Source organism: Rhizobium sp. IBUN, from assembly GCF_000510625.1.
Classification (GTDB): domain Bacteria; phylum Pseudomonadota; class Alphaproteobacteria; order Rhizobiales; family Rhizobiaceae; genus Rhizobium; species Rhizobium altiplani.
The window spans coordinates 1-55,252 of the sequence record NZ_AZNV01000016.1 but is presented as its reverse complement, the minus strand read 5'-3'; the positions used below and the strand labels follow the sequence as shown (position 1 = coordinate 55,252).

The window sequence follows — 55,252 nt, the reverse complement described above, 5'->3', positions numbered from 1 at the left end:
TGACCCGCTGCGGCGCCATCGTCGAGCGTGTGAGCGAATAACGAAAGCGCGCTTCTCAGCCCTTCGATATGGTTGCGCATTGTCGTGTCGCGCCTTATGTCCGTTGTCTGACGCATCGCCATTCCGGCGATGCATTGGCGATGGGGTATTGCCTGAATGACCGACCTGAAGCTGGTAGCGCTCGATAGCGAAGATCTTGCCGTCGTCTCCGCGCATTTGCAGGATAGCGTCTTCAAGGTCGCCGATCTGGCCTGGTCGCCGCGCGAAGGTCAGTTCTCGGTCGCCGTCAACCGCTTCGTGTGGGAAGAAGCCGGCAAGAAGCGCAGGGGGTTCGAACGCCGCCGCGCAGCTGTCGTCTTCAAGCGTGTACTTGCGGTTCGCTCCACCGGCATCGATCGCGAGAACCGCGACGCGGTGCTGTCGCTGCTTGCTATCCGCTTCGAGCAGAAGGGCGAGGGGCCGGAGGGAACGGTCGAGCTGGCGCTGTCAGGCACGGCAAGTGTTGCGCTCGATGTCGAATGCATCGAGGTTCAGCTTGCGGATATCGGCGGAGCGTGGGAAACCGCATCCAAGCCGCGCCATCCCGGCGCCTGAGAACTGGTTGTTCTGTTATCAAAGAGGAATATCGCATTGGCAATCTGGCTGGATCAGGCATCGGAAGGCTTCGAGCAACGGTTTGCCGCCTTCCTGACGACCAAACGCGAAGTCTCCGAGGATGTGAATACGGCAGTCCGCGCCATCATCGATGACGTCAGGGCACGCGGCGACGTGGCGCTTGCCGAATACTCGAAGAAATTCGACGGGATCGATTTTGCCGTAACGCCGATGCGCGTGACGGAAGCCGAGATCGACGCAGCGGTCGAAGCGGTGCCGGCCGAGGTGCTTGGCGCGCTGAAGGTCGCGGCCGTGCGGATCGAATCGCATCATCGCCGCCAGTTGCCGAAGGACGATATCTATGAGGACGACATGGGCGTCGGTCTCGGGTCTCGCTGGACGGCGATCGAGGCGGTCGGCCTTTATGTGCCGGGCGGTACTGCGAGCTATCCGAGCTCGGTGCTGATGAACGCGGTACCGGCCAAGGTTGCCGGCGTCGACCGCATCGTCATTGTCGTTCCGGCAACCGGTGGCGTGGTCAATCGGGCCGTGCTCGCCGCCGCCAAACTCGCGGGCGTCACCGAAATCTATCGGCTCGGCGGTGCGCAGGCCGTTGCAGCCCTTGCCTACGGCACCGAAACGATCGCGCCGGTCGCCAAGATCACCGGCCCGGGCAATGCCTATGTGGCTGCCGCCAAGCGCCAGGTCTTCGGCACCGTCGGCATCGACATGATCGCCGGTCCCTCGGAAGTGCTTGTCATCGCCGACAAGGATAACAATCCGGACTGGGTGGCGGCCGATCTTCTGGCGCAGGCCGAGCACGATGCGAGCGCGCAGGCGATCCTCGCGACTGACGATGCGGAGTTCGCCCGGTCCGTGGAAGCAGCCGTCGAGCGGCAGTTGAAACTGCTCAATCGGGCCGAAACCGCTGCCGCAAGCTGGCGCGACTTTGGAGCGATCATTCTCGTGAAGTCGCTCAAGGACGCCATTCCGCTGGCAAACCGGATTGCGCCCGAACACCTGGAGCTTGCCGTTGCCGATCCGGACGCGCTGCTGCCCCGCATCCGCAATGCCGGCGCGATCTTCATCGGCGCCCATACGCCTGAAGTGATCGGTGACTATGTCGGCGGCTCGAACCACGTTCTGCCGACGGCCCGCTCGGCCCGGTTCTCCTCCGGTCTCTCGGTGCTCGATTTCGTCAAGCGCACCTCGATCCTGCGCCTCGGTCCCGAGCAGCTTCGCACGCTCGGTCCCGCCGCCATAGCGCTGGCCGTTTCCGAAGGACTGGACGCACACGCACGGTCGGTCGCGATCCGCCTGAACCTGGAAGGGTGACAGATGGCAGCGGGCGACTTTCGGCTTTGCGACGTCGTCCTTGACGACAGCATCGGCAGAGCGACGCCCGACGTCGAGCACGAGCGCGCGGTCGCCATCTTCGATCTTGTCGAGGAAAACAGCTTTACGCCCGTGGGTCATTCCGGTGGGCCGTACCGGCTGAATATCTCGCTGGTCGACTCCAAGCTGGTTTTCGCGATCACGACGGAGGACGGAGGCGCCGTCGCCACCCACATCCTGTCCTTGACCCCGTTTCGTCGCATCGTGAAGGATTATTTCCTGATCTGTGAAAGCTACTACGAGGCGATCCGCTCAGCCTCGCCGAGCCGCATCGAGGCGATCGACATGGGACGGCGCGGCATTCACAATGAGGGCTCGCAGACGCTGAGGGACCGCCTGAACGGCAAGATCGAGATCGATTTCGATACCGCACGCCGGCTGTTCACGCTGGTTTGCGTGCTTTACTGGCGCGGTTGACGTCGATGGAAGCGCAGGTCGACGCAGGCGAAGGAAAAAGGCCGGGAGCCATCCTGTTCATGTGCGGCATGAACTGCATTCGCTCCCCGATGGCCGAGGTGATCGCCCGCAGCATGCTGCCTGCGAACGTCTATATCAGGTCCGCGGGCGTCCGTTCGGGGGAGCGGGACCCCTTCGTCGATGTTGCGCTTGAGGAGATCGGCCTTTCGCTTGGCCGGCATCATCCGCATACGCTGGAAGAACTGGAAGATGATTACTTCGACCTGATCATCTCGCTCTCGCCGCAGGCGCACCATGCAGCGCTCGAACTGACCCGGTCGAAAGCCATCGAAGTCGTCTATTGGCCAACCATCGATCCGACAGTTGTTCAGGGCACGCGAGAGCAGATTCTGGACAGCTACCGGCAAGTCCGCGATCATCTGACCGAACTGATCGAGAGCCGGCTGGTTAGAAGAAACACCATCGCCGCGCATTCGGCGTGAAACAAATGACGGAAACGCGATCAATTAGGTTCACAAACCCTCGTTGATTGTGTAGTTTCCGCCCAAAATTTTGGGGCGGCTGCCGCCGTCATCTCAACCCACAGGAAGAAAACCACTATATGCCTAAAGAAGAAGTCCTCGAATTTCCGGGTATTGTGACCGAGCTTCTGCCGAACGCAACGTTCCGCGTAAAGCTCGAAAACGAACACGAGATCATCGCTCACACTGCTGGCCGCATGCGCAAGAACCGCATCCGCGTTCTGGCCGGCGACAAGGTTCTCGTTGAAATGACGCCCTACGACCTGACCAAGGGCCGCATCACCTACCGCTTCAAGTAGGCCTGCATATAAGGCTTGAAAGGCCGCTTTCTCCGTCTTCCGGTGGTCGAGGTTCCATGGCGCTGAAATACAAGCTCATTCTGGCTTCCGGCTCGCCCCGCCGCGTTGATCTGCTCAATCAGGCAGGGATCGAGCCTTCGCGTCTCATGCCGATGGATATCGACGAGACGCCGAAGAAGTCTGAGCACCCGCGCTCGCTCGCCCGGCGCCTGTCGACGGAAAAGGCCGAGGCAGCACTTGCCGCCATCAAGGGCGACATGACGTGGAAGGGCAGTTACATCCTGTCCGCCGATACCGTCGTAGCTGTCGGACGCCGTATTCTTGGCAAGGCCGAGTTCGCGGATGAGGCGTCAGCCTCGTTGTATCTCTTGTCCGGGCGCAGCCACTGGGTCTATACCGGCGTCTGCCTGGTGACGCCCGACCGCAAGATCCGCCAGAAGATTGTCGAGACGAAGGTTCGCTTCAAGCGTCTTTCCGGTTTCGAGATCGAGAACTACCTTGCGTCAGGGCAGTGGCGCGGCAAGGCCGGGGCCTACGGTATCCAGGGCCTGGCCGGAACATTTGTGCAGAAGATGGTTGGCTCCTACACCAACGTCGTCGGCCTGCCGCTTTATGAAACCATCCTTTTGCTGACCGGCGAAGGCTTTGACGTGCATAGCCGGTGGCCCGAGGGCTGATCCTCGAAGGAACCGCTGATGTCTGACGAAAGCAAGGCCGCCAAGGTCGAACCGCTGCGCAAGACGCGGCCCTGCCCGGAATGCGGCAAGCCGTCCAACCGCGAACACTACCCGTTTTGCTCGAACCGCTGCCGCGAGCTCGATCTTTCGCGCTGGCTCTCCGGCTCATACGCCATCCCCGTTGCCGACGACGAAGCGAAGGCGGATTACGAGGACGAGCAATAGGCCGGTTTTTCCACGGGCGAAGCCATTAAATTCGTTGATGAATTTGGAAAATTCCAAGGCTTCTCAAAAAACTGTCATTTGGCGCTTGCCATGTCCGGACAAGATGCTATAACCCCGCTCGCTTCCGGGGCGAACCAAGGCCCCTCGGTTCTTTCCCAGGAAAGAATGTCTGCGAAGCGGGTTAGCCCAGATAGCTCAGTTGGTAGAGCAGCGGATTGAAAATCCGCGTGTCGCTGGTTCGATTCCGGCTCTGGGCACCATTTCACCACCCATTTAGTCGTGTTTATCTAGCCAAGTTTCCAGAAGCCTGGCTTGGCTGGATGCCACTATCTCTTAATGACCGCTTTCGGCCCCAAGCGGACTATCCGTTCAATTTGCATTGCTGGCAGGTTTGCGCGATTCCGGGAGCCGCTCCACCGACAACGCACCCCCTGGTCAATCCCAACCGCTTGAGGCTGCATCGTGTAGTTGCAACACGGACGGAGGTAAATTAGTATCCTCTGACATTGAGGCGAGGGGTGAAGCCGGCCATTCGCTGGTGCCAGGTTATCTCAGGGCGATTTCGGTTGGGGGACCGAGCCATGGGGATGGAATTCGACGTTGCTAGCATAGAACGCGCGTTCGTCGAGGCGGCACTCGATCCAACGAAATGGAACGAGGCGATGAACGCCGTCACGATCGCCACTGGATGCACCGGTGCGGTTCTTTTTGATACCGGCAATCATCTGCCAGGACTGCCACACAGCGAAAGCATGGTTCGGTCGCTCGAGGCCTATGTCGAGGGTGGCTGGATTGATCGCGACGTCCGCTACGGGGTGCTTTCGACGCTGGTGCAGAGGGGTGTTGCGACGGATTTCGACATATTCACCCCCGATAGCATCTCGAGGCATCCCTACTACCAGGAATTCCTCGCACCGAACGGGCTGCAATGGTTCGCTGGGGTCAAGGTCGCGTCGAGCGACAGCCTCTGGTGTCTGGCCCTGCAACGCTCCCCAAGTCTCGGTCCGTTTACTCCGGCACAGCTGCACTCCCTGGTGAGCCTCTCAGGGCGTCTCGGCACGGCCTGCGCCATAACAAGGACGCTCGGCCTCGGGCGCATCGATGCTGCACTCGAGGCCTTCGACATGAGCATGACGGCGGCGATCATCTTTGATGGATGCGGCAATGTTCTAAGGTTGAATGCGGCAGCCGAGCGCATTGTCAACGAGCCTGCCAGGGATGAAACCTGTCCTACAATCACCGTGCGGGCAAAGCGCTTATACTCATACGACACCTCGGCTTCGAGGTTGTTCGAGATGGCCCTCGCACAGGTGATACTCCGAAAGGACACGACGTTCGCCGATCCGATCCGGTTGCCGCGACAGGATCGCGTTCCGATCCTCGCCTATGTGACTTCCCTAGCTTCGATCGCATTCAACCCGCTGGCTCCCGGGCAGGCCGTCGCAATCCTGATCGATCCGGATGAGCGGCGCTCGCCCACGCAAGCGTGCCTTCAGAAATGCTTCTCATTGACCCCAAGCGAATCCAAGCTGGCGCAGAAGCTGGCGATGGGACTTTCCCTCGACGACGTTTCCAGGGAATGTTGCATCTCCCACGAGACGGCCAGAAACCATCTCAAGGCCATCTTCGGCAAGACGAACACGCATAGGCAGTCGGAACTTGTCGCCGTCCTTTCGCAGTTCGGCCAGACGCGACCCGCGAATTGACGCGCGCTAGATTTTTGCGTGGCCGGAAACCCAATATTCTTTCCTCAAGGTCTCCGAAAATATCGAAAGAGCTACGTCAAAACCTTTAGCACGGGCGGCAAATCCGACGCGAAAGTGGTCCGGGCATCTAAAGCAGTCGCCTGGCACGACCAGGACGCCGGCATCGGCGAGCGCCATGCAGATCGGGCGGGCGTTTCTGCCGTCCATAACCCAGGGGAACGCGATTGTCCCGGCTTGAGGCTTAACCCACGACAGGATGCCTGGCTGGCTCTCCATGAAGCTCGCAAGCTTCGTAAAATTTGCGGACGCCACTGAGCGCAACCGCGCAAGAATAGCGTTGCGATTGGCAAGGGCGTGGGTTCCGATCCTCTCCAGGAGCGGCGCGCTGCCCATCGTGAAGTAGCTTCGTGCTTCGACGATGCGCTTCCGTCTCCGCCCATCGGGGTCGACAATCCATCCCAAACGCAGTCCAGGAAGGCTAAATGTCTTCGACATGTCACCGATGACAATCACATTTTCGATGCCTGTTGCCGACCGTTCGGCCGTCCCGAAATAGACAGGGTGATAGGCCTCATCCACAACCAGCGGAATCCCGCGGTCCCGGAGGCCGGCTGCGAGTTCGGAAATCTTGCCGCGTGACAGGATCGTTCCCGCCAGATTGTGTGGCGTATTGACCAACGTCAAAACGGTCTTGTGGTCCGAAGCCGCAAGGATTTGATCGGCGTCCTGCCGATAGCCGTTGTCCCGCGACAACTCGTATCGACGGGTTTGCAAACCCCATGCCTGCGCCATAACTTCGAAGGGAGTAAATGCGGGGTTCGGAATAAGGACATTGTGATCCGGCTGGGCCGATATACAAAGCAGGATCGCGATTGCCTCCGATGCACCGGACGTCACAACGACCCATTCCGGATCGACGTCGTAAAGCGCAGCGATCACCCCTCGGAGATCAGGGTCGCCGTCGGGAGGCGCGTCGCCCAGAACGACTTCCGAGACATTCACCGCCTCGTTTCCCAAAGCTAGCAGTTCCCTCAATGTCCAGGTCGGTCCCGCGCTCGAAGCCAGGTCGTAGAGTATAGGGGATCGCGAGGATCCGTATTTCGCCAACCATTGATCAAGCAGGTACGGTGCAAGCTGCATTTGCGACACGTCCTTCTGGTTCGAAATGACCCATCGTTGATAGGTTGAACCGTCATGGCATGAATGCCGGAAGTTGGGTGACGCCAAGCAGTATGCATCCGCGACTTCCGGGAATTTCCTGATTTTCCATATCAGTTGGGAAGGGTCTGCCCATGGCGGCATGCGTCAGGAATGATGGTCGTTGTTCTGTCAGTCGTTGCGATGGCGACCCACTTCCTCCCACCGACAGACGACAAAACGCCTCACCATTCGTCCACCGGCTGCGGCAGACCCCGTCCCCCCTCTAACGGACCGGATTTTAGTGTTGAGACAATACAACCGCATGACCCGTTTGGGTCATGCGGTTAAGGAAAATCGCGGTGTGGATGCGGTACCTCCGGCTGCCACGAAGATCATTGGCTTCTCCACAGCCGTGACGCACCAGTCGTAAGGCCACCCGCAGGGAAACCTCTTTGGCACAGCGTGCAGCTAGGCTGGCCCACGAAGGCGAACGCAGGACGCTTGAGCGCCTCGTTCGCCCTCAATTGGCCCAGCCCCGGTCAGTAACCGCACGACAACGCGTTTGTCGGTCTGAAGCCATGTGCACAGGCGGGATTCACGGAATACCGCGGTTGATACTGAAAATCTCCGCGATTTGAACTTTGCGGAGTTGTTGTGCAGGCCGAAGCAAACGCGGCGAACCCTATCAGTATAAGCATCCGAAGTCTGCGCATCGGTTTCTCCCTGCAGCGGTTGAACTCGTGTAGAGAAACAATCTACCACCCCATCTGGCGCATGCGAACGAACACTTGACGGCGAAATTGTCTTTGTGTGGTGCCGGTGGAGCGGTACCTTGCACGGCGTGAATACGCCCCTTGACGCTGTCGCAAAATGAGAACAAAATAGGAACATTCCTATGGAGGTTCTCATGACCCATACTGAACAGGTTATCGCGAATGCCCTTGCTGCCGTCGCCGCAAGCCGGGCGGAGCGGGAGCGCGATGCCGAGCGCCGCAAACGCGTTTTCGGCCAGATCGATATCGGCCGCCCTCTGCCAGTAATCAAAGGCCAGCAACTCAGCCTTGACCTTCACTGATGACGACGTGATTGAGACGATCGCCACCGTGCTGAAGGACGTCCGCGAAATTCGACGACAGGGGTGCCTCCCGTGACTGCGGCCCAATCGGCGCCGTCGCCCATATTGACGGGACTCGTGATCTGCCTGCCCTCTGTGTAGAGTGTGTCGCGGCCAGGACCCATGTCGATATTGCCGTTGACTGCTCCTGGATCGCTGAAACCGAGATTGACATCTCACTCGTCGCCCAGGCCCGTCGTCGCTGACCCGGCCTGATAGAGAACGCTCACCGCCGATGGCTTGCTGGCCGCCAACTGAGGCAGGTCATCAGCCTCCGCCTTTACCGTCGCCCGGCTCACGTGCTGAGGCGTGGTGGTAGGCACGGCCCAAAGTAGATCCTTTCTCAGTCAGCCGATGCTGCTGTGAAAACCGCCAACTGGGCGTCGAAGGCACGCTTGAAGGCCGGCCGAGCTTTGCCGCGGGCGACATAGGCGGAAAGGATCGGGTATGCGTCCAGCATGCCCAATCCTTCCAATCTGCGCAGTACCGTCACCATGAGGATGTCGGCGGCACTGAAGTTCCCGTCGAGCCAGTCGGCATCGCCAAGCCGATCGGAAAGTTCGCTCAGTCGCTTGCGAATGCGTTTGTCAATCATGGGCAGGCGTTGCTCGTACCAGGGCTGGTCGCCCTCCAGGAATCTGGCAACTTCTCTATCGACGATCGGCGGCTCTATCGTGTTCAGCGCGGCAAACATCCATTCGATCGCGCGTGCCCGACCATTTGTATCGTCAGGCAGGAGGCCCGCATGGCGCTCCGCGATATGCAGCACGATCGCCCCCGATTCGAACAAGGCGAGATCGCCCTCCTCATAGGTCGGAATCTGCCCGAAAGGTTGGACCGCGAGATGCGCGGGTTCCTTCATCGCTTTGAACGAAAGAAGACGAACGTCGTAAGGCTGGTTCACTTCTTCGAGCGCCCAGCGAACGCGCATGTCGCGCGCCAAACCCCTGCCACGATCGGGCGACCGTTCAAAGGCGGTAATGGTGATGGCCATTGTTGTTCTCCATAGCGTGTCTGTCTTGAAGACGACCGGCTAAACGAGATTCCGACACCCAATGTTCAAGATAGTCCTCGCGGTTGGTTCAAATAGGGGAAGGATTCTTGCTGGCGCGAGGGGGCAGCTTTCGACTTATGCTAGCCGTTTCTTCCGCACAGGCCGCAAACGCCCACATCGCGAAGGGCGCCTTGCCTGCTTCGACTAAGCCATCCTTCGCAGCACATCGAGCAGCGTCTGGGCGTCATCATTGGCGCCGATCCGCCGGAGGCCGTCGTCCGCAAGCGTAGCGATCGCCTCGAGCGCTTCGTGCTCGCTCCAGCCCGCATCGACCGATGCCGCGACGAGATCGCGGAAGGCGAACTGCAGCGCGTCCTGGCAGCGGATGTCCCGGTCGGGGTCATCAGTGGCGACGAAGGGTTTGTAAATGTCTCTCATCTCGCTCTCCACGAATGTGCCGACGAGGCAGAATAGTCGAAATGGGTTTAAGGAAATGCTTAAGATTTTGCCAATCTACAGGGGTGAAATGCCGATGCGATGGGCGGGGAGTGTTGCGGCGCGTAGCGGTCGCCCGCAACGGTAACAAAATGGTCCTCAGAAGGTTAAATCTCGGACGGCCGCCGTTCTCAATTCTATTGCGGAATGATAATACTGTCAGCGCAAACGGAGGGGGATACTCTATGCCACGCATATCGCAGCTATACTTCAGGACGGCAGTCATATTTCTGATTATCGGCATCCTCATGGGGTTGAACATGGCGATCTCGCAGGATCACAGCGTGATCGGCGCCCATGCGCACTGTAATCTCTTGGGTTGGGTGACGATGGCGATCTTTGGCGGCTACCACGCCCTCAATCCTCAGAAGGCCGAGAAGCGTCTCGCGATGATCCAGTATTACGTCTACACGGCAGGCATCGCGCTCATGGTGCCGGCGCTCTATCTCATGCTTCAGGGCAATACGGCCATGGAGCCGATCGTCGCTCTCGCGTCGGTCATCACCTTCGTCGGCGTGTTGCTGTTCGCTTTCATCATCTTCTCCAGCGAAAAGGTGGTACTCACACCGCCGGCGCCGTCATATCGCTGATCTGTCCAATGCAGCGTCTGGCAGGGTAGCCGCCCTGCCTGGCACTCCGCCCAGCGCATCTCGTCGCCGGACATCGATGTCGCTTTAATTGCGAGCCCGTTGCCTAGAGTTTCAATGGACGATCTGAATGCGGATCTGTTCCTTCGCCGCGTATTCGTGGCAATCGCCGGCAGCATCGCCGACGAAGATCACATCGCCATCGGAATCGAACAGGCCCCAGCAGGCTTCGTCGTCGAGGTAGACTTTTCTGACATAGCCGAAGGGTTCGGCATCGAGGACGACGCTGGGTGCATCAGGAACAGCCGCAAGTGTTCGCATGGATAACTCCATTGAGTCGTTTCTGTTTTAGTGCAAGCTTATATTGCACTTTGAAGCTGACCTGGGGCTATCCTTAGAAATCGGGATGGGAAACTGAGGTTGACGAGCGGACGGATTGGAGTCGACCGAATCACCCGAGTGGTCTGTTTCCGCCCCTTCGCCGGAGCTGAAGCGCATTGCCGCGGGCAATCAAAATCCTTATCTAGCACAGGCTGTCATCACCAAAGGATTTTCTCATGGCCGCCGATCTCAAGGCTCGTCCCCGTCCCGTTGGAGCAACCGCCGTTCTTGGTCGCACCGGCTTTCCACATGTCACCTCGGCCACCAAGGGTGAGCTCGATATCGTCACCGGCACCTCGCAACCTGGCTTCAATCCGCTCGACCTCCTCTATGCGTCGCTGTCAGCCTGCCTGGTCCTGAGCGCGCGCATTGCCGCAAGCCAGATGGGCATGCTCGACCGGATCACGGAGATCACGGCCGACGTTACTGGCGAGAAGGCAAGCGAAGGCCCGTCGCGTGTCCAGACATTCAACATCGCCTTCTCGATCAAGGGCGACCTCGATGAAGAGACGCGCCTGAAGATCGCCCATGCGGCGGAAGAAATCTGCACGGTCAGCAACACAATTCGCGGGGCGCCTGAATTCTCGACCGTCATTTCCGGCTGATAGGCTCGGTGCTGCAAATTCGCATCGGCGGGCAATAAGATTGCGCTTTTGCCTGCCCCTGTCGCTCCTCGGCTATCACGACACCATCGCTTCTGATAGGTCCGTTGCTCGCCGCCGGTCGTCAGGCGGTCAGAACGCATCGAGAGCTAATGTCGCAGGCCGCTTCCACCGTCGCAGAAACCCCCGCATCCAACCGTTTTCCCCTCGCCGCCCTGATCCTCGGCGGCGCGGCGATCGGCGGCTCGCCGATCTTCGTGCGGCTGTCGGAAGTCGGGCCGATGGCGACGGCCTTCTGGCGCGTCGCCCTGGCGCTGATCCCGATCTTCATATTCTCGCTTGCGAAGGGCAAGGATGCCGGCTCGAAGCCTGAAAAGCTATCCGACTATGCCCTGCTGGTCGTGCCGGGTGTCCTGCTCGCCATGGATCTCGCGGCCTGGCACCTCTCCATCACCATGACGTCGGTGGCCAATGCGACGCTGCTTGCCAATCTGGCTCCCGTCTTTGTCACGGTGATCGGGCTTCTGTTTTTCGGCGCAGTCGTTACCCGTGTCTTCGTTCTCGGGCTGGTATTGGCGCTTTCTGGCGTGGTTGTCCTGAAGGGCGGTCCTGCGGCGCTTGGCAATGGCGACCTCAGCGGCGATGGCGTCGCGGTCATCGCAGCCGTGTTCTATGCCGGCTACATCCTGGCAATCGGCAAGCTGCGCAGCCGGTTCGATACGGTCCGCATCATGCTCTGGAGCACGGCGTCGGCTGCTGTCTGCATCTTCCCGATCGGCTTCTTCTACGAAGGCCACATGCTACCGCCGACGGCCTATGGCTGGGCGATCGTCTTCGGTCTTGCCTTCGTCAGCCACGCGGGCGGGCAGGTGGCGATTGCCTATGCGCTCGCCTATCTGCCGGCCGCCTTCTCCTCACTGACGCTGCTGCTGCAGCCGGTCGTGGCGGCAATCCTCGCCTGGGTTCTGCTCAGCGAACCGATCGGCCCGATGCAGGCGATCGGCGGGGCAGTGGTGCTCGCCGGGATTCTGGTTGCCCGGCGAGGCTGATCTCAAATCAGGCGGCGGCCGCACGGGCGACGCGACGCGCATCGAGGATGGCGAGCGCCTCGTCGACCGTTGAGGCAAGCTCCGCCTTGTCGCTGTTGCAGGTGCCCCAGGCCTCGATGAAGCTGCTCGTCTTGCCGTAGCTGTTGTCGAGAACGCAGTGATCGGCGCCCAAGAGCACGCACATGATATGCCCGTGCATGCGATCGGTGATGACCTGGCGCGCCGAGCTCAGCAGGGCGACGCCACGGTCGAAACGCTGCTGCGCCCGTTCGCGATAGGCAAGCTCCGTCATCCGCGCGCGGCCGCCGATACGGCCGGTCAGAAGGCCCTTCAGGATCGCGGCGTGCTTCGTCTGGCGCTGGAAATCGGCAGGCTCGTCGGGCCAGTCCGATTTCACGGTACCCGGACGCAAGGTTGCTGCCGTCAGGTCCTGTGCGGTGCCGACTTCCTGGTCCTCACGCAGATTGAGCAGCAGCTCGTGCTGCGGCGTCGGTCGAGTGACCGGACCGATGCAGAAGGCCATGTCCGGGCAAAGCCGCGTTTCGCACTGGAACCAGCGCTGGGCAAATTCCAGGCTTCGCTGGTCGCGAACGAGAAGCGTGAACTGACCGTGGCGCTCGATCGCACGCGCGGTGCTGTCGACATTTGCCTGCTCCTTGAAATGGATCGTCTGCGGCATCTGGACGATCGGGCGGCCCTTGTGCTTGTCGAGCAGGCCTTCGCGGAACTGGCGGTAGCCGGCCCAGATGTCACCGAAATTGCCGCCGCCGTGCAGGAAAATGCGACCGCTGCTGATCGCGCCGAGCATCCGGTCTTCATCATAGGTCGGGATCTCGGTCACGTAGGTCGGGCGCGTACGTTTCTTGTCGAAATAGGCAAGCTCGCCGAGCCAGATGGCGCTGTCGCCAATATTGTAGTGGTTCGGGAAGTCGAGAAGCGCAAAACGCTCGGACGGATCAAAGAGGTCGGAAAGGCAATTGGCGATCACGCCCTGCAGGCGGTTGATGATCGTAATATTGGATTCCATGAAATGCTCCTTGTTTACGGACACTCGGGTCCATGCAAGCGGCTAGGCTTCGGCCTGTTTGCGGAATGGGTTGAGGGACATGGCAAGCGCGATGTAAGGGCGGATGACCGAGCGGCCGAAGATCGGCAGGAACGCCAGGTAAATCAGTCCGCCCAGGCCGATGCTAAGGCCAAGCGCGAGCCAGCGGTTTTGAATGTGCTCTACGATGACCGGATGCGCGAACCACACGCAGACGGCCATCAGTGTCGCGCCGCAGAAGGGCAGGGCGACGGCCTTCAGCGTGCTTTTGGCGTCGATATGCGCGTATCGCTGAAGCACATATTGCTGATAGGGCATCGTCAGCCAGGCACGCAGCGTATAGCCCGCAGCAACGGCGACAACGCCGTAGGGGACGAGCAGCCAGGTGAGGATCAGCGTCGTCACGAGCTGCAGGGCGGCGACGGACAGGATCGATTCCGCCCGGTTGACGGCCGAGAGCGCCGACGAGGCAAAGAAGTTCGTGACGAAGGGAACCGCCATCAGCACGAGGACGGTGGCGATATCGCCGGCATTGCCCCACTTGTTGCCGAAGAGCAGCGCGATCATGTCGTTCGACAGGGCGCCGAAGCCGAGCAGCAGCGGGATGGTTCCGAGCGCGGCTGCACCGACGATCTTGTTGTAGGCGTTGCGGAAGGCCGTGTGGTCGTTCTGCAGGCGCGACAGCGTGACGAGCGATACGCTGCCGATCGGGGCCAGCACCGCTTGGCCGATCAGCTCGATCAGCCGCCAGGCAATGCGATAGCGGCCGACTTCGACCGGGCCGAACCAGCGCGAAATGAAGATATCCTGCACGCGGGCGAGCAGCATCCACATCAGCTGGGTCACGACAAGGCTGATGCTGAAGAGGAAAACGGACCGGAACATCGGCACATTGAAGCGAAACTTCGGCATCCAGGGATAGTAGAACCAGCCGAGGAGCACGGTCACGGCGGCGTTGACCGCGGTCTGCGCAACGAGCGCCCAGACGCCCCAGCCGACAAAGGCGCAGACGACTGCGGTAATGCCTGAGAGCAGGCTGGCGGCGATTGCCTGCCCGGCGAGGCTCTTGTGGCCGAATTCACGGGCAAGGCGCGCATTGTGGATGACGGCCAGCGACGAAATCGGAAGCAGTGGTGCCAGCCAGCGCAGAATGCCTGAAACCGATGGATCGCGCACCAGATCGCCGTAGTAGGGCGCGAAGAAGAACACCAGCGAGGCAACGATGGCGCTGAAGGCGATCGTCGCCCAGAAGGCGGTATCGGCAAGCTCCTCGTCGAGATCAAGCTGGCGCGTGACCGCATCGCCGAGGCCTGCATAGGCAAGCACGCGGCCGATTTCCACGAAGAGGCTCGCAAGCGCGAAGGTACCGAAATCGCCGGGCCCGAGAATGCGTGCGAGGATGACGAAGATCACGAAGGTCGCGATTGTGCTCCAGGCCACGCGAATGACCGACCAGAGGACGGAAAGTGCGGTTTTCTTCTTAAGCTCGGCGTGCGCAATTGCCGTATCGGCCATGCATTATCCAATCGAATTTGGCTCGCGAAGAGTCGCGCGGTGATTCTGTTGGCGGCGAAGCGAAACCTCAGGCGGGCTGCTTTGCCTTCGGCGCTCGCCAGTAAGCGAGCATGCCGGTCAGGTTGTCACGAAGCTGGCTGCGGTAGGTCAGGCCAAGTTCCTCGTTGAGTTTTCGGCGCCCGATGGCCTCCATGAGCGCCTGGCGGATTTCCCAGCGCAGCATGCCGCGCATGTTCGAGCGGCGATCGAAGAGATATTTGGCGTACAGCGCTCCGTTGCCGAAGGCGTAGCCGGTCTGGAGACGTTTGATATCCGCGAGTTCACGCCGTCCATGGAAGTGTTTGACGGCAAAATCCGGCAGATATTCGACACGCACGCCGGCATTGAAGGCGCGGTGCACGTAGTCGGTGTCCTCACCGGAGCGGAAAGGGGAGCCCGCCCCGAAGCGAGTATCGAAAAAGCCGATCTTCTCGACCAGCCCATGGGGAAACGCCATGTTCGCGCCATGAATGAAGCCGCCGGCATGCAGCTCGCTGCTCAATACCGCAGGTTCCATCTCGGGCTTGATCGTGACCGGCAGGTCGCGTGTGTCGCCGAGCTCGATCCGCCCGCCGCGCATGACCATCTCGGTATCCGAGCTGAAAAGCGCTGCGAGCGTGCTGAAATAGTCGGGGAAAATCTCACAGTCGTCGTCGGTAAAGGCGAGGACACGGCCTCTCGCGGCGTTGAGGCCCGTGTTGCGGGCGATGGCGAGGCCGGGTTTCGCTTCATAGATCAAGTTGGTCTTGATCGGCGCGGTCGACGCCCATTGGCGGACGACGTCCGACGTCTCGTCCGTGGAGCCATTGTCCACGAAGACCAGTTCAAGTCTCAGATAGTCTGCCTGGCGGGCGGCAATAGAAACGGCATCCAGGCAGTTCGTTAGTCCATAGGCCCGATTTCTCGACGAGATGATCAGGCTGATGTCCACGGGCCGAGGAGGCATGCAAATTCCCCTTCTGCGATCGATGTCGAGGCGAGGATAGGGCTGGGACCCCGCTTCGGCAAGGAGCATTTTGCGCTGCAGCAAAATAGAACAGTTGGAGCAGTTCGCAGACGAATGTGGTAATTTCTTGCCTTCTGTATCGCTTAAGACAATCTAAATATAGATTTAAAAGATAAATGCTGAATTCTGGGGACAATGTAAGTGGAAATAATTCGTAGAAATTCATAATTCTAGTTTCAAAAATATATAGTATGATCAAATTGAGAAAAGATATGTAAAGATGTCGACGTATATTGTATAAAAAAATACAGCAGCGTCGAAATATATTTACACCGTATAAGTGTTGCAAACAGTCATGGCATTGCTTTCAATTTCTGGAAAAGAGACGGGCACGTCTTCATGAATAACAAATAACCGAGGGCCTTTGCGCAGTGGCGTTCATTGTTGACGTTTAGCACGAAGCAGAAAGGTACAACCGTCGGGAACAGCAGACCTTTGTTCGCTATCGTCAAGCGCGAGTTTGTGAAGGCTTGTTTGTCTTTGCTTTGAAACGTTGCTTCCGAACGCCGCAAAAGGACGGAATTGCAGGCGTGTCCGCGCGCGTCGGTGCATGAATGCAGGGGAACGCAGGGCCGGTGCCGCCCCTGCGAAAAAGCCCTTCCGAGCTAGTTGATCTGCTGTGCCAGCCATTTCTGGATGATCGAAACATCAGCGTCGCCGAGATCGTGTCCGCCGGCGATGACATCAGAGTCGACGGTCGCTCCCGATTGTTTCAGCCGGGTTTCGAGGTCGCTGGCATATTTGCCGTAAGCATCCGTCTTGCCGCTGATGACCAAGAGATCCGTGCCTTTGAGATCGGCGTGCGGATAATCCTTCAGGACCGGCATGGAGCGCAACAGCACAGCTTTGTGCACCAAATTCGGATGCAGATAGAGGAGCGAGTTGAGCAGGTTCGCGCCGTTGGAATAGCCGACATAGACGATCTTCTTCGGATCCAGGCCGTAGGACGATACGGCTCCCTCGATGAAGGCGGCAAAGGCCTCGGCTTCGTTCTTGATATCGTCCTGGTCGAAGGAGAACGGCGTGATGCGCTTGTACCAGCGCGGAATGCCTTCCTCCGTCGCCCGTCCGCGCACGCCAAGCAGCGTGGCACGCGGGGCAGCCTCGTGCAGCAGGGGCATCAACGTCGTTTCGTTGCCGCCTGAGCCGTGCAACAGCACGAAGACGCTGCCGTCAGGATCCGGCGGCGTATAAAAGCGGTGCACGAAGGGCAGGTCGCGGTAGTTGATGCGGGGCTCGCCGGGCATCGAAAATTGCGGCAGTACGACCTTCAGATCCTTGAGATCGGTGATTGGGTCCTTGGGAACGAAAAGCTTGGTGCCGAGCGTGGCCCGCGGCTCGTCCACCATCATGCCGGGCTTGTCTGTCGCCAATTCGATCAGTGTGCCGCCTGGCTCGCGGGCATAGAGCGATTCGAAATACTTGCGATCGTGCAGGTTCGTCGCCGACGCGCCGCTTTCCTTCAGGGCATCGTGCACCTTGTGAAGTTGCTTCTCGTCTACGGCGCGGAAGGCGACGTGATCGGCCGTCCCGGTACCGGGCGCGCCGGACCAGAATCCCTGGGCATTCCTGATGTCGACAATATCGCCCGATTCCGAGACAAGCCGGTCGATATTGCCGCGCGTTTCCTGGAAGCGGTAGCCGAAATGACGCTCCGCGAAGTCACGGCTTTCGGCCGGTTTCTCGGTGAGCATGGTGACGCCGCGTACCCGCTGAATGGCGTGTTCGACCGGAACGCCCGCGCCGTCCCAGGTAGCGGGCGACTTCAGATCACGGGCGCCGGCGAGCTTGACGATGATATTGTCGGGGTCCTTCAGCCGCAGCACAGGTTCGCCAAACTCATCGGCCGGGCCTTCAGAGCGAAGTCCGAAACTCATGCAGCGGGTGAGCCAATAGCCGATGCTCGATGGATCGATCGCAAGCGACAGCTCACCGATCTGGCTGTGGCCGACGCGGCCGGGTGAACCGTCTTCCCATACAAGGAAGGTCACCAACGAGCCGGGGCTGCCAACGCCGTCCCCGTAGAAGAGATGAAGCTGCGTGGCGTCTTCGAATCCGGCGGTCTGCTTGACCAGCCGCATGCCGAGAAAACCCGCGTAGAAATCCACGTTTGCCTGCACCTTTCGGGTCAGGAGGGTCACGTGATGGATGCCAGATACCATTGAATACAGTCCGGATGGATTGGGAGGCGTCGCCATCGCCAGCATTAGTGCAAGTATAAACGTCATGCCGTTATAATTGGGGTTTGCCTCGAAGGTTCCGCATAAAGAACTAAGCTATCTCCACGCGCCTGCAAATTCAAACTGTCCAGTCCGTCCAACACTTCGCGGAATTGCTGAAGGGTCCGCGGCTTGAGCATGCAGGTGGATGCTGCCATCGAGCGCGCGCAGGTTTTTCTCGCGCGGCCGTGAGGCCAAGCCCCGCGCCGGCGGGTCGCCCTGCCTGCGGCAGCTTCCAGAAGGCGTCGAAGATCTTGTCCTGATAGGTGGGGTCGGTACCAGGCCCGGCTCTTCAACTGGTCGCCGTCAAGCTTGCCGGCCAAGTCGTCGAGCAGGATTTCCGCGTACATCGCGATGTCTCGCGGCGGCGATTGCAGATCGTGCGAGGCGATTGCCAGGAAGCGCCGAATGCGCTCCTCGTTTTCAGTCGATTCAATCGGTTGCTCGGACGACATGCTGCAGAACCTCCCAGTCGGGCGAGAATAGAAAGAGGGCGCCGGTTCCGCAACCGGCGCCCTCATTTCGTTTCATCTCACTAGCACTCAGCCGGCGGTCTTGCGCGGCTGGCCCTCTTCCGGAGGGATGATTTCTGCTTCTGGCTCGGCCGCAGCAATGGCCTTGCCGTGGCGACGACGCCAGTCGCCGAGGAAGAGCAGGATCGGTGCTGCGATGAAGACCGACGACGCGCCGGCAACGAGAATGCCGAAGACCATCGGGATCGCGAAGCTTGAGACCGCGCTGCCGCCCCAGATCGCCATCGGCAGCAAGGCAAGAAACGCCGTCGCGTTGGTGTAGAGGCTTCGTGCGAGCGTCTCGTTGATCGACCGGTCGATGATCTCGCGCAGCGGCATCGACTTGTAGAGGCGCATGTTTTCACGCATGCGGTCATAGACCACGACCTTGTCGTTCACCGAATAGCCGACGAGCGTCAGGATGGCTGCGATGGCTGTCAGGTTGAAGTCGAGGCCGGTCAGCGCGAAGAAACCGATCGCCTTGGTCACGTCGAGGATAAGCGTGACGATAGCGCCGACAGCGAATGGCCATTCGAAGCGATACCAGATGTAGAAAAGCATCGCCAAGCTTGCGATGACGACCGACAGAATGCCGGCCCAGGCGAGCTCGCCGCTGACCTTCGGACCGATGACATCGGTGCCGGTAACGGTTGCCGACGGGTCGATCTTGACGATCTCGGCCTTCAGCTTTTCAACGGCTGCCGTCTGGGCTTCTTCCCCACCTTCCTGACGCTGCGCACGCACCGCCATGGTGTTGTTGTCGCCGTAGGTCTGGAGGGAGACTTCGCCGAGGCCAAGGCTGTTCAAGCCTTCGCGGAAGCGGCCGAGATCGGCGGCCTCCTGCGTCTTGACCGACATCTGGATCCCGCCGCGGAAGTCGACGCCGTAGTTGAGACCCGGATGGATGAAGAGGACGACCGAGGCGATCGACAGAAGCGCCGAGACCGTCACGCCGAAGAAGCGAGCCTTCATGAACTGGATATGGCGGCCGTAAGGGTTGAACATCATCGGGATCATCGGCTTGATGTTCAGGACCTTCAGCTTACGACGGCGTGTGATCTCGATCATCGTGACGCGAACAAAGGCGACAGACGTGAACATCGAGATGATCAGGCCAAGCGCCATGGTCACAGCGAAGCCACGGACCGGGCCGGTGCCGAACCAGAACAGGATGGCCGCTGCGATCAGCGCCGTCATGTTGCCGTCGATAATCGTCGAATAAGCGCGGCGGAAGCCGGTATCGATGGCAGCGAACGCGCTCTTGCCCTTGCGCGTCTCTTCGCGGATGCGCTCGTTGATGAGAACGTTCGCGTCGACCGCAAGACCGATACCGAGGACGACACCCGCGATACCTGGCAGCGTCAGCGTTGCTCCGACAAGCGTCAGGGCCGAGAAGGTCAGGATCGTGTGGATGAGTAGCGCGAAGTTCGCGAGGAAGCCCCACGTGCCATACAGGATGAAAATGAAGGCTGCGACAAGCGCGAAGCCGACGAGACCCGAATAGATACCCATGCGGATAGCGTCCGCGCCGAGGTCGGCACCGACGGTGCGTTCTTCGATGACGGTCAGCTTGGCAGGCAGGGCGCCGGCGCGCAGCATGGCGGCGAGCGTTGTTGCGCTGTCAGCCGAGAAGTTGCCCGAAATCTGGCCGGAGCCGCCGGTGATCGGTTCGCGGATGACAGGTGCGCTCAGCACCTTGTCGTCGAGAACGATGGCGAACGGATTGCCGACGTTCTGACGGGTGATGTCGGCGAATCGGGTTGCGCCGGCGCTGTCGAAGCGGAAGCTGACGACGGGCTCATGCGTATTCGGATCGAAGCTGACGCGCGCATCCGAAAGACGGTCACCCGAAATCTCGACGCGGTCGAGAACTGCAAAGCTGTTGCCCTGCTCATCCTTCAGCATCGTCACGCCCGGTCCCGGAGCGTTGTTCGGAGAAAGCATGTGGAAGGACATCTTCGCGGTCGAGCCGAGAAGCTGGCGAAGGCGAGACGGGTCCTGTGCGCCCGGGAGCTGCACGAGCACGCGGTTTCCGCCGATGCGCTGGATCGTCGGTTCGGCGACGCCGACCTGGTCGACGCGCTGGCGAATGACTTCAAGGCTCTGCTGGACCGCGGAATCGACATTGGCTGCAATGCCGGCCGGCGAGAAGGCGACGAGGATATTGCTGCCGCTGGTCGTAACCGAGAGATCGGACTGGCCGGCGCTGAGGCCGGTGGCAATCGCATTGCCGAGCGTCTTCAGCTGTGTGACCGCATCGTCCGTCTGTGCCGTATCCGTCAGGGTCACGACGATCTGGTTCTGATTGCGAACGACTGATTTCGTCTGGATGTTCTTCTCGCGAAGGACGCGGCGGGCATCCTGCAGGAGCGACTGCAGGCGCTCGCGGGTCAGGTCCGCTTCGTCAACTTCGAGAACGAGGTGCGAGCCCCCGCGAAGGTCGAGACCGAGCGAAACCTGGTTATGCGGCAGCCACGAGGGCAGACGCGCGAGGGTGGATTGCGGCAGTGCGTTCGGCAGAGCGATCAGAATGCCGAGGAAAATGATCACCGTATAGGTGAACACCAGCCATGGTGAATTACGCATGTTGTTGTTTATCCTTGATAACGCTTGAGCCTGCGCTCCTCGCGCTGGCGGCGTGTCTTGAAAGCAATGGAAAGCGCCGGACCGGCGCGCATTCATGCCGAGGCCGCAGGCGGGCCGTGCGAGTCGTAAGCCCTCGCATCGGCGGCGCGAAGCGCGGGATGGAAGGTTGCGAGGGGCTGCTCACCGCCAAGGCGGAGCTCGATATCAGGCGTCGCGCCAATGGCTGCTGCGCCGGGGTCGTAAGGGACATGTTTGGGAGCCGCCTTGCGCTCGGCGGTCAAAATGCCGCGGACGGTATCGCGAGCGCTCAGCTGCAGCGGCTGGCCGTCCTTGGCGGACGAGGAGACCGAGTTCGCACCGCGGCTGGGGACGATGACCAGATTGCCGCCGAACAGAAGGCCAAGATAGGCGAAGACGGCAATGACCAGCGAGATCGCAACACGACTGCCCATGCGGCGTGCGTCGAGCCTCATCTCGTGATCATCTGGATTTTCAACCTCGTACCGGCTCAACGGCGCAAAAGTCTCTCATTCTTTATCGGGAGAAGGCGTGTCCTCGACTGCAATTGTAGCAGTGTCGGCCTCATCTTCATAGCGCACACTGTCATGATGCACTTGGGCGAGCCGGTCAACCATGCCCATGGCGATTTCGCGTTCGCCCATGATAACAGTGTCTGCACCGTACTCCAGCAATTCATCCACTTCGGCGTCGGAATGCGCGCGGGCGACGATCAGGAGCGAAGGGTTGATGGTGCGCCCTTGGTCGGCAACCCTGCACGCCTCGAATGCGTTGGGGATGGCGATGACGAGACTGCGGGCGCCGGCGATGTTTGCGAGGTCGAGCAGCTCGCGCGAGGCGGCATTGCCGCTGATCGCTTCGATCCCCTGATCCCGCAGTTCGCCGATGCGGTTGCTCGAGTCCTCGATGACAAGGAAGGGCGTGCCCGATGATTTGAGGTTTTGACCGACGATGCTGCCGACACGGCCGTAACCGACAATGATTGCATGCCCGCGAAGCGCCGTCGGCTGCCTGTTCTCCTCTTCCTCTGGCTCGGGCTCTTTAGCCGGCTCTGGCACATTCGTCGCTATCGGCTCTTCGCGCTTTGTCCGCTCCAGCACGCGGCGCAACCGATCGCAGGCGTAGAACAGCAGAGGGTTGAGGATGATCGAGATCAGCGCGCCGGCAAGGATGAGGTCGCGCCCCTCCTCGGGCAGCAGACCGAGCGAGACGCCGAGTGCGGCCAGGATGAAGGAGAATTCGCCGATCTGCCCAAGGCTCGCCGAAATCGTCAGCGCCGTGCCGACAGGTTTGCGGAACAGTCGTACGATCAGGAAGGCGGCGATCGACTTGCCGACCACGATAATGAGAACGGTGGCCAACACTGGCAGCGGTTTATCGATCAGGATGTTCGGATCGAACAGCATGCCGACCGAGACGAAGAAGAGGACCGTGAAGGCATCGCGGAGCGGCAAGCTTTCCTGGGCGGCGCGCTGGCTGAGTTCGCTCTCGGCCAGAACCATGCCGGCAAAGAAGGCGCCGAGCGCCAGCGACACGCCAAACAGCTTCGAGGCACCGAAGGCAACGCCGAGCGCGATCGCAAGCACGCCGAGGCGGAACAGTTCGCGGGATCCAGTGTGCGCGATGCGGTGCATCGTCCAGGGAATGAGGCGACCCCCGAAAACCAGCATCACCCCGACGAATATCACGACCTTGACCAGGGTCATGACGATGATGCCGCCCATGCCAAGGTCGAGGCCGAGGAGCCGGCTGATCGCGGCTGAAAGCGGCTCTGCCGTCGCATGCTCTCCACCGCCGATGCTGGCGGCTGCCGGGATCAGAACGAGCGCCAGGACCATTGCGAGGTCCTCGACGATCAACCAACCGACCGCGATCCTGCCGCGATCGCTATCGATCAGCCGTCGCTCCTGCAGTGCCTTCAAGAGGACGACTGTCGAAGCGACGGAAAGAGCGAGTCCGAAGACAAGGCTCCCTCCCGTCGGCCATCCCATGAGCGCCCCCAGTCCCCAGCCGAGTAGCGTGGCAAATCCAATCTGCACGATGGCGCCGGGTACCGCAATGCCGCGAACGGAGAGGAGGTCTTTCAGGGAGAAGTGCAGTCCGACGCCGAACATCAGCAGGATGACGCCGATCTCGGCCAGTTCAGGCGCAAGGCTTTGGTCGGCAACAAAGCCCGGCGTATGCGGGCCGGCGAGAACGCCTGCGACGAGATAGCCGACCAGAGGCGGCATTCGGAGCCTGTGGGCGAGCGTGCCGAGAATGAACGCAAGCACGAGGCCTCCGACGATTGTCGAAATCAAAGGCGTATCGTGCGGCATCATTCTCTCCCGAACTGGAAATCCCGTTTAAAACATGACATATATGGCCTATATCAACCAATATGGGTGGTTTGACATTATGGGTCAAGGTGCAAAGGAAACAATTCTGACCCCGGCATTGTGCCGGGCCGCTCGCGGATTGCTTGGCTGGACGCAGCTCGACCTCGCGGAACAGGCCGCCGTGTCGCGCAGCACCATCCGTGACTACGAAGGAAAGCATCACGATATCCATCGTGCAACCGAGGCGCAGTTGCGTCTCGCCTTCGAGCGAGGGGGCGTCGTGTTTGTGGAGGTGGAGGGGACGGGAACATGCCTTGGCCTCCCGTCTACCCCGAAGTGAGGTCCTATTTGCCGGTCAGGCAGGCCGGCGAAATCCTGTAGGAAAAGATAGTCTTGCCGCGGTAGTAGCCTTCCGTCGGCTGCCAGCTGCGGACCAGCTCAGGCGTTTGGGCGCACTCGACCGGGTGTGTCGTCACAAAAAGCACGTCGTCTGCAACGTCGCTCGGCAGCGCAAAGGTCTGCTCGTAATAGTTGTCAGGCGCGTCGACGGGCGGCTGCGCGTAGATACGGACAGGATCGTTCCTCAGCGTGTGGAACATGTCCGCCAGGAGATCGCGGCTGTCGCTGACAATGATCGAGGTGCCGGACTGCCGCGCCAGCTCGCCAGCCTCGCGGCTGATCGCGCTACGGCCGAGATAGCGCTTCATGATCTCGCTGCCGTTCGGCAGCACCAGCTGGTGCGCAAAGATCGCGGCAAGAGGAAACAGAAAACTCGCCGTGCCATTTATGGCAAGCGACAGGCGCAGGCCCTTGGGCCAGAGGCGGTCAAGCAACCACACGGCAAGGATCGTTCCCGCGATATAGGCCGTCACGCCCCAGTTGGCATAAGCCTTGGCCACCAGCGCCTGGAAGGTGATCAGCACAACGACAGGGATAGACAGCCAGATCAGCAGCTTTTCCCTAGGCTCGCTCTTGCCCTTGAGTGCGCGGACAACGGCCCAGAGCATCGCGGAGAATACGATCGGCCCGACGACGCCGAATTGCGCCGCGAAGAATTCCAGGCCGCCGGCCACATTGACGCCGAGCTTGCTCCAATGCGCGATGTTGGTGGTGTGACGGACCGTTGTTCCGTCATGGGCAAGATTCCACCAGAGATTTGGCGCAGCAACGACAAGCGCAACGATGACGGCTGTGAAAAAATCGCGCCAGGCGATGCGTGCGCTCGGAAGCAGAATGAGCGCGATCAACCCGCCGGGAACGACAAAGAGGATCGCGTATTTCGAGAGGAAGGCGCAGCCGACGGCAAATCCCATGAGGATGGAGAGGCCGACGGAACGCTTCTCGGTCAGGCCGAAATAGGCCCATAGTGCCATCGTCAGGAAAAAGAGAAGCACGACATCGGTCGAGAAGAACACAGATGACAGGGCAACGCCGGGCAGGGTGATGAAGGTCGCGCCGGTCCACCCTTCAATCCTCGGTCCGACAAAGCGGTTGGCCGTCTTCATCAGCATGATCGCGGTCGCCATGTAGATCAGCGGTCCGCTCACCCTGATCCAGTAGATCGACGTCGATCCTGCAAGCTCCGTCATGGCTCGAATGACCCAGGCGATCATCGGCGGCTTCGAGTAGTAGCCGAAATCGAGATTCTGCGACCAGAACCAGTATTGCGCCTCGTCGACGAACAGATCGGTCGTGTCGAAATGGAGGGTGATGACTCGCCAGAGCGTCACGCCAAGAACGATGAGGAGACCAAGTCTGGCAGACATGAATGCAATTCCCGCTGAACTCAAATACCGCAGTAAAGCCAAAGATTAACGCACCGGCATGCCGGTGCGTTTGACCACTCGTTACAATCTGGTTGTGGAATTTTAAAGGACGCGCAGGGCAACCTGACTGCGGGTCGCTTCGATACGGTCAAGCAGCGCAACGGCTGCGAGAACAGCGGTCGAAAGAACGCACGACCCCAATCCGAAAACAATCATTGCCCAATCCTTCTGACGTCATGTCACGGTTATTTCTGGGCATATACCACAAAGCTTGCCTAGGACTGTAGCAGCGCCGCAACGCAAGCCCAGTAATTCATAGATGGTTATTGGGGCCTGCTGGAAAGTCGACATTCATAAAATACGCATTAACCTTCAGGCAAGGAATTAACCATAAACATTGCATGACACGTCGGAATGGGAAAACTTACTCGTTCCCACCAGGCATGACGCCGCACCGCCGTACCGGTCGATCCGGAATCCATCTCATCAAGCAGCTCCGAAGCAGAATCGACTGATCGGGAGGCTTCACGCCGCTGGCTGCAGCCGAGGCAAGCCACCAATCAGCAGCGTGCACGCTGCGCGGAGCAATAGTTTAATGACGGGCAAGCGCCCGGCATGTGGTTGGGGACAGGTGTTGGGGCAGGAAATGCCATCAGATCAGGCTCGAGGAGCGCAGGCAGGCAGCTTGCGTGAGAGGCTGCGCTTTGCCGGTCTCGACGCCGAACACTGTGATTTGGTCCGGCGCCACCGTCTCGACCTTCAGCAGCATCTGACCGCCGGTCTGCGTGACCTTTTTCAGCGTTTTCAATCGTTTCCAGACGCGGCGCGGAATTTCGAGAGCGAACGTCAGGTCGAGCGCCTCCACGACCTGCAGGCCTCCCACTGGGATGTTCTGACCGATGCGCGCTTTGACAGCCTTTATGCCGAGCGTGTGAAGGTTCTGTCTGATTCCGAAAGCAAGATGGGTCTCGACCCGCGCTGGCATGTCGCGGGTCATGGCGTTGTTCTCGAGCATATCATCGGCGGCCTCGCAACCGAGTTGGCCGGTCGCTCCTTCCTGCCGAGCAGCCGTCGTCGGGCCAAGGAAATCTCCGACCTCATGTCGGCGATCATTCGCCTCGTGATGGTGGATGTCGAGATTGCCGTATCCTTGCGTTTCAATGCCTTGCGGGCCACCCAGCAGCGTGCGCTTGCCGATCAGCGCGCCAGTGACAAGGCGGACGTCGCACGCGTATTCGCCGATGTTATCAATGGCCTTGCCACGCGCGACCTCACGGTTCGTGCGACCATCGAGGAAGACGGCGCCCATCGGGATATCGCGCAGGCGCTCAACGGTGCGCTCGATGCAGTCCAGGCCGAATTTCAGGCGATCGCCGAAAAGACGGCGGTTGCCGGAACCTCCGTCCAGACGCTTGGCGATGCGTCGAAGCAATTCGCCGGAAACGCGTCCGTTCATGCCCAGCAGTTGCTCTCCTCTGCAGCTGCGCTTGCCGATCTGTCGGAAAGCGTTCGCCACGGCGCCGCGGGTAGCCGGGCTGCCGAGCAGGCGGCGGCCACGACCCGCGCCGCGGCCGAAGAAAGCGGCCAGGTTGTCGGGCGCGCGATTGCTGCGATGGCGGAGATCGAACAGTCTGCCGAGCGGATCGGACAAATCATCGGCGCAATCGACGAGATTGCTTTCCAAACCAATCTGCTGGCGCTGAATGCTGGCATCGAAGCCGCGCGCGCCGGCGATTCCGGACGTGGTTTTGCCGTGGTCGCGCAGGAAGTACGTGCGCTAGCGCAACGCTCGGCGGACGCGGCGCGCGAGATAAAGACGCTAGTGAGCACCACCAAGTCGCAGGTGGATGCCGGCGTCCAGATGGTTGGACGTACGCAGGATTCGATTGGCAGCATCGTTCGCCAGGTCAGTGAGATCAACACGGCGATCGCGATGGTCGCTAATCAGGCCAGCGAACACGCTGCGAACCTCGATATCGTGACAGCTGACGTGAAGGGCCTCGGCGCCCAGATGACCGATAACGCGGCTTCCGCATCGCGTTCAGCCGAAGGCGCCGACTACCTGCACAGTGTCATCGTCGAACTCGGCCAAACAATCCGCGAGTTTCGTATTGCCCGGCAGAACGCCGAGCCCGCGCGCCCCCCGCCGGTGTTCTCCCCGGCGATCGGCATCAGGCGGACCGCCGATGTCGTGGCTGACGACGAGGACTTCGGATTTGTGCAGCCGGTCGCCTCGGCCGGAGGGCGGATTGTTTACTAACGGACCGGTATATGAGGAGACAAGGAAGAGCTGATGGCGGCAAGGAAAACTGGGAAAACGCTGAACCTGTCAGCGGTGCTTGATCTGAACGAAGCAACCATGCTTCGCGACAAGCTCGTCTCGTTGCGCGGCAATGATCTGGCCATCGACGCGTCCGCGGTCGAACGCGTCGGAGCCCTGAGCGCGCAGGTCCTGATGGCAGCCGCCAAGACCTGGGACCAGGACAAGCTCGCCTTCACGTTCAGCAAGGTTTCGGACGCATTTCAGAAAACCATGCAGCTGATTGGTGTCGATATCCATCTGCTCGCCAAGGAGATCCGGCAATGAAGAAAAAAGTGCTTACCGTGGATGATTCACGGACCATAAGGAACATGCTTCTCGTGACCCTCAACAATGCGGGCTTCGAGACGATCCAGGCTGAAGACGGCGTCGAGGGCCTCGAGGTTCTGGAAGAATCCAATCCTGATGTCATCGTCACCGACATCAACATGCCGCGCCTTGACGGTTTCGGCTTTATCGAGGGCGTTCGCCGCAACGACAAGTATCGTGCGATCCCGATCCTGGTCCTGACGACCGAAAGCGATGCGGAAAAGAAGAACCGCGCGCGCCAGGCCGGCGCCACCGGCTGGATCGTCAAGCCTTTCGACCCTGCCAAGCTGATCGATGCCATTGAGCGTGTAACCGCTTAAACCCAGGATTTTCTCCTATGGATATGAACGAAATCAAAGAGATCTTCTTCCAGGAGTGCGAGGAGCAGCTCGCCGAACTGGAATCCGGTCTTCTGAAAATGAATGATGGCGATCGCGATCCGGAAACCGTCAATGCGGTGTTCCGTGCCGTCCATTCGATCAAGGGTGGCGCTGGCGCCTTCGGTCTGGATGATCTCGTCGCTTTCGCGCATGTCTTCGAGACCACACTTGATTGCGTTCGTTCCAACAAGCTTGAGCCGACACAGGATGTCCTGAAGGTCATGTTGAAGTCGGCTGACGTGCTGGCCGACCTGACCAATGCCGCCCGCGACGGCGGCAGCGTTGATGAAAGCCGCAGCCGCGGTCTGGTGAAGGAACTGGAAGCGCTCGCCAACGGCGAGCTGCCTACCCCGTCCGCTGGCGTGGAAGCTCCGGTGGCTAAGCCAGCGCCTGTCGCCGCCACTCCGGCCCCCAAGCCGACCGATGACAGCGGCTTCCAGCCGATCCCCTTCTCCTTCGACGATTTCAGCGGCGAGGAAGAGGTCGGCTCCGATCTGCCGACTTACGAAATCACCTTCAAGCCGCGTTCGGACCTCTATTCCAAAGGCAACGACGCGACCTTGCTGCTGCGCGATCTCTCCCGCCTCGGCGAGATGAGCGTCTACTGCAACATGGATGCGCTGCCGGGTCTCGACGAGCTCGATGCGGAAGCTGCCTACTTCTATTGGAACATCACGCTCAAGACAGACAAGGGCGAAGATGCGATCCGCACGGTCTTCGAATTTGCCGAGTGGGATTGCGACCTGCAGATCACCGCAGGCGAGGAAAAGGTGACTGCCCCCGACGCCGAAGAACTGCCGATGATCCCAGTGCCCTTCGACCTGTCGATCCTCGATGATGGCGCGACCGAGGCACCGGCCGAGCAGCCGAAGGCCGACGTGGCCGCTGCGGTTACTGCCGCCGAGACTGCTTCCAACGTCACGCAGATGGCCGCCGCCGCTGCTCGTGTCGAGAAGAAGGAATCGGCTGCCGCCGCTGCCGCAAGTGCAGCTGTCGCCGCCCAGAACAACGCCGCTGCCGGCGCTGGTCAGACCATCCGCGTCGATCTCGACCGCGTCGATCGCCTGATCAACCTCGTCGGCGAGCTCGTCATCAACCAGGCGATGCTTTCGCAGAGCGTCATCGAAAACGACACGACCGGAACGTCATCCATCAACATGGGCCTCGAGGAGCTGCAGCAGCTCACCCGCGAGATCCAGGATTCGGTCATGGCGATCCGCGCCCAGCCGGTAAAGCCGGTCTTCCAGCGCATGTCGCGCATCGTTCGCGAAATCGCCGACATGACGGGCAAGACGATTCGCCTGATCACCGAAGGTGAAAACACCGAAGTCGACAAGACGGTCATCGACAAGCTGGCCGAGCCGCTGACGCACATGATCCGCAACGCCGTTGACCACGGTATCGAAACGCCCGAAAAGCGCGCCGCCGCCGGCAAGAACGTCGAAGGCACGGTTCGCCTGACGGCGAAGCACCGCTCCGGCCGCATCCTGATCGAGCTCGCCGATGACGGCGCCGGCATCAACCGCGAGAAGGTCAAGCAGAAGGCCATCGCCAACGAGCTGATCCCGGCTGACGCCAACCTGACCGACGAAGAAATCGACAACCTGATCTTCTTGCCGGGCTTCTCCACCGCCGACAAGATTTCCGACATTTCCGGTCGCGGCGTCGGCATGGACGTCGTCAAGCGCTCGATTCAGGCGCTCGGCGGCCGCATCAACATCACCTCGAAGCCTGGGCAGGGCTCCGTCTTCACGATGAGCCTGCCGCTGACCCTTGCCGTTCTCGACGGCATGGTCGTCACGGTTGCCGGCCAGACGCTGGTTGTCCCGTTGACGGCGATCGTTGAGACGCTGCAACCGGAAGCCGCCGCGATTCATTCCTTTGGTGCAAACCATCGCCTGATCTCGATCCGTAACAGCTTCTGCCCGCTGGTCGATGTCGGTCGCATCCTGAACTTCCGTGCCACGCAGGCTAATCCTGTCGAAGGAGTCGCTCTTCTCGTCGAATCGGAAGGCGGCGGTCAGCGCGCGCTCATGGTCGATGCGATCCAGGGGCAGCGCCAGGTCGTCATCAAGAGCCTTGAGGCGAACTACACGCACGTTCCGGGTATCGCTGCGGCGACCATCCTCGGCGACGGTCGCGTGGCTCTCATCCTGGATGTCGACGCGGTCGTGGGAGCTTCCCGCGGTCAGGCGTTGAGGCAGGAAGTGTCGCTGGCAGCTGTGGGGTAAGCTATGTCGTATGCCGTAAAAAGTCTGAAGGATGGGGACCGCGAGTTGATCGCGTTCCGCATCGGGGATCAGGAATTTTGCGTGAATGTCATGTCGGTGCGCGAGATCCGCGGATGGACGCCGGCAACGGCGATGCCGCACTCGCCCGGCTATATGAAGGGCGTCATCAATTTGCGCGGTGCGGTGCTGCCGATTATCGATCTGTCGGCTCGCCTCGGCATGCCGGCGACTGTGCCGACGGCGCGACACGTCATCATCGTAGCGCAGGTGCACCGCAAGGTCGTCGGTCTGTTGGTCGATGCCGTGTCCGACATTCTGACCGTCACTGAAGACAATGTGCAGCCGACACCGGAAATCGCATCTGAGCTGCAACGTCAGTTCGCGCGCGGCATCCTGGCGATCGACAAACGCATGATCTGCCTGCTCGAGCTCGAAGCCATTTTCCCCGAAACGGAAAGCGAAGCCGCATGAATGTTCTGAGTGCAAAAGACATGCGGCAGGGAAACCCTGACGAGGTGTTGGCAAGCGGAGAGTACCCGCTGACGCGCCGCGACCTCACGGAAATCGCTGCGATGATCTACTCGGATGCAGGCATCTTCCTGAACGAGACCAAGGCCTCGCTGGTCTACTCGCGGCTGTCGAAGCATATCCGCAATCTGGGCCTTTCCGGATTTCGGGAGTATTGCGCGCTCGTTTCTTCACCGGCGGGTGCGGCGCCGCGCCGCGAGATGCTGTCGCATCTGACGACGAACTTCACGCGCTTCTTCCGCGAGAACCACCACTTCGAGCACCTTCGGGACCATGTGCTGCCAGAACTGCTGCATCGCGCGAAGATGGGCGGTCGGGTTCGTATCTGGTCGGCTGCCTCGTCGGATGGCCAGGAACCCTATTCCATCGCGCTCACCGTCCTGTCGATGATGCCCAACGTCGCCGACTACGATTTCAAGATCCTGGCGACCGATATCGATCCGAAGATTCTGGCGATCGCCCGTGCCGGTGCCTATGACGAGAGCGCGCTCGAAACCGTGTCGCCCGCCATGCGCAAGCAGTGGTTCAGCGAGGTCGAGGTCCAGGGGCGGCGCAAGTTCCAGGTCGACGACCGCGTCAAGCGTCTGATCACCTACAACGAGCTGAACCTGATGGCGCAGTGGCCGTTCAAGGGCAAGTTCGACGTCATCTTCTGTCGGAATGTGGTGATCTACTTCGACGAGCCGACGCAGATGAAGATCTGGTCACGCTTTGCCGAATTGCTGCCTGAGGGCGGCCATCTCTATATCGGCCATTCCGAACGCGTCTCCGGCGACGCCAAGCATGTCTTCGACAATATCGGCATCACCACCTATCGCTACACGACCAAGGGCGTTGGGAGGAAGGCATGAGCGCACCGGCCAAGGTTCTCGTCGTCGACGACTCCGCCACGATGCGCGGCCTGATTACCGCTGTTCTCAGCGCCGATCCCGAGGTCAGCGTCATCGGTCAGGCAGGCGATGCGCTTGAGGCCCGCGAGGCGATCAAGAAGCTCAATCCTGATGTCGTAACGCTCGATATCGAGATGCCGAACATGAACGGTCTCGACTTCCTCGAGAAGATCATGCGGCTCCGCCCGATGCCTGTCATCATGGTCTCGACGTTGACCCATCGCGGCGCCGATGCCTCTCTGGCGGCGCTTGAGATCGGCGCGTTCGACTGCGTCGGCAAGCCGCTCCCGGGCGATGCGCGTCCCTTTGGAGATCTTGCCGAGAAGGTGAAGGCTGCCGCCCGCTCGCAGCGACGCCAGTACGCTCAGCCGGCTCCGGTTGCTCCGCCACCTGCTGTCGCTGACTTCCGCGTCGGCCGCAAGATCGTCGCGATCGGTTCGTCGACCGGCGGCGTCGAGGCGTTGATTGCGGTGCTGCAGAAGTTCCCGGCAAACTGCCCGCCGACGGTTATCACGCAGCACATGCCGCCGACCTTCACCAAGAGCTTCGCGGAACGCCTCAACCGGCTTTGCGCGCCCGTCGTGCAGGAAGCGACCGACGGTGCGCGCCTGGAGATCGGGAAAATCTATCTTGCACCAGGCGGCGAGCGCCACCTGCAGGTTGCCAACGTCCATGCGCCATGCTGCCGCCTCATCGAACGCGATCCGGTGAACGGTCACCGGCCATCCGTCGACGTGCTGTTTGACTCGGTTGCCGAACTGGCAGGCCGCAACGCGGTCGGTGTGATCTTGACCGGCATGGGACGCGACGGTGCCGCCGGCCTCTTGAAGATGCGCCACGCCGGCGCGCGTACGCTCGGCCAGAACGAAAAGACCTCAGTGGTCTACGGCATGCCGAGGGTTGCCTACGAGCTCGGCGCCGTCGAGCAGCAACTGCCCCTCAATGCCATCGGCGAAGAAATTTTGAAAATGACAGCCGCCCGAAAGGAAGGAACTGACTAATGTCTATCGCAGAGAAAATCAAAGTTCTGATCGTCGACGATCAGGTCACGAGCCGTCTGCTGCTCAGCGACGCTCTGACCCAGCTCGGCTTCAAGCAGATTACGGCCGCCGGCGATGGTGAGCAGGGCTTGAAGATCATGACCCAGCAGCCGCATCATCTTGTCATCTCCGATTTCAACATGCCGAAGATGGATGGCCTCGGCTTCCTGCAGGCTGTTCGCGCCAACCCGGCGACGAAGAAAGCCGCCTTCATCATCCTGACGGCGCAGGGTGACCGCGCACTCGTGACGAAAGCGGCCCAGCTTGGTGCCAACAACGTTCTCGCCAAGCCCTTCACGATCGAGAAGATGAAGGCGGCTATCGAGGCCGTATTTGGAGCATTGAAATGAACCTCGATGTTGCGGCCCGCCGCGTTCATATCATCCAGGGCGAATGGAAGGTCCTGAATGATCCGAGCGCGGTACTGACGACCATCCTTGGCTCGTGTGTGGCTGCATGCCTGCGAGATCCCGTGGCAGGCGTTGGAGGAATGAATCACTTCCTTCTGCCAGGGACAGGAAATATGCCGATGACGGGCGCAGACGCCACGCGATATGGCGTCCACCTGATGGAATTGCTGATCAACGGTCTACTGAAGCAAGGGGCGCGTCGCGACCGCCTGGAGGCCAAGATCTTCGGCGGGGCGAAGACGATCTCGACATTCTCGAATGTCGGCGAACAGAACGCCGCCTTTGCGGTGCAGTTCCTGAAGGATGAAGGCATACCGGTCGTCGGCTCCAGCACCGGCGGGGAGCACGGGCGCAAGCTCGAGTACTGGCCGGTCTCGGGACGCGCCCGGCAGTATCCGCTCACCGGTGCGGAAACGCAGAGAACCGTTGCGCTTGAGCAGCGTCCGGTCGCTCCGCAGAAACCCGTCGAAAACAGCATCGAATTCTTCTGAGGGCAAGGACCTTACTAATGACTGTGAATGCCATGACAGAGCAGCCGTCGCCCGCCGAAGCCCTGCCTGATGTCCTGATGCGTATCGTCGCGGAGTTGCACGACGTCGCGTACCTGATCGAGCGCATCGAACCACAGCTCCTCGACGTCGGGGGCGGCGAACTGCTGAACTCGCCGGAAAGCATGAAGGCGATGCAGGGAATTGATCTTGCCGTGCAGAAGACGCGCGGTCTTGCCGAGTTCATAGATACCATCACGGGCGAGATTCCGCAGGACTGGTCTGTCGATGTCGCAACGGCCCTGAGCCTGGTGAAGCTCAGTGAAATGCAGCGCGCTCTGAGCGGGGCGGCGCGCTATAGCAGTGTTCAGCCGCTGGCGAAGGCAGCCGGAGACTTCGACTTCTTCTGATCCGGCCTGCTCGCACCCTCCGAAACGTTCGCACAAGTTTCGGCACCTATTGTCCACATGAGGCAACAAGCCTGCTTTGTCTGGATGGTCGTGCGAGAACAGAATGAATCTGTTAAATCAATTAGTTCAAATTTTTAAGAACTTCAGTTCGCTAGGACGGAATCGCTTGCTGGCGTTGGCCGGCGTGGGTGTCGTTTCCGTGGTACTCATCCTGGCGGCGGCCTTTTTGGTCAATAAGCCGGCCCAGGAAACGCTTTATGTCGGGCTTGATACGCCCGATCTGAACCAGATCAGCATTGCGCTCGCCGAGGCAAATATCGGTTTCCAGGTCGGAACGGATGGCTCCAGCATCACAGTTCCCGCCGGTATGACCGGCAAGGCGCGTCTCCTGCTCGCCGAGCGCGGCCTCCCGAACAGCGCCAACGCCGGCTATGAACTCTTTGACAACGTGGGCTCTCTCGGCCTGACGTCGTTCATGCAGGAAGTCACCCGGGTTCGCGCGCTCGAAGGTGAAATTGGCCGCACGATCCAGTCGATCTCCGGCATTACGGCAGCACGCGTCCATATTGTCATGCCCGAGGTCGGCAACTTCCGCAAAGCCGAACAGAAGCCGACCGCTTCCGTCATGATTCGCGCAAGTGTCGCGGCCGGCCGCACCGCGGCGACTTCGATCCGCCACCTTGTTGCGTCTGCCGTTCCCGGCCTCGATGTCGCCGATGTTACCATCCTCGACTCCGCAGGCCAGTTGCTCGCTTCGGGCGACGAGGCCAGCAACAGCTCGCTGAACCGTTCTCTGAACATCGTCCAGAACGTCCAGGGCGAAGTTGAAACCAACATCGACAAGGCACTCGCGCCCTTCCTCGGCATGGATAACTTCCGCTCCAGCGTCACCGCGGAATTGAATACCGATAGCCAGCAGATCCAGGAAACTGTCTACGATCCGGAATCGAAGGTCGAGCGCTCGATCCGCACGACCAAGGAAGCCTCTCAGTCGCTGCAGAAGCAGTCCGACAACGCGACGACGGTCGAGCAGAACATCCCGCAGGCGGCACCGGACTCGGGCGGACCCAACGGTCCCGAATCGCAAGACAAGTCCGACAAGAAAGAAGAGCAGACCAACTACGAGATCAACAGCAAGACCACTGCCACGACGCGCAACGGCTACAAGATCGAAAAGCTCTCCGTTGCAGTCGTCGTTAACAAGGGGCGCATTGCTCAGATGGTCGGCGAGCCGGCGGACCAGGCAAAGATCGATGCCTATCTCGCGGAGATGCAGAAGATCGTGGCATCCGCCGCTGGCATCAACAACAATCGCGGCGACATGGTGACCGTTACGGCCATGGACTTCCTGGAGAACCAGCTTCTCGAGGAAACCGGCGGCGGCGTCCGTGTCATGGATATGCTGAGCCGCAATCTCGCAGGCATCATCAACTCGCTCGCTTTCGTCGCTGTTGCCTTCCTTGTGGTCTGGATGGGCGTCCGCCCGATGATCCGCAGCGTGACCGGCAACGGCGCCGCGGTCATCGGCGACACGTCGCCGGAAAGCGCCGGCCTCGAACTTCCCGATTTCGCTCCGGCGGGTGGCGTGGGCACCGGTGCTGCGCTCATGGATGGCTTCGGTTCGGACTTCGGCTTCGACAGCACTGAGGACCTGCTCAGCCTCGGCGACGACGACGGCAACTTCAATCGTCGCGTCAAGGAAGGCCCGGAACGCAAACTGGCGCGCATGGTCGAGATCAACGAGGAGCGCGCCGCGAAAATCCTCAGAAAATGGGCGGTCGACAACGCCGCGTAATGAAAGGCCGGGCAACCGGCCTTTTTCTTTTGCCCGTCTACTGCACCGCGATCGGCACAGTTTTGCCATCGCTCGGGCGCGCACGCGAAGATTTCTGAGGATAGGCTTGACACAGGGCTGAAATAGCTGCGCGTTTTACGCGAATCGTATTGTCAGGATTCCCCGAATCACTTTAATTTTAGAATTCATTAACAAGCGGAATTTCCGTGCGAATCAACGCACAAAGTGCGGGCGATGTAAATCCCGAGAACTCGGAGATGGCGAAGTTTACCACCTAGTGTAGTGTTGGATGGTTCGCGGAGGGGGCGCAATTTGCTCAAGGGCCGCGGATCGGGTTTCTGTCGTAGTGGTTCGCGGCCGCGGGGTTTTTGCCAATGGATATGCAGATATTGCAGGCTCTGAAGAGCGACACGCAGAAGGCAAACTTCGTTGGCATCGCAGCGACAAACCTGTCTTCGCGTGACGAACTGATCGCGCAGCTCTGTGAGATTTCGAGCACGGGGCGGTTGCAACCCGGCCTGCGCGCCCTGACCGACTATGTCGGCGCCTCGCACTACCTCCTGGCGCGGGCGGATCTGGTTCAGGAAGCGGGGCTCGATTTCGTGGTCTCGTCTGACTGGCCGTTCGATCTTGTCACCAATCTGGCGCATACCTTCGTTGGCGGCTTTGCCCGTGCGACGGAGATCGAAAAGTGTATGCAGCTGTTCCAGCCGCATTTCGCGCTCCTGCCGGATTCCGCGGATGCGCCAGACGGCGCCAGCCGCCAGTACTGTTCGTTGATGTTCAACATCGGACGCTCGCGCCTGGTGCTGATGTTCCTGTTCGATGACGGTTTCATTCTGTCGCAGGAGCGCTTGCGCGACGTGGGGCTCTTGTCCGCCTATTTCACGAGTTTCCTGCAGTGCGGCGCCGCCAAGGCCGACCGGGACTTCGAGCTGACCGATCGCGAACTGGAATGCCTTTTCTGGATCGCCGAGGGCAAAACGAGCGATGAGATTGCGATGATCCTCGGCATCTCTCGCAACACCATCAACAACTACATCACCAGTGTCATGCGAAAGACGGCGACGAAGACTCGTTCCGAGGCCATCGCATTCGCGGTCAGGAACAATCTCGTCTAAGGGGACGGCGTTATGGGGCAGTCGTCCGGTCGATCGATAGGAAATTCGGAAACAATGCGCGGCGTGCGGGTCAGCAAGGTCGCTAGTCGGTCCGACCTGTTTCCGCGTCTCATCGGCATGCAGAAGCTCGCCGACGCCCAGAATTTCGCTGTCTATCGAATCAGCGGTGCCGGCGTCCCGGGAAAGCAGCGTTTGGTCTGCGAACTGGAAAACTGGGGATCGGTGAACAGCGGCTTCAGTGGCGCATTCATCGACGCTCATGGCGAGGCGCTACTTGATCATATCGAGAAGTCGCTTCTTCCAGTCGTATGGGCTGGCGGGCTTGATCGCGCCGCTCCGGGGCCGGCAAGCATTGCACCTTTCATGACGCGCCTGAAGGGCGGCCTGGCTCCCTTTTCCGGCATGGCGTTTCCGGTGCGCCTCGGCGCCGTTGGCAACGGCTTCGTTGTCTTTACGGGCGATGATCTCGAGCCGGCCAGCGATATGATCGTCGAACTGCACGTGAGATCGTGCCAGATCATGATCGACCTGCTTTCGCTCGACGAGCGCCGCGTGGCGGCTGCCGAAGCTCTCAGCGAACGCGAAATTGCCTGCCTGCAGCTTGCTGGAGACGGGCGCATCAGCGAAGAGATTGCAGAGAAGCTTGGTCTCTCGGTGCATACCGTCAACGCCTATCTCGGTTCGGCAACGATCAAGCTGGATTCGGTCAATCGAATCCAGGCGATCGCAAAGGCCATCCGTCTTGGATATATCAGCTGACGAGAAGCCGTGTGGGCTTTAGCCCGCCAAAGCCTGCAATGGTTCGACGTTATAGCGTGCGTCGCGCAGGCTTTGCTCGAGGAAAACAGTGTTTTCGTCGGGATCCGCCGAAGGGTTCTGGAACGCGATGTGGTTGATCTCGATGCCGGCGTGCGCCTCTGCAAGCATCAGCTGCGCATAGATCGTGACGCCGCGCGGCTTGATCTCAAGGTCGATGACCACTTCGGGCTTGCCGCCCCACTCTAGCGTGTAGCTGCCGCCATGGCCGAAATTGACCGTGCCGGGGTGGAAGAAGAGCTCGGCCGCTGACGATACGAGATCGGAAAGATTGCCGTAATACTCGAAGCGCAGAAGAGAGATGAGATCTGAGGCGTCCAGAAGCCGCAATTCCGTGGCAACGGGGCTGATGGCTTCAGCCAGGATTTTTTCACGCTGGGCAGAGTAGGGGCATTTTTTCATTCGGCTATCTTACCCGTTTGTTCTTGGCTTGCGCCGCGTAAACCCGATGGATGAGTTCCGCGACTGCCTTATAGAATACAGACGGTATGACACTATCGACCGAGACTTGCGCAAACATGGAGCGCGCGAGCGGCGGGTCTTCGAAAACGGGGATCCCATTCTTTTCCGCGATCTCCCTGATTTTCAATGCAATTAGGTCTTGCCCCTTGGCGACGACGACAGGCGCGTCGTTTTCCTCACGCACATAGCGCAGGGCGACGGCAAAGTGAGTCGGGTTGGCGATTACGAGCGTCGCGCGATCGACATTGGCAATCATGCGGCGGCGGGCACGGTCACGCATGAGCGAGCGCTGGCGGCTCTTGACGAAGGGGTCACCCTGCGACTGCTTGTTCTCTTCCTTGACCTCGTGCCGCGTCATCTTCAGTTCGGTGAACCAGTGGTAGCGCGTCCAGAAGAAGTCGGCGATGGCGACGACGGCTGTGGCGATCAGGACGACGATGGTGATCTTTTGCATCGACGTCATCATCCGCGTGAAGATCGTTTGCGGATCGGAGAACATCGCATCGATCGCGCTGAAGTATTCGCTCTTCAGCGCAAAGAACATGACGACGCCGACGATCACAATCTTCGTCAGCGATTTGCCAAACTCGATGAGGCCAGGCAGGCTGAACAGCCGCGACCATCCCTTGACGATCGAAATGCGCGAAAACTGCGGCCGTATGCGCTCGAGCACCGGCGTTGGCAGGTTCTGCGAGATGGACGCGGCAACGCCAAACGCCATGAACAGGATGAAGGCGGGCGCGAGGAAGGCCGCCGAAACCCAGGCGAGGTGAACGAACAGGGAGAGCGCGTCCGGCCCGGTTTCGAGTTTCCATTGGTCGGGCTGCTCGAAAATGTCCTTCAGCGCCTCGCCGACCTTGCTGAGCCCACTCGGCAGGAAGAAGATGATATAGACGAAGGTGGCAAGCACGGTGGCAAACAGTGGCACCTCGCGCGAGAACGGCACGTTGCCTTTCTCGGCAGCGTCGCTTTTCTTCTTCGCTGTCGGGTCTTCTGTTTTGCTGTCCTTGTCGTCGTCGGCCAAGGCCGAAGCCCTCCATCAAAAAGAAACGGCCGCGCCAGGGCGCGGCCTTTCCTAGAAGGTATCTCCCTTTCGCCGCGGCGATCAACCGCAGCGGCCGGGAAGAGGTGCTTCGTACACAACAACAGCGGCTTAGGCCGCGGCCGAGCCTTCGCCTTCGGTCTCCTTGAGCTGGATTTGCCCGGAGTTTGCCAGGCGAATCGCTTCCTGGGCGATGGCGCGCCGGGCGATTGCGATTTCGCGCGGATTGATGCCAACGGTGCCGCTCTGCAGATCCGATTCGATCATGCGGCGCTGGCGCGGGCTGATCGATGCGAGGACGGCCTCGCGCATGTCGGCAGACGAGCCGCGCAACGCCATGGTCAGGATGTCGGACGAGATATCGTTCATGAGCATGACGCGGCTGCGCTGCGGCATGAGCATGAGGTCGTCGAAGAGGAAGATCTTCGGACGGACCTTGTTGACCGATTCGCGGCTGATCGATTCGAGCGAGGTGAGCAGGGTATCGACCTGCGGCTTGTCCATCTCGTTCATCAGTTCCGCAACCTTCGTCGAGCCGATCGAATTCTTCTCGGCGTCGATCTCTGCCAGCAGGCTTAGCACCTGCTTTTCGATGATCTGCGCGGCCTTGGGGCTGACGGCCTTGAGGTTGACGGTACGGTTCATGATGTCCGCGCGGCGGCCGTCCGGAATCTGCATCAGAACCTTGGCGCCGAATGAGGAGGGCATCATGGAGAGAATATAGGCGACAGTCTGCGGATGTTCGCGCAGGAGGAACTTGCCGATGAAGGCCGGGTCGCCTTCGCCGAGGCGATCCCAGATCGACGTCTCGTATGCCTGGAAGGTGGTGCGGCGGCCAAGCAGGCTGTCGACTTCGTCGGGCGTGAGACCCTCTTCAAGGATGCTCTCGATCGCCTTGGCATTATCCATGAGGCCTGCACCCTCGGTGAACAGGTCCTCGAATTCGGCGACAAGTCCGAGCAATTCATCCGGCGGGATCGCACGCAGCGTTTGCGCCGAGCCGATGATCGTCTGCAGCTCGGCCTGCGTGAAATATTTCAACAGCCTGCCGGCGACCCCTTTCCCCATGGCGAGGAGAACGGCCGCCGCCTTTTCAGCCTGGGTCAACGGTTTCTCGGCTAGCGCGCCGCCGAAATCGTCAAAGTCCATCATGGTCTAACCTCTCCGTCCCTGCACCGGGATCAGGCTTTCTTTGTACTCAGAACTTCTATCAGTTTGACGCCGAAACGCGTGTCGTCGTTTTCCAGAACGGTGATCTCGCCGCGAGCGATCTTGCGGCCGTTCACCATGATTTCGACCGGCTCACCGATCTTCTTGTCGAGCGCGATGGTTGCGCCCTCGTTAAGGTTCATCAGGCCGGCGACCTGCATGCGGCTGCTGCCGAGCATGATCTGAACGTCGATCGGGATATCCATGATCAGGTCGAGGTTCGACTGCATGGCGCTGCCGAGCGGGGCAGGTTCGGAAGCGATCGCACCAAACGAGCTGTCGCCGAAGTTGGCAGAGCCACCAAAATCGGATGTTGCGCCGAAATCGTCGCCACCAAATGCGGGCTCTGCCGCATCTCCGAAACCGCCGCCAAAGGTTGACAGGTCGGTGCTGCCGCTAAAGGCGTCGGCCTCTCCAGCAAAATCCGGCAGGCCGCCGTCCGCGTCGGTCTTCAGGACGCCGCGCAGGTCATCGATGGCCTGATCAAGCTCGGCCTCGTTGCCCGGGAGCTCCATTGAAAGGTCGCTGTTCTTGGGTGTTTTCTTCGTCGCCATGAAATCACTATTCCAGTTGAAACTTGCCTCAAGCTGCCGTGGCAGCCCGGTTGGAAAATGGGCTAATTCATCAAGTGGCGGATGAGCTCGTCATCCGAATTAATCGTATCCTTCACCCGGACGGTATAATGTTCGCCCGAACGTCCAAACTCGCAGATGTACAATTCCTTGCTGTTGGCGCTGACTTCGACGCGGACGTCGCCGCGGTCGTGGAAGGGGATGACATCGCCAGCCGCAAGTTTCGAAATGGTCCGCAGCGTCAGGTCCTGCAGACGGATCTTTGCGTCGAGCGTCACCGGCGAGCGGCGCACCTGCTCGCTGAGCTGATCACTCCATTCGGTCGATTTAGCCGACTGGCCCTTGGCCTTCGGAGCCGTCACCGTCGTCTTCAGCAGGGCAGCCTGGGGAACGATCAGCGAGAAATCCGAGGTGATGCCGGAGAGCGTGATCGACATGTTGATCGCGGCCGCGAACTCGTCGGGCTTGTCTTCGGCCGGCTTGATCCGTGTTTCGAACGCATGCGGAAACTCAAGCACTGGCTCGAAGCCGCCAGGCGCGTTCACTGCCGAACGAAGGACATTGGCGAACTTGTCGAAGACCATGACCGCAAGCTCGAGCTCGATCACGGAGAGCAGGCGATCCGCCGGCTGCTCGACGGCGTCTGCCGCCGCACCCAGCAAGTGTTCCATCAGGGTGATGATGAAGCTGTTGCCGCAGGCAAGCGTAATGTTTGGTGACCAGTTGCGGAGCGTCGCATCGACGAGCGTCGTATTGTCGCCGAGGTTGGCGACCAGCTCGTTCTTGTGCCCGCTGTCGCAACCGAGATAGGCCACTTCGACGTCGAGGTTCGTCTCGCTCTTGATGATGTCGGGCAGAAAGACGGCGTAGACTTCGCCGAATCCGCTGCAGATCTTCTCGACGGTGGCCTTGTCGCCCAGCCTGCCGGTGAGTTTGGCAAGAAGGGCTTCGCCCATGAGGGGTTTCTTGAGGGGAGCGTTCATGACCGTTTACGCCGCCTTGTTCTCGCCGCCGGGATTCATCATTTCCTGCTCGACCGCGTCGATCGAAGGACGCTCGTAGGCCGAAATTGTCTTGCGGCCGTATTCGAGCGCGACCTGCGGCACCGAGCCGTTCATGTAGGCAAGCAGGGTCTGCTTGACGATGACGTAGAGGCGATGCTGCTTGGTGCGGACGATCTTGATCTGGGAAATGATCGGCGAACACACGCAATAGGACAGGATGATGCCGAGGAAGGTGCCGACGAGCGCCGAGCCGATCAGGTGGCCGAGGACCTCAGGCGAATCGTTGATGTGCGCCATGGCCTTGATGACACCGAGAACGGCGGCGACGATACCGATCGCGGGGAAGGCGTCGCCCATGATCTGGATGGCGTGATAGGGCTTCATCTTGTCGTGAAGGATCGTGTTGATCTCTTCGTCCATCAGTGCTTCGATCTCATGCGAGCGGGCATTGCCGATGATGATCAAGCGGACGTAGTCGCAGATGAACGCCGTCAGTTCCTTGTTCTTGAGGATCGTCGGCGCGGACTGGAAGATCGAGGATTCGGCCGGGTTGTCGATATGGGCTTCGATCTCGTTGCGAGACTTCGTGCGAAGATCGCGCATCAGGGAGTAGAGGACACCAAGCGTATCGAGATAATTCCGTTCCTTCGGCACCGTGTGCTTGAAGGCTTCGACGAGCGCCTTGCCGGAATCCTTCACCACCTTCATCGGGTTGCCCATGACGAAGCTGCCCAGGCCGGCGCCGCCGATGATGACTAGCTCGAACGGCTGCCAGAGCGCCTCCACGTGGCCACCCATCGCCATGAAGCTGCCGACGATACAGCCGCAGGTAATCACAAATCCGATAATGATATTCATCGTCAGTCCAAACCTGATCGTTATTTTCAACTCAACGGATAGGGCTGCTGGCTTGCGTGAGGCTGATGATAGTCCCTGCAAATCAAGCTTTTGCATGCCAGCTTCGCGCAAGCATTTGCTGTCAGCTTGTCGGTGACGAATGGGCATCCGTGCCCGTTTCTGAGGTGCCGCCTCAGCGAAATTCGTGGTCGAACCGACTGCAAACACCCGGATTTCGTACCGTTCATCGCCAATGCAGGAGCCTATCGGGATGCAATCCGGTCTTTATGTTTCTTTGTCGTCGCAGATCGCACTCGAACGTCGCCTCACCACCATCGCCGACAACATGGCGAACGTGAACACGACGGGCTTCCGCGGGACGGAGGTGAAATTCGACGAGATGCTCGGCGAGACCGGCAACAAGATCAATGCGAAGATCGCCTATGTGTCCCAGGGCAACGACTATCTCTCCGGCGATACTGGCGAGTTCGAGCACACCGGAAACATGCTCGACTTCGCGATCAAGGGGGATGCCTGGTTCTCGGTCGACACGCCGGCCGGCAAAGTTCTGACCAAGGATGGCCGCTTCACGATGAAGGAAAACGGCGAGCTCGTTTCCGTTCGAGGTTACCCTGTTCTCGACGCCGGCGGTGCGCCGGTGACGCTCAACACGGCTGCTGGCGAACCGAAGGTCGGCTCTGACGGATTGATCTACCAGGACGGCAAGCAGGTCGGTTCGCTGGGTCTCTTCGAGGCCGATATCAGCAAGGGCTATCTGCGCTACGAGAATAGCGGCATCATGACGACCGAGCAGCCACGCGCCGTCACCGATCGTTTCAATGTCGGTGTCCGGCAGGGCTATCTCGAAAATTCCAACGTCAACGCGATGCGCGAAATTACGCAGTTGATCGAAGTCAATCGCGCCTTCGAGAGTATGACGTCGCTCTCGAAGGACAGCGAGACTTCGTTCAGCGAGGCGATCAAGACGCTCGGCGGCAGCCGCTGAACGGGGCCTGAAGCATGAGCAATACGCCGCTCACCGAATCCGACCTTTCGCCGAAGCTCACGCATCTCGCGGGGCTCGTGTCGCGCTATTCGAGCCCCGAATTCCTGGTCGCCCCCGGCGGTCACGTCCAGACGATCGCGGCCGGCCATTACACCGTGACCGGCCTGTCGCGCCATGTGCGGCTCGGAGAATTCGTCGCCCACAAATCGCCGACCGGCATCCACCTCGGCGAAGTGGTTCGCGTCGAGCCTGAACTGACCTATGTCTGCCCGATCGAGCCGGGCGAGCCGATCGGCATCCATGATACGGTCATCCGCAAGGGTGCATTCCGCATCTCTCCGGCGGACAGCTGGTGCGGGCGCACCATCAACGCGCTGTGCGAGCCGATCGATGGCCTCGGTCCCATTGTCGAGGGGCTCGGCCGCCGCTCCATTTCGAACACGGCGCCGCCGTCCATGACGCGGAAGCGCGTGGAGACAGGCTTCAAGACGGGCGTTCGCGCTATCGACATTTTCTCGCCGCTTTGCCTCGGCCAGCGCCTCGGCATTTTCGCAGGCTCGGGCGTCGGTAAGTCGACGCTGCTGTCCATGCTGGCCCGTGCGGATGCTTTCGACAAGGTCGTCATCGCGCTTGTGGGTGAACGTGGCCGCGAAGTGCGCGAATTCATCGAGGACACGCTTGGCGACAACATGAAGAAGGCGATCGCCGTCGTCGCGACGAGTGACGAGAGCCCGATGCTGCGCAAGATGGCGCCGCTGACAGCGGTCACCATCGCCGAGCATTTCCGCGATCAGGGCGACAACGTGCTCTTGATCGTCGACAGCGTTACCCGATTTGCCCACGCGATCCGCGAGGTCGCGACCGCGTCGGGTGAACCGCCGATCGCCCGTGGCTATCCCGCCTCGGTCTTCACCGAGCTGCCGCGCCTGCTGGAGCGTGCCGGACCCGGACCGGAGGGGACCGGAACGATCACCGCGATCATTTCCATCCTCGTCGATGGTGACAACCACAACGACCCGATCGCCGACTCGACGCGCGGCATTCTGGACGGCCACATCGTCCTGCAGCGTAGTCTGGCGGAGGAAGGGCGTTACCCACCGATCGATCCGCTGGCCTCGATCTCGCGTTTGGCGCGCAAGGCCTGGACCCCGGATCAGGAGAAGCTGGTGTCTCGCCTGAAGACGCTCATCCACCGCTTCGAGGAAACACGCGACCTGCGCCTGATCGGCGGCTATCGCCCGGGCGCCGATCCTGATCTCGATATGGCGGTCAAGCAGGTACCGATTATTTACGATGTTTTGAAACAGTCGCCCGGCGATAGCGATTCGAGGGATGCCTTTGCCGATCTGGCCGGCGCCCTGAAAGCCGCGGCCGGCATCGGCGGCCAGCCGAGTATCCGCAGGTAGAGAGGCGCGACGTGACAGATTTCGATGACGATGAGAAGATCGCCCCGCTGAAGCCTCTGCGGCGCAAAACCGTCTTTCTCGACCGCGCCCTGACAATTACCGGCCTTACCCTGGCGGCGGCGTCCGCCTTCTTTCCGTGGTACGTCTTCTTTAACGAGGACAAGTTCGGCATCAATGTCGCGCAGGGCGACCGGACACGCGACCTTCCCGACTGGCCGGCACGAAACGTCTTCAGCGTTTCGCCCCTCGCGATGGCCAACAAGAACCGATACGACAAGAAGCCCGAGATCCCCGTCGATCCGCTGACGACCGCGACGGTCTCCAACATTGGCAAGGAAGACGATAAGGGTCCGCCGGCCGAGGATCAGCCGTTCCCCGGTAAATCCGGCTTTCGCCTCCTTCACGTGGCAAACGGCCGTGCCTTGATCGAAGATACCTCAGGCATGTACGTCGTTCGGGTGGGATCCATTCTGCCGGACGAAAGCCGGTTGGCGACGCTGGAGGAACGTGATGGCAAATGGGTCATCATCACCTCCAAGGGCGATGTCTATCAGCATAATTGAGCGTGCACCGCTCTCAAGCGCATCAGTCGAAGGCTCCACCGGATACGGTCGGAGCCTTCGTCCCGTTATGGGAGTGCGCGCCAGGCAGCCACGGAATGTCGGACCGCATTCTCCGTAAGTCTGACGCAAGATTACCGTCCTAGGTTCGCCCCAGTAAAAACGGAGAGTTCCCATGCAACCGATTCAACTTTTCGACTTGGCGTCGCGGCAGGCCGAATGGCTGACGATCCGTCAGGAGGTTGTGGCCGGCAACATCGCGAACGCGAATACGCCGAAATATCGCGCCAAAGACATCACGCCTTTCCAGGCCACCCTCGACCGGTCGGACATTACTATGGCGCGCACGAATGCTGCGCACCTGACCGGCAACGATCTCGGCACGAAAAGCGACATCGACGTCAAGGACGCGGCCCTTGACCAGGAGATCGGCGTGCAGGAGTCCGGCAACACGGTCGGTCTCGCCGAGGAACTCACGAAGTCCGGTGAAATCAAGCGTCAGTACGATCTGAACACGTCGCTCGTAAGCTCGTTCAATCGACTGATGCTGATGACAGTGAAGAGCTAAGATCATGGATCCTTTGTCAGCAGCACTCAAAATCGCGGGATCCGGGCTTGAAGCGCAATCGACGCGCCTTCGCATCGTGTCCGAAAACATCGCCAACGCACGCTCGACCGGCGACACGCCCGGTGCCGATCCCTATCGTCGCAAGACCATCACCTTCGGCGAAGCGGTCGATCGCGCCAATGGCGTCACGACCGTCAACGTCAAGAAGTTCGGCGTCGACGAATCGAAGTTCATCACTGAATTCGACCCCTCCAATCCGGCTGCGGACGAGAAGGGCATCGTCAAGCTCCCGAACGTCAACATGCTGGTCGAGATGGCCGACATGCGCGAAGCAAACCGTTCGTATGACGCCAACCTGCAGACCATCAAGCAATCCCGCGACCTGATTTCGTCGACAATCGACCTTCTGAAGAGCCAATAATCATGATCAACAACGTCAATAGCGTCAGCTCCCTGTCGATGACCCGCGGCCTTGCCGCCATCGAGAAGGACCGCTCCACAGCTTCATCGGCGGCAGAAAGTGCTGCAAACGACGGCGGCTTTGGCGCGGTTCTCACCAATGTTGCGACGGGCGCCGTCAATACCCTCAAGAATGCAGAAAGCATGTCCTTTGCCGGCATCAAGGGCACCGCGACGACGCGTGAAGTCGTCGATGCCGTCATGCAGGCACAGCAGACCCTTCAGACTGCGATCGCCATTCGCGACAAGGTCGTTTCGGCCTTTCTCGACGTTACCCGCATGCAGATGTAATTGATTTGAGGACGAAGCCATGAGAGCGCTTGCCATTGCTGCGACGGGTATGGATGCCCAGCAGACCAATCTTGAAGTCATCGCCAACAACATCGCGAACATCAACACGACCGGCTTCAAGCGCGCTCGCGCTGAATTCACGGACCTGTTGTATCAGACCGAGCGCGCCAAGGGCGTTTCGAACCGCGCGAACCAGGCGATCGTACCTGAAGGTGCGAACATCGGTCTCGGCGTCCAGACGGCCGCCGTCCGCAACCTGCACATCCAGGGCGAGCTTTCGCAGACCGGCAACGACCTAGACGTAGCGCTTATTGGTCGCGGCTTCTTCCAGATCCAGGCGCCCGATGGCACGACGCTCTACACGCGCGCTGGCGCGTTCAATAAAAACGAGACTGGCCAGATCGTCACCACCGACGGTTACCTGGTAGCGCCTAATATCACGATCCCGCAGGGTTCGACGCAAGTGACCATCAGCCGCTCGGGCGAAGTTTCGGCGAAGCTGCCGGGCGACACCGATCCGACCGTGCTCGGCCAGCTGCAGATCGCCGACTTCGTCAACGAGGCCGGCCTTCAGCCTCTCGGCGACAACCTCTTTCAGCAGACACCTGCGTCGGGCGATCCCGTGGTCGGCACGCCCGACGAAGAAGGCTTCGGCTACATGAAGCAGGGCTACCTCGAATCGTCGAACGTCGACCCGGTGAAGGAAATCACCGAACTGATATCGGCGCAGCGCGCCTATGAAATGAACTCCAAGGTCATCACCACCGCCGACGAAATGGCCTCCATCGTCAGCAAGAACCTGAAGTAATCGGGAAGGGCCGAAACATGATGTTTTGCCGGGTCAAAGGTATCCTCGGATGGGCGGCAGCCGCCGCCGTTGCGATCACCGCATTTGCCATGCCGCAGGCAGCAGCCGCTGCCGGCATGGGATATGCCGTCGTTCCGACGACGACCATCTACCCCGGCGAAACCGTTTCCGGCGCCCAGCTCCAGGAAGTGGAAGTGACCAACCCCAACCTCAAGGGCGACTATGCAAAGTCGATCCGCCAGGTCGAAGGGATGATTTCGAAGCGCACGCTCCTGCCGGGGCGCACGATCTCCGTCTCGGCGCTGCGAGAGCCCTATACCGTGACGCGCGGCTCCTCGACCCGTCTTATCTTCACGCTCGGCGCGATGACGATCTCGGCGGCCGGCTCGCCGCTCGAGGATGGTATGACGGGGCAGCTCATCCGCGTTCGCAACATGGATTCCGGCGTGATTGTCAGCGGCACCGTGCTCGCAGACGGCACCATACACGTGGCCGCAAAATGAAGATGTTTTTTCGCCTGTTCGTAGCCCTCGCGTTTCTGTCTCCGAATGTCCTGGCCGTCACGCCCGCTGCGGCGATGAACTCGCGCATCAAGGACATTGCCTCCCTGCAGGCCGGACGCGACAACCAGCTGATCGGCTACGGTCTGGTCGTCGGTCTTCAGGGCACCGGCGACGGTTTCCGCGCTTCCCCGTTTACCGAGCAGTCGATGCGCGCCATGCTGCAGAACCTCGGCATCTCCACGCAGGGCACCCAGTCCAACGCGAAGAACACCGCAGCTGTCATGGTGACAGCAAATCTGCCACCCTATGCCAGTCCCGGCAGTCGCATCGACGTGAACGTCAGTTCGCTTGGCGACGCGACTTCGCTGCGCGGCGGCACACTGATCATGACGTCGCTGTCGGGCGCCGACGGCCAGATTTACGCTGTCGCGCAGGGCTCGGTCGTGGTCTCGGGTTTCACCGCCCAGGGCCAGGCCGCGACGGTAACCGAGGGTGTGACGACCGCTGGACGGGTGCCGGGCGGCGCCATCATCGAACGTGAACTGCCCTCGCGCTTCAAGGATTCCGTCAATCTCGTCCTGCAACTGCGCAACCCGGACTTCTCGACAGCAATCCGCATTGCCGATGTCGTCAATGGCTATGCTTCCACTCGCTTCGGCGGCCCGGTAGCGGAAGCCAAGGACGCGCAGGAGGTCATCGTCCAGAAGCCGAGAACGGCGGATCTGACGCGCCTGATGGCCGATCTGGAGAATCTTATCGTCGAGACCGACACGCCGGCCAAGGTCGTGGTGAACGAGCGAACGGGAACGATCGTCATCGGCGCGGACGTGCGCGTGTCGCCGGTTGCCGTCAGCTATGGTACTCTCACTGTCCAGGTAACCGAGACACCGCAGATCATTCAGCCAGAGCCGTTCTCGCGCGGTGTGACCGCCGTGCAGCCGCAGACCGACATCGCTGCGCAGAAGACGGGCGGCAAGGTGGCTCTGCTGGATGGGCCTGATCTCAGGACGCTCGTGGCGGGTCTCAACAATATCGGCGTCAAGCCGGATGGCATCATTGCCATCCTCCAGGGCATCAAATCAGCCGGCGCGCTGCAAGCGGAGCTCGTCCTGCAATGATGAAGAATATGGCCTTGTCAGACTTGCTTCAGCGGCTTGCACTGCCTGCGATAGCCGTCGTGGCGTTGTCCATTCCCGGCGCCTTCGCACAGGAACAGCCGTCGCCGAGGGGTGAAATGACATCGCAGGAGGAGATCAAGCAGTTCTGCACGAACATTGCCGATCCCGCGCGCGACCAGCGCTATCTGCTGCAGAAGCAGGAACTCGAGAAGCTTCGCGCCGACGTCGATTCCCGCATTGCGGAAATGAGCAAGCGCAAAGAGGAATATCAGGACTGGCTGAAGCGCCGTGATGATTTCCTCAAGCAGGCCGAAGCGGGCCTCACCGATATCTATAAGAAAATGAAGCCGGACGCAGCCGCATCACAGCTGCAAGAGGTGAAGATCGAAGTGGCGGCCGCCGTCATCATGCGGCTGAACGCGACCCAGTCGAGCTTGATCCTCAATGAGATGGATCCGCAGAAGGCCGCGGTCATCGCCAATATCATCGCCAGCGCGTCCGATCCCAATACGTCGAAGGACCCCTCATGAACATGCGTTTCCCGGTCGCGATCGCCGCCGTCGCCCTTCTTGCAGGCTGCGCATCGCCGCAGGCTGTCAATGAGATCGGTCGCGCCCCAGCCATGAGCCCGATCGGCAGCGGCCTTGCTTATGGCCAGACGCCGCAGATGGCGCTTTATCCGAAGCAGCCGCGCCAGGTCGCGCAGGGCTATTCTCTCTGGAGCGACTCGCAGGCCGCCCTCTTCAAGGATGCGCGCGCGCTGAATGTCGGCGACATCCTGACCGTCGATATCCAGATCAACGACAAGGCGAAATTCGAGAACGACACCAGCCGCAGCCGGACCAACTCGAGCGGTCTGAACTGGGATGTGAACGCCAACGTCATGGGTTGGAATCCTCAGTCGAAGACCGATGTGACCTACGGTTCGGATACCAGTACCGACGGCAAGGGCAAGATCGACCGGTCCGAAACGCTGAAGCTCATGGTCGCCGCCGTCGTCACCGGTATCCTCGAGAACGGCAACCTCGTGATCAGCGGTTCTCAGGAGGTTCGCGTCAACCAGGAGATCCGCATTCTCAACGTTGCCGGTATCGTGCGCCCGCAGGACGTGAACTCCGACAACCAGATTTCCTACGAGAAGATTGCTGAAGCGCGCATCTCCTACGGCGGTCGTGGCCGCCTGATGGAAGTACAGCAGCCGCCGCGCGGCCAGCAGGCCGTCGATCTCTTCTCGCCGCTCTGAGGCACACATCATGGCAGAGACAGAAACCGCTGGAGGCCAGTCGAAAAAGGCCACAATAATGACGATCGTCGGGCTTGCTGTCCTGACGCTGCTCGGCGCCGGCGGCGGCTGGGTGGTCGGTGACATGGTCGCCCCCAGCATCAAAGGCGTCGAGCAGGCGGAACAGGCCAAGGCAGCCAAGGACGAGGCCGCGCAGAAGAAGGAAGGCGAGGCGGGCCTGCCTCGCATTTCGACGGAAGCCAACAACATCGTTCAACTCGAGCCCATCACCACGAACCTTGCCTATCCCTCGGAAAGCCTAGTTCGCCTGGAAGTCGCGCTGCTCTTTAACGGCCCGCCGGACGTCAAGGTCGCCGAGGATGTCCATCAGGACATCCTCGCCTATGTCCGTACGGTTTCGCTGCAGCAGATCGAGGGACCGCGAGGCTTCGAATATCTTAAGGATGACATCCAGGAGCGTGTTGACCTTCGCGCGCAAGGGCGCGTATCGAAGGTCATGTTCAGGACCTTCGTCGTCGAATGATTCGATTCATATTGTTATTCGCTGCCATGATGGCGGCACCGGAGCTGGCCCATGCGCAGCAGCTCCCATCAAACCTTTTGAACTTGCCGGTCGACGGTTCGGTTGCGGCATGGATCATCAGAACATTCGGCCTGTTGACCGTTCTTTCGGTCGCTCCGGGCATCCTGATCATGGTGACGAGCTTCCCGCGCTTCATCATTGCATTCTCGATCCTGCGATCGGGAATGGGCCTGTCTTCCACGCCCTCCAACATGATCCTCCTGTCGCTCGCGTTGTTCATGACTTTCTACGTCATGCAGCCCACGTTCGATCAGGCATGGCAGACCGGCGTCCAGCCGCTCCTGTCGAACCAGCTCGACGAGCAGCAGGCGGTGGCGCGTATCGCCGAGCCCTTCCGGGGATTCATGGCGAACAACACCCGCGACAAGGATCTGGCGCTTTTCGTGGATCTGGCGCGCGAGCGTGGCCAGACTGTCGAGACCGGCGAGAAGATCGACTACCGCGTCCTCATTCCGGCTTTCATGATTTCGGAAATCCGCCGCGGCTTCGAGATAGGCTTTCTCGTCGTCCTTCCTTTCCTGGTCATCGATCTGATCGTCGCCACCATCACCATGGCAATGGGCATGATGATGCTGCCGCCGACCTCGATCTCGCTGCCATTCAAGATTCTCTTCTTCGTGCTCATCGACGGCTGGAACCTGTTGGTCGGAAGTCTGGTCCGCTCGTTCCACTGACGAGGTTTCGAGGCTTCACACTCCACACAACAAAAAGCCCGCTGGCGTTCACCGGCGGGCTTTTTGTTGTGTGGGGCTTCCATCTAGTCGAAGCTGAAGAATGGCTCCGTGCGCGGCGGCAGGGCCGGAACGTCGATGTGGTCAGGGTCCAGTCCCATCTTGGCGCGCTCCACCATGACCTCGTAGGACTTCTCGAGGTGGAGCGTGAAGCGTTCCGCATCGAACAGCGGCATGATGCAGGCGTTCTGGCGAATGCGCTGCTTGTAGTCGGCAATGCGCTCCGGGCTGCTCGCGAGCTCGACGGCCATGTCCTCGTAGGCCTTGATGTCCGCGGCGACGAGTTCCGGCAAGCCGATTGCGTTGAGCAGACTCTGGGTGACGCGGGAAGCGAAATTGGTGCCCTTGACCGTCAGGACTGGCAGGCCACCCCAGAGCTGTTCGGAAGTGGTTGTGTGGCCGTTGACCGGGAAGGTGTCGATACCGAGGTCCGCCATCTGCTGGCGATCGATGTGCTCTTCGTAGGATACGCGGGGGCAGAAGATCACTCGCTTCGAATCGATCCCCCTCCTGTTCATATAGTTCCGCAAGTTGGCCTCGGTACGCGGTGACGAAAGCATAAGCCAAAGTACGCTGTTCGGCGTGCGCTTGAGAATGTTGCACCAGACGTCGAGTATGTCCGCGTTGATCTTGCGGTTTGCGTTGAACGAGGCAAAGACGAATGCATCCTCCGGCAAACCGACCTCAGCGCGTGTTGTTGGCCTCGGCTTCGGACGGTTGGCGGGATCATTGGGCTGATAGCTGTCCGGCATGCGCACCAACTTCTCGTAATAGTGCGCTTCACTGCCCTCGGGCAGCACGAAGCGATCGCCGATCGAGTAGTCAAGATCGATGTCCGTTACCGTGCCCGGGAAGCCAAGCCATGTCGCCTGTATTGGCGCCCCGCCATAGTTTAGTATTCTGGACCGTCCGCCGAGTGTGTGCCCCTTGAGATCAATCAGGATGTCGATCTGCCGCTCACGAATGGCTTGTGCGGCTTCTTCATCGGTCATGTCCCGGACGATGCATACTTCGCCCCACTGTGAGCGATCGACAGTGCTGGCCTCATGTTCCAGGTGTTTCTCCGCGGTATGGCAGAAGAGCGTCACCTCGAACTTGTCTCGGTCATGCAGCTCGAGGACGCGGCGCAGCAACTTCATGGTCGCATGCCCAACCCAAAAGTCCGAGGAGAGATAACCGATCCGAATTTTGTCTCCCCATGAATGGGGAACGGCTTTGCGCCGCGCGGCTGCCTCCTTCAGGGGAAGCGAAGGAGTGTGGGAGGCGCGCGCATTGAGCGCCTCGTTGCCACACCAATGGAGGTTGTAGAAAGGGTTGTCGCGTTCCAGGAAGCCCAGGTCGCCCTTTTCGAGCATTCGCTGCACGGACTGAAACTCCCTTGCGACCAAATCGAAATCGCACACCTCGCGCGCGAAAACGAGCAGGAGCAGCCGGAGCGATATGATCTCCGGAAACTTCTTGAAGAGATTGCGGATAAGCGTCTCGTTGGTCGCATCCAGAATGTCGTCGCCGACCATTCGCACGGCGAGGCGCGCATGGTCCGGGTTGCTGCTCTTGGAAATGACGTCGCGGTAGGGACTGACGAGATCTTTTCGGCCCTGCTTCAGATGAATGTTAACAAGCACGCTGGCAAGGTCGACGTCGGACCTAGCGAGAGACATGAGACGAAGTGCGTAAAGCAGGGCCTGCTCCTCGTCGCCGCAAGCAAAATACAGAAGCGCGGCTTCGCGCGTGTAAAGCGACTCCTTGTTGCTGTCGAGTTCGCCCGCCAACGCATAGGCACTTGCCGCCTCCGATTTGAAGCCGAGTTTCAGCAGGTTCTTGGCAAGCAGGACGTACGTTTTTACATCCTTCTGCGTGTTGATGATTTGGTTCAGCGCTTCAAGCGACTTGAGATACTGTCCCTTTTGGTAGTCTTTCGAAGCCGCTGCAAACGAAATATTGGTAGTCAAGAGCCCACCCCATTCGGAATTTTGTCGACGAGCGCCAAGGCCACACGCGCGCAGGCCATATTGCGCCTAGTTTTGCTCTATCTATTCACACCAAGCTTGCTTGAAGCCGACGTGTTCCGCTGGGTCGGGCGCCTATGGGTGTTTGGACACCGTTAACCACATCGTGGACCTGACGCCGTTTCATCAGCCGTTTTAATGAGTTGGCAATGAATGGCTGCAAAATTGTTCCCGACATGACGGGTTTGGTTGCTCAAGAGAAACGGCACCGAGTGGCATGAAGCTGGTCCGTCATCGCCGGTATAGAAGTCCGGTATGTCCTCCTTTTGTATTTTGTTTTTGGGGACAGACTTATGACAAGCATTAACACCAACAACTCCGCCATGGCGGCACTCCAGACGCTGCGCAACGTCAACAAGGGCTTGAATAACACGCAGAACGCCGTTTCGTCTGGCCTGCGCGTCGGCAAGGCTGCCGACAACGCTGCCTACTGGTCGATCGCCACGACGATGAAGTCGGACAACAAGGCCCTTTCGGCTGTTTCCGACGCCCTCGGCATGGGCGCCGCCAAGCTCGACACNGCNTANACGGCTGTCGACAGCGCCATCGANNTCGTCGGCGAGATCAAGGCAAAGCTCGTTGCAGCCAGCGAAGCTGGNGTCGACAAGACCAAGCTTCAGGACGAAATCACCCAGNTGCAGGCACAGCTCTACAGCGTTGCCCAATCCGCTTCGTTCAACGGCGAAAACTGGGTCAACAACNCCGGCGGTACCGTCANCGTCGTTTCCTCCTTCGTCCGCGGCACCGGCGGCACGGTCTCGATCAAGACCACCGACTATGTGCTCGGCACGACCAACACCCTGTTCAACGGCACGACCACCGGCGGCATTCTTGGTGGGACCGGCGCAAGCTCCGGCCAGTCGGTCTACGGCTTCACGATCGG

At 60.3% G+C, this 55,252-nt stretch carries 61 protein-coding genes and 1 tRNA gene (1 of these 62 cut by a window edge); 42 read left to right on the top strand and 20 right to left on the bottom strand.

Annotation, left to right across the window (positions count from 1 at the left end; translation table 11 throughout):
• From murA to RHIBUN_RS0116190, 10 genes are all read left to right on the top strand, one after another.
• On the top strand, positions 1-41 hold the 3' portion of the coding sequence (gene murA, locus RHIBUN_RS0116235; RefSeq protein ID WP_025660338.1) for a UDP-N-acetylglucosamine 1-carboxyvinyltransferase. The gene continues 1,252 nt to the left of window position 1, outside the view; 41 of the gene's 1,293 nt are visible here — the last part of the coding sequence; its start codon lies beyond the left edge, outside the window; it ends in the stop codon at positions 39-41.
• Positions 42-156: 115 nt separating this feature from the next.
• Entirely contained in the window at positions 157-594 is a 438-nt protein-coding gene (locus tag RHIBUN_RS0116230) for a DUF2948 family protein (RefSeq protein WP_018858552.1), read from the top strand.
• Positions 595-630: 36 nt separating this feature from the next.
• Positions 631-1,929, top strand: coding sequence for a histidinol dehydrogenase (gene hisD / locus RHIBUN_RS0116225; protein ID WP_025660337.1), 1,299 nt, complete (start codon positions 631-633; stop codon positions 1,927-1,929).
• Positions 1,930-1,932: 3 nt separating this feature from the next.
• The gene (locus RHIBUN_RS0116220; RefSeq protein ID WP_025660336.1) at positions 1,933-2,406 is read left to right on the top strand and encodes a UPF0262 family protein; all 474 of its coding nucleotides are present in this window, start codon (positions 1,933-1,935) and stop codon (positions 2,404-2,406) included.
• A gap of 5 nt (positions 2,407-2,411) precedes the next feature.
• Positions 2,412-2,888: a low molecular weight phosphatase family protein gene (locus tag RHIBUN_RS0116215; protein WP_025660335.1), complete on the top strand. Its 477-nt coding sequence runs from the start codon at positions 2,412-2,414 to the stop codon at positions 2,886-2,888.
• Between the two features lie 119 nt (positions 2,889-3,007).
• Complete coding sequence (infA, locus tag RHIBUN_RS0116210; RefSeq protein ID WP_003545338.1) at positions 3,008-3,226, top strand: translation initiation factor IF-1; 219 nt, start codon at positions 3,008-3,010, stop codon at positions 3,224-3,226.
• A 56-nt stretch (positions 3,227-3,282) separates the two neighbouring features.
• Complete coding sequence (locus RHIBUN_RS0116205; RefSeq protein ID WP_025660334.1) at positions 3,283-3,903, top strand: Maf-like protein; 621 nt, start codon at positions 3,283-3,285, stop codon at positions 3,901-3,903.
• A gap of 18 nt (positions 3,904-3,921) precedes the next feature.
• On the top strand, positions 3,922-4,128 hold the full coding sequence (yacG, locus tag RHIBUN_RS0116200; RefSeq protein ID WP_025660333.1) for a DNA gyrase inhibitor YacG: 207 nt from the start codon (positions 3,922-3,924) through the stop codon (positions 4,126-4,128).
• Between the two features lie 184 nt (positions 4,129-4,312).
• Positions 4,313-4,388: transfer RNA gene (locus RHIBUN_RS0116195), tRNA-Phe, on the top strand.
• 321 nt (positions 4,389-4,709) lie between these two features.
• On the top strand, positions 4,710-5,834 hold the full coding sequence (locus tag RHIBUN_RS0116190; protein WP_025660332.1) for a helix-turn-helix transcriptional regulator: 1,125 nt from the start codon (positions 4,710-4,712) through the stop codon (positions 5,832-5,834).
• A 6-nt stretch (positions 5,835-5,840) separates the two neighbouring features.
• Here the strand turns inward: RHIBUN_RS0116190 and RHIBUN_RS0116185 are convergent, their stop codons facing one another.
• Positions 5,841-6,974: a pyridoxal phosphate-dependent aminotransferase gene (locus tag RHIBUN_RS0116185; RefSeq protein WP_025660331.1), complete on the bottom strand. Its 1,134-nt coding sequence runs from the start codon at positions 6,972-6,974 to the stop codon at positions 5,841-5,843.
• A gap of 907 nt (positions 6,975-7,881) precedes the next feature.
• Between RHIBUN_RS0116185 and RHIBUN_RS36865 the strand changes: the two genes are divergently transcribed.
• Entirely contained in the window at positions 7,882-8,049 is a 168-nt protein-coding gene (locus RHIBUN_RS36865; RefSeq protein ID WP_198021155.1) for a hypothetical protein, read from the top strand.
• 382 nt (positions 8,050-8,431) lie between these two features.
• Here RHIBUN_RS36865 and RHIBUN_RS0116170 read toward each other — a convergent pair whose 3' ends face one another.
• Complete coding sequence (locus tag RHIBUN_RS0116170; RefSeq protein WP_025660330.1) at positions 8,432-9,082, bottom strand: glutathione S-transferase family protein; 651 nt, start codon at positions 9,080-9,082, stop codon at positions 8,432-8,434.
• Positions 9,083-9,286: 204 nt separating this feature from the next.
• Positions 9,287-9,520, bottom strand: a complete 234-nt coding sequence (locus RHIBUN_RS0116165) for a hypothetical protein (protein WP_025660329.1) — start codon at positions 9,518-9,520, stop codon at positions 9,287-9,289.
• 242 nt (positions 9,521-9,762) lie between these two features.
• Here RHIBUN_RS0116165 and RHIBUN_RS0116160 point away from each other — a divergent pair, with 242 nt between their 5' ends.
• Positions 9,763-10,167 (top strand): hypothetical protein, encoded by a 405-nt coding sequence (locus RHIBUN_RS0116160; RefSeq protein WP_018117009.1) that lies wholly within the window; start codon positions 9,763-9,765, stop codon positions 10,165-10,167.
• A gap of 111 nt (positions 10,168-10,278) precedes the next feature.
• Here the strand turns inward: RHIBUN_RS0116160 and RHIBUN_RS0116155 are convergent, their stop codons facing one another.
• Positions 10,279-10,485, bottom strand: coding sequence for a hypothetical protein (locus RHIBUN_RS0116155; RefSeq protein WP_018117010.1), 207 nt, complete (start codon positions 10,483-10,485; stop codon positions 10,279-10,281).
• Positions 10,486-10,721: 236 nt separating this feature from the next.
• Here RHIBUN_RS0116155 and RHIBUN_RS0116150 point away from each other — a divergent pair, with 236 nt between their 5' ends.
• Positions 10,722-11,150 (top strand): OsmC family protein, encoded by a 429-nt coding sequence (locus RHIBUN_RS0116150; protein ID WP_025660328.1) that lies wholly within the window; start codon positions 10,722-10,724, stop codon positions 11,148-11,150.
• A gap of 149 nt (positions 11,151-11,299) precedes the next feature.
• Positions 11,300-12,196 (top strand): DMT family transporter, encoded by an 897-nt coding sequence (locus RHIBUN_RS0116145; RefSeq protein ID WP_025660327.1) that lies wholly within the window; start codon positions 11,300-11,302, stop codon positions 12,194-12,196.
• Positions 12,197-12,203: 7 nt separating this feature from the next.
• Here the strand turns inward: RHIBUN_RS0116145 and RHIBUN_RS0116140 are convergent, their stop codons facing one another.
• The 8 genes from RHIBUN_RS0116140 to ybaL all read right to left on the bottom strand — a co-directional run bounded on the left by RHIBUN_RS0116140 (position 12,204) and on the right by ybaL (position 23,454).
• Positions 12,204-13,223 (bottom strand): polysaccharide pyruvyl transferase family protein, encoded by a 1,020-nt coding sequence (locus RHIBUN_RS0116140; RefSeq protein WP_025660326.1) that lies wholly within the window; start codon positions 13,221-13,223, stop codon positions 12,204-12,206.
• A 42-nt stretch (positions 13,224-13,265) separates the two neighbouring features.
• Complete coding sequence (locus RHIBUN_RS0116135) at positions 13,266-14,756, bottom strand: lipopolysaccharide biosynthesis protein (protein ID WP_025660325.1); 1,491 nt, start codon at positions 14,754-14,756, stop codon at positions 13,266-13,268.
• A gap of 67 nt (positions 14,757-14,823) precedes the next feature.
• Positions 14,824-15,741 carry a glycosyltransferase family 2 protein gene (locus RHIBUN_RS0116130; RefSeq protein WP_025660324.1) on the bottom strand — a complete coding sequence of 306 codons (918 nt, stop codon included), beginning with the start codon at positions 15,739-15,741 and terminating at the stop codon, positions 14,824-14,826.
• Positions 15,742-16,406: 665 nt separating this feature from the next.
• Entirely contained in the window at positions 16,407-18,029 is a 1,623-nt protein-coding gene (locus RHIBUN_RS0116125) for a VOC family protein (RefSeq protein ID WP_025660323.1), read from the bottom strand.
• Positions 18,026-18,475 (bottom strand): hypothetical protein, encoded by a 450-nt coding sequence (locus RHIBUN_RS34790; protein ID WP_025660322.1) that lies wholly within the window; start codon positions 18,473-18,475, stop codon positions 18,026-18,028. Before RHIBUN_RS34790 ends, RHIBUN_RS0116125 begins: the two co-directional genes overlap by 4 nt.
• 87 nt (positions 18,476-18,562) lie before the next feature.
• A complete protein-coding gene (gene secD / locus RHIBUN_RS0116115; protein WP_025660321.1) occupies positions 18,563-21,118 on the bottom strand; it encodes a protein translocase subunit SecD in 2,556 nt (851 codons plus the stop codon).
• 92 nt (positions 21,119-21,210) lie between these two features.
• Positions 21,211-21,591 (bottom strand): hypothetical protein, encoded by a 381-nt coding sequence (locus RHIBUN_RS0116105; RefSeq protein WP_025660320.1) that lies wholly within the window; start codon positions 21,589-21,591, stop codon positions 21,211-21,213.
• A gap of 54 nt (positions 21,592-21,645) precedes the next feature.
• The gene (ybaL, locus tag RHIBUN_RS0116100) at positions 21,646-23,454 is read right to left on the bottom strand and encodes a YbaL family putative K(+) efflux transporter (protein WP_025660319.1); all 1,809 of its coding nucleotides are present in this window, start codon (positions 23,452-23,454) and stop codon (positions 21,646-21,648) included.
• Between the two features lie 34 nt (positions 23,455-23,488).
• Between ybaL and RHIBUN_RS0116095 the strand changes: the two genes are divergently transcribed.
• Positions 23,489-23,794, top strand: coding sequence for a helix-turn-helix domain-containing protein (locus RHIBUN_RS0116095; RefSeq protein ID WP_018859710.1), 306 nt, complete (start codon positions 23,489-23,491; stop codon positions 23,792-23,794).
• 4 nt (positions 23,795-23,798) lie between these two features.
• On the opposite strand, the gene RHIBUN_RS0116090 is transcribed toward RHIBUN_RS0116095, so the two are convergent.
• Entirely contained in the window at positions 23,799-25,220 is a 1,422-nt protein-coding gene (locus RHIBUN_RS0116090) for a glycosyltransferase family 39 protein (RefSeq protein ID WP_018859709.1), read from the bottom strand.
• Positions 25,221-25,866: 646 nt separating this feature from the next.
• On the opposite strand from RHIBUN_RS0116090, the gene RHIBUN_RS0116080 reads away from it, so the two are divergent.
• The 13 genes from RHIBUN_RS0116080 (at position 25,867) to RHIBUN_RS0116015 (ending at position 37,901) form a co-directional block, all read left to right on the top strand.
• On the top strand, positions 25,867-27,480 hold the full coding sequence (locus tag RHIBUN_RS0116080) for a globin-coupled sensor protein (protein ID WP_025660318.1): 1,614 nt from the start codon (positions 25,867-25,869) through the stop codon (positions 27,478-27,480).
• Between the two features lie 33 nt (positions 27,481-27,513).
• A complete protein-coding gene (locus RHIBUN_RS0116075; protein WP_018859706.1) occupies positions 27,514-27,807 on the top strand; it encodes an STAS domain-containing protein in 294 nt (97 codons plus the stop codon).
• Positions 27,804-28,169 (top strand): chemotaxis response regulator CheY1, encoded by a 366-nt coding sequence (gene cheY1 / locus RHIBUN_RS0116070; RefSeq protein ID WP_007530053.1) that lies wholly within the window; start codon positions 27,804-27,806, stop codon positions 28,167-28,169. Before RHIBUN_RS0116075 ends, cheY1 begins: the two co-directional genes overlap by 4 nt.
• Before the next feature lie 17 nt (positions 28,170-28,186).
• Positions 28,187-30,460 (top strand): chemotaxis protein CheA, encoded by a 2,274-nt coding sequence (locus RHIBUN_RS0116065; RefSeq protein WP_025660317.1) that lies wholly within the window; start codon positions 28,187-28,189, stop codon positions 30,458-30,460.
• Between the two features lie 3 nt (positions 30,461-30,463).
• A complete protein-coding gene (locus RHIBUN_RS0116060; RefSeq protein WP_018117028.1) occupies positions 30,464-30,931 on the top strand; it encodes a chemotaxis protein CheW in 468 nt (155 codons plus the stop codon).
• Positions 30,928-31,839, top strand: coding sequence for a protein-glutamate O-methyltransferase CheR (cheR, locus tag RHIBUN_RS0116055; RefSeq protein WP_018859704.1), 912 nt, complete (start codon positions 30,928-30,930; stop codon positions 31,837-31,839). The genes RHIBUN_RS0116060 and cheR overlap by 4 nt, the downstream gene beginning before the upstream one ends.
• Positions 31,836-32,879: a protein-glutamate O-methylesterase CheB gene (gene cheB / locus RHIBUN_RS0116050; RefSeq protein WP_025660316.1), complete on the top strand. Its 1,044-nt coding sequence runs from the start codon at positions 31,836-31,838 to the stop codon at positions 32,877-32,879. Before cheR ends, cheB begins: the two co-directional genes overlap by 4 nt.
• On the top strand, positions 32,879-33,268 hold the full coding sequence (locus RHIBUN_RS0116045; RefSeq protein WP_007530058.1) for a response regulator: 390 nt from the start codon (positions 32,879-32,881) through the stop codon (positions 33,266-33,268). Before cheB ends, RHIBUN_RS0116045 begins: the two co-directional genes overlap by 1 nt.
• Positions 33,265-33,819 carry a chemoreceptor glutamine deamidase CheD gene (gene cheD / locus RHIBUN_RS0116040; RefSeq protein WP_018117031.1) on the top strand — a complete coding sequence of 185 codons (555 nt, stop codon included), beginning with the start codon at positions 33,265-33,267 and terminating at the stop codon, positions 33,817-33,819. The genes RHIBUN_RS0116045 and cheD overlap by 4 nt, the downstream gene beginning before the upstream one ends.
• A 17-nt stretch (positions 33,820-33,836) precedes the next feature.
• Complete coding sequence (locus RHIBUN_RS0116035; RefSeq protein ID WP_025660315.1) at positions 33,837-34,226, top strand: hypothetical protein; 390 nt, start codon at positions 33,837-33,839, stop codon at positions 34,224-34,226.
• Positions 34,227-34,329: 103 nt separating this feature from the next.
• A complete protein-coding gene (fliF, locus tag RHIBUN_RS0116030) occupies positions 34,330-36,021 on the top strand; it encodes a flagellar basal-body MS-ring/collar protein FliF (RefSeq protein WP_025660314.1) in 1,692 nt (563 codons plus the stop codon).
• A gap of 374 nt (positions 36,022-36,395) precedes the next feature.
• The gene (locus RHIBUN_RS0116020) at positions 36,396-37,142 is read left to right on the top strand and encodes a helix-turn-helix transcriptional regulator (protein WP_018859700.1); all 747 of its coding nucleotides are present in this window, start codon (positions 36,396-36,398) and stop codon (positions 37,140-37,142) included.
• A gap of 12 nt (positions 37,143-37,154) precedes the next feature.
• The gene (locus RHIBUN_RS0116015) at positions 37,155-37,901 is read left to right on the top strand and encodes a helix-turn-helix transcriptional regulator (protein ID WP_025660313.1); all 747 of its coding nucleotides are present in this window, start codon (positions 37,155-37,157) and stop codon (positions 37,899-37,901) included.
• Between the two features lie 18 nt (positions 37,902-37,919).
• Here RHIBUN_RS0116015 and RHIBUN_RS0116010 read toward each other — a convergent pair whose 3' ends face one another.
• The 6 genes from RHIBUN_RS0116010 to motA all read right to left on the bottom strand — a co-directional run bounded on the left by RHIBUN_RS0116010 (position 37,920) and on the right by motA (position 43,105).
• Complete coding sequence (locus RHIBUN_RS0116010) at positions 37,920-38,360, bottom strand: hypothetical protein (protein WP_018117036.1); 441 nt, start codon at positions 38,358-38,360, stop codon at positions 37,920-37,922.
• Between the two features lie 4 nt (positions 38,361-38,364).
• Entirely contained in the window at positions 38,365-39,444 is a 1,080-nt protein-coding gene (flhB, locus tag RHIBUN_RS0116005) for a flagellar biosynthesis protein FlhB (protein ID WP_025660312.1), read from the bottom strand.
• A gap of 129 nt (positions 39,445-39,573) precedes the next feature.
• Entirely contained in the window at positions 39,574-40,614 is a 1,041-nt protein-coding gene (fliG, locus tag RHIBUN_RS0116000; protein ID WP_018859697.1) for a flagellar motor switch protein FliG, read from the bottom strand.
• A gap of 29 nt (positions 40,615-40,643) precedes the next feature.
• Positions 40,644-41,225, bottom strand: coding sequence for a flagellar motor switch protein FliN (gene fliN / locus RHIBUN_RS0115995; RefSeq protein WP_018859696.1), 582 nt, complete (start codon positions 41,223-41,225; stop codon positions 40,644-40,646).
• A 62-nt stretch (positions 41,226-41,287) separates the two neighbouring features.
• Positions 41,288-42,226, bottom strand: a complete 939-nt coding sequence (locus tag RHIBUN_RS0115990) for a FliM/FliN family flagellar motor switch protein (protein WP_025660311.1) — start codon at positions 42,224-42,226, stop codon at positions 41,288-41,290.
• 6 nt (positions 42,227-42,232) lie between these two features.
• On the bottom strand, positions 42,233-43,105 hold the full coding sequence (gene motA, locus RHIBUN_RS0115985; protein ID WP_025660310.1) for a flagellar motor stator protein MotA: 873 nt from the start codon (positions 43,103-43,105) through the stop codon (positions 42,233-42,235).
• A 250-nt stretch (positions 43,106-43,355) separates the two neighbouring features.
• On the opposite strand from motA, the gene flgF reads away from it, so the two are divergent.
• The 13 genes from flgF (at position 43,356) to fliP (ending at position 52,303) form a co-directional block, all read left to right on the top strand.
• Positions 43,356-44,090 carry a flagellar basal-body rod protein FlgF gene (flgF, locus tag RHIBUN_RS0115980; RefSeq protein ID WP_018859693.1) on the top strand — a complete coding sequence of 245 codons (735 nt, stop codon included), beginning with the start codon at positions 43,356-43,358 and terminating at the stop codon, positions 44,088-44,090.
• A gap of 14 nt (positions 44,091-44,104) precedes the next feature.
• A complete protein-coding gene (fliI, locus tag RHIBUN_RS0115975) occupies positions 44,105-45,496 on the top strand; it encodes a flagellar protein export ATPase FliI (protein ID WP_025660309.1) in 1,392 nt (463 codons plus the stop codon).
• Positions 45,497-45,507: 11 nt separating this feature from the next.
• Positions 45,508-46,059: a hypothetical protein gene (locus RHIBUN_RS0115970; protein WP_025660308.1), complete on the top strand. Its 552-nt coding sequence runs from the start codon at positions 45,508-45,510 to the stop codon at positions 46,057-46,059.
• Positions 46,060-46,231: 172 nt separating this feature from the next.
• Complete coding sequence (flgB, locus tag RHIBUN_RS0115965; protein ID WP_018859690.1) at positions 46,232-46,624, top strand: flagellar basal body rod protein FlgB; 393 nt, start codon at positions 46,232-46,234, stop codon at positions 46,622-46,624.
• A 4-nt stretch (positions 46,625-46,628) separates the two neighbouring features.
• Positions 46,629-47,045 (top strand): flagellar basal body rod protein FlgC, encoded by a 417-nt coding sequence (flgC, locus tag RHIBUN_RS0115960; protein WP_018116161.1) that lies wholly within the window; start codon positions 46,629-46,631, stop codon positions 47,043-47,045.
• Between the two features lie 2 nt (positions 47,046-47,047).
• Positions 47,048-47,374: a flagellar hook-basal body complex protein FliE gene (locus RHIBUN_RS0115955; RefSeq protein ID WP_018859689.1), complete on the top strand. Its 327-nt coding sequence runs from the start codon at positions 47,048-47,050 to the stop codon at positions 47,372-47,374.
• A gap of 19 nt (positions 47,375-47,393) precedes the next feature.
• Positions 47,394-48,182, top strand: coding sequence for a flagellar basal-body rod protein FlgG (gene flgG / locus RHIBUN_RS0115950; protein WP_018859688.1), 789 nt, complete (start codon positions 47,394-47,396; stop codon positions 48,180-48,182).
• 17 nt (positions 48,183-48,199) lie between these two features.
• Entirely contained in the window at positions 48,200-48,685 is a 486-nt protein-coding gene (gene flgA / locus RHIBUN_RS0115945) for a flagellar basal body P-ring formation chaperone FlgA (protein ID WP_025660307.1), read from the top strand.
• Positions 48,682-49,803: a flagellar basal body P-ring protein FlgI gene (locus tag RHIBUN_RS0115940; protein ID WP_018859686.1), complete on the top strand. Its 1,122-nt coding sequence runs from the start codon at positions 48,682-48,684 to the stop codon at positions 49,801-49,803. Before flgA ends, RHIBUN_RS0115940 begins: the two co-directional genes overlap by 4 nt.
• Positions 49,800-50,333: a MotE family protein gene (locus tag RHIBUN_RS0115935; RefSeq protein ID WP_025660306.1), complete on the top strand. Its 534-nt coding sequence runs from the start codon at positions 49,800-49,802 to the stop codon at positions 50,331-50,333. The genes RHIBUN_RS0115940 and RHIBUN_RS0115935 overlap by 4 nt, the downstream gene beginning before the upstream one ends.
• A complete protein-coding gene (gene flgH, locus RHIBUN_RS0115930; RefSeq protein WP_025660305.1) occupies positions 50,330-51,046 on the top strand; it encodes a flagellar basal body L-ring protein FlgH in 717 nt (238 codons plus the stop codon). The genes RHIBUN_RS0115935 and flgH overlap by 4 nt, the downstream gene beginning before the upstream one ends.
• 10 nt (positions 51,047-51,056) lie before the next feature.
• A complete protein-coding gene (locus RHIBUN_RS0115925) occupies positions 51,057-51,569 on the top strand; it encodes a flagellar basal body-associated FliL family protein (RefSeq protein ID WP_025660304.1) in 513 nt (170 codons plus the stop codon).
• Entirely contained in the window at positions 51,566-52,303 is a 738-nt protein-coding gene (gene fliP / locus RHIBUN_RS0115920) for a flagellar type III secretion system pore protein FliP (RefSeq protein ID WP_018859682.1), read from the top strand. Before RHIBUN_RS0115925 ends, fliP begins: the two co-directional genes overlap by 4 nt.
• 83 nt (positions 52,304-52,386) lie before the next feature.
• Here the strand turns inward: fliP and RHIBUN_RS0115915 are convergent, their stop codons facing one another.
• Positions 52,387-54,312 (bottom strand): glycosyltransferase family 41 protein, encoded by a 1,926-nt coding sequence (locus RHIBUN_RS0115915; RefSeq protein WP_025660303.1) that lies wholly within the window; start codon positions 54,310-54,312, stop codon positions 52,387-52,389.
• Between the two features lie 350 nt (positions 54,313-54,662).
• Between RHIBUN_RS0115915 and RHIBUN_RS0115905 the strand changes: the two genes are divergently transcribed.
• On the top strand, positions 54,663-55,252 hold a 590-nt coding region (locus RHIBUN_RS0115905), incomplete at its 3' end, for a flagellin (protein WP_025660302.1).

Bases quoted from the DNA above. Each gene is read 5' to 3' on its own strand.
- RHIBUN_RS0116215 (WP_025660335.1), top strand. From the start codon at position 2,412: ATGGAAGCGCAGGTCGACGCAGGCGAAGGAAAAAGGCCGGGAGCCATC.
- RHIBUN_RS0116045 (WP_007530058.1), top strand. From the start codon at position 32,879: ATGTCTATCGCAGAGAAAATCAAAGTTCTGATCGTCGACGATCAGGTC.
- RHIBUN_RS0115955 (WP_018859689.1), top strand. From the start codon at position 47,048: ATGATCAACAACGTCAATAGCGTCAGCTCCCTGTCGATGACCCGCGGC.
- RHIBUN_RS36865 (WP_198021155.1), top strand. From the start codon at position 7,882: ATGACCCATACTGAACAGGTTATCGCGAATGCCCTTGCTGCCGTCGCC.
- RHIBUN_RS0116185 (WP_025660331.1), bottom strand. From the start codon at position 6,974: ATGCAGCTTGCACCGTACCTGCTTGATCAATGGTTGGCGAAATACGGA.
- RHIBUN_RS0116150 (WP_025660328.1), top strand. From the start codon at position 10,722: ATGGCCGCCGATCTCAAGGCTCGTCCCCGTCCCGTTGGAGCAACCGCC.
- RHIBUN_RS0116220 (WP_025660336.1), top strand. From the start codon at position 1,933: ATGGCAGCGGGCGACTTTCGGCTTTGCGACGTCGTCCTTGACGACAGC.
- flgC (WP_018116161.1), top strand. From the start codon at position 46,629: ATGGATCCTTTGTCAGCAGCACTCAAAATCGCGGGATCCGGGCTTGAA.
- flgF (WP_018859693.1), top strand. From the start codon at position 43,356: ATGCAATCCGGTCTTTATGTTTCTTTGTCGTCGCAGATCGCACTCGAA.
- RHIBUN_RS0116140 (WP_025660326.1), bottom strand. From the start codon at position 13,223: ATGGAATCCAATATTACGATCATCAACCGCCTGCAGGGCGTGATCGCC.
- RHIBUN_RS0115940 (WP_018859686.1), top strand. From the start codon at position 48,682: ATGAAGATGTTTTTTCGCCTGTTCGTAGCCCTCGCGTTTCTGTCTCCG.
- RHIBUN_RS0116160 (WP_018117009.1), top strand. From the start codon at position 9,763: ATGCCACGCATATCGCAGCTATACTTCAGGACGGCAGTCATATTTCTG.
- RHIBUN_RS0116130 (WP_025660324.1), bottom strand. From the start codon at position 15,741: ATGCCTCCTCGGCCCGTGGACATCAGCCTGATCATCTCGTCGAGAAAT.
- RHIBUN_RS0116090 (WP_018859709.1), bottom strand. From the start codon at position 25,220: ATGTCTGCCAGACTTGGTCTCCTCATCGTTCTTGGCGTGACGCTCTGG.
- RHIBUN_RS0116080 (WP_025660318.1), top strand. From the start codon at position 25,867: ATGCCATCAGATCAGGCTCGAGGAGCGCAGGCAGGCAGCTTGCGTGAG.
- RHIBUN_RS0116155 (WP_018117010.1), bottom strand. From the start codon at position 10,485: ATGCGAACACTTGCGGCTGTTCCTGATGCACCCAGCGTCGTCCTCGAT.
- RHIBUN_RS0116095 (WP_018859710.1), top strand. From the start codon at position 23,489: ATGACATATATGGCCTATATCAACCAATATGGGTGGTTTGACATTATG.
- RHIBUN_RS0116145 (WP_025660327.1), top strand. From the start codon at position 11,300: ATGTCGCAGGCCGCTTCCACCGTCGCAGAAACCCCCGCATCCAACCGT.
- fliF (WP_025660314.1), top strand. From the start codon at position 34,330: ATGAATCTGTTAAATCAATTAGTTCAAATTTTTAAGAACTTCAGTTCG.
- flgA (WP_025660307.1), top strand. From the start codon at position 48,200: ATGATGTTTTGCCGGGTCAAAGGTATCCTCGGATGGGCGGCAGCCGCC.
- motA (WP_025660310.1), bottom strand. From the start codon at position 43,105: ATGAATATCATTATCGGATTTGTGATTACCTGCGGCTGTATCGTCGGC.
- RHIBUN_RS0116230 (WP_018858552.1), top strand. From the start codon at position 157: ATGACCGACCTGAAGCTGGTAGCGCTCGATAGCGAAGATCTTGCCGTC.
- RHIBUN_RS0116065 (WP_025660317.1), top strand. From the start codon at position 28,187: ATGGATATGAACGAAATCAAAGAGATCTTCTTCCAGGAGTGCGAGGAG.
- cheD (WP_018117031.1), top strand. From the start codon at position 33,265: ATGAACCTCGATGTTGCGGCCCGCCGCGTTCATATCATCCAGGGCGAA.
- cheB (WP_025660316.1), top strand. From the start codon at position 31,836: ATGAGCGCACCGGCCAAGGTTCTCGTCGTCGACGACTCCGCCACGATG.
- RHIBUN_RS0116190 (WP_025660332.1), top strand. From the start codon at position 4,710: ATGGGGATGGAATTCGACGTTGCTAGCATAGAACGCGCGTTCGTCGAG.
- flgB (WP_018859690.1), top strand. From the start codon at position 46,232: ATGCAACCGATTCAACTTTTCGACTTGGCGTCGCGGCAGGCCGAATGG.
- RHIBUN_RS34790 (WP_025660322.1), bottom strand. From the start codon at position 18,475: ATGTCGTCCGAGCAACCGATTGAATCGACTGAAAACGAGGAGCGCATT.
- fliN (WP_018859696.1), bottom strand. From the start codon at position 41,225: ATGGCGACGAAGAAAACACCCAAGAACAGCGACCTTTCAATGGAGCTC.
- RHIBUN_RS0116165 (WP_025660329.1), bottom strand. From the start codon at position 9,520: ATGAGAGACATTTACAAACCCTTCGTCGCCACTGATGACCCCGACCGG.
- flgH (WP_025660305.1), top strand. From the start codon at position 50,330: ATGAACATGCGTTTCCCGGTCGCGATCGCCGCCGTCGCCCTTCTTGCA.
- fliP (WP_018859682.1), top strand. From the start codon at position 51,566: ATGATTCGATTCATATTGTTATTCGCTGCCATGATGGCGGCACCGGAG.
- fliI (WP_025660309.1), top strand. From the start codon at position 44,105: ATGAGCAATACGCCGCTCACCGAATCCGACCTTTCGCCGAAGCTCACG.
- RHIBUN_RS0116010 (WP_018117036.1), bottom strand. From the start codon at position 38,360: ATGAAAAAATGCCCCTACTCTGCCCAGCGTGAAAAAATCCTGGCTGAA.
- yacG (WP_025660333.1), top strand. From the start codon at position 3,922: ATGTCTGACGAAAGCAAGGCCGCCAAGGTCGAACCGCTGCGCAAGACG.
- RHIBUN_RS0115935 (WP_025660306.1), top strand. From the start codon at position 49,800: ATGATGAAGAATATGGCCTTGTCAGACTTGCTTCAGCGGCTTGCACTG.
- RHIBUN_RS0116170 (WP_025660330.1), bottom strand. From the start codon at position 9,082: ATGGCCATCACCATTACCGCCTTTGAACGGTCGCCCGATCGTGGCAGG.
- RHIBUN_RS0116015 (WP_025660313.1), top strand. From the start codon at position 37,155: ATGGGGCAGTCGTCCGGTCGATCGATAGGAAATTCGGAAACAATGCGC.
- flgG (WP_018859688.1), top strand. From the start codon at position 47,394: ATGAGAGCGCTTGCCATTGCTGCGACGGGTATGGATGCCCAGCAGACC.
- infA (WP_003545338.1), top strand. From the start codon at position 3,008: ATGCCTAAAGAAGAAGTCCTCGAATTTCCGGGTATTGTGACCGAGCTT.
- RHIBUN_RS0116205 (WP_025660334.1), top strand. From the start codon at position 3,283: ATGGCGCTGAAATACAAGCTCATTCTGGCTTCCGGCTCGCCCCGCCGC.
- secD (WP_025660321.1), bottom strand. From the start codon at position 21,118: ATGCGTAATTCACCATGGCTGGTGTTCACCTATACGGTGATCATTTTC.
- ybaL (WP_025660319.1), bottom strand. From the start codon at position 23,454: ATGCCGCACGATACGCCTTTGATTTCGACAATCGTCGGAGGCCTCGTG.
- RHIBUN_RS0116105 (WP_025660320.1), bottom strand. From the start codon at position 21,591: ATGAGGCTCGACGCACGCCGCATGGGCAGTCGTGTTGCGATCTCGCTG.
- cheR (WP_018859704.1), top strand. From the start codon at position 30,928: ATGAATGTTCTGAGTGCAAAAGACATGCGGCAGGGAAACCCTGACGAG.
- cheY1 (WP_007530053.1), top strand. From the start codon at position 27,804: ATGAAGAAAAAAGTGCTTACCGTGGATGATTCACGGACCATAAGGAAC.
- fliG (WP_018859697.1), bottom strand. From the start codon at position 40,614: ATGATGGACTTTGACGATTTCGGCGGCGCGCTAGCCGAGAAACCGTTG.
- RHIBUN_RS0116075 (WP_018859706.1), top strand. From the start codon at position 27,514: ATGGCGGCAAGGAAAACTGGGAAAACGCTGAACCTGTCAGCGGTGCTT.
- RHIBUN_RS0116020 (WP_018859700.1), top strand. From the start codon at position 36,396: ATGGATATGCAGATATTGCAGGCTCTGAAGAGCGACACGCAGAAGGCA.
- RHIBUN_RS0115990 (WP_025660311.1), bottom strand. From the start codon at position 42,226: ATGAACGCTCCCCTCAAGAAACCCCTCATGGGCGAAGCCCTTCTTGCC.
- RHIBUN_RS0116035 (WP_025660315.1), top strand. From the start codon at position 33,837: ATGACTGTGAATGCCATGACAGAGCAGCCGTCGCCCGCCGAAGCCCTG.
- RHIBUN_RS0116125 (WP_025660323.1), bottom strand. From the start codon at position 18,029: ATGACGTTTATACTTGCACTAATGCTGGCGATGGCGACGCCTCCCAAT.
- RHIBUN_RS0115925 (WP_025660304.1), top strand. From the start codon at position 51,057: ATGGCAGAGACAGAAACCGCTGGAGGCCAGTCGAAAAAGGCCACAATA.
- RHIBUN_RS0116135 (WP_025660325.1), bottom strand. From the start codon at position 14,756: ATGGCCGATACGGCAATTGCGCACGCCGAGCTTAAGAAGAAAACCGCA.
- RHIBUN_RS0116060 (WP_018117028.1), top strand. From the start codon at position 30,464: ATGTCGTATGCCGTAAAAAGTCTGAAGGATGGGGACCGCGAGTTGATC.